Below are 46,419 nucleotides of genomic sequence, written 5' to 3' on the forward strand. Positions count from 1 at the left end.
CGATTCCCAGAACCCTGATCTCATTCATCGGCTCACCTCCGTGCCATTTGCGGCCGACGCAATCTTGCGCCGAGGGTAAGGGGCGAGCCATTCCATAAAGCATGCTCGCGGATGGGGAAGACGACACATGAGATACCCCGCATCCGAGAAGGCCGAGATCATCCGGCTGGTCGAGGGATCGCATCTGCCGGCGCGGCGCACCCTGGACAAGCTCGGCATCCCGCGCGCCACGTTCTATCGCTGGTACGATCGCTTTCTCACCGGCGGGATCGAGGCGCTGGCCGATCATCGCTCGCGGCCGGATCGTGTCTGGAACCGGATTCCCGACCCGATCCGGGCCGAGATCGTCGAGCTGGCGCTGCGCGAGACGGAACTCAGCCCGCGCGAGCTGGCAGTGCGCTTCACCGACGAGAAGAGCTACTTCGTCTCGGAGGCGTCGGTGTACCGGCTGCTGAAAGCGCATGATCTGATCACCAGCCCGGCCTACATCGTCATCACGGCGGCGTCCGAGTTCAAGGACAAGACGACGGCGCCCAACCAGCTCTGGCAGACCGACTTCACCTATCTGAAGATCACCGGATGGGGCTGGTATTATCTCTCGACCGTGCTCGACGACTTCTCCCGCTTCATCGTCGCCTGGAAGCTCTGCGCCACGATGCGGGCCGATGACGTCACCGCCACGCTCGATCTGGCTCTGGCGGCATCGGGGCTCAACCAAATCACGGTCGCGCATCGGCCGAGGCTCTTGAGCGATAACGGCGCCTCATACATCTCGGCCGACCTCGCAACCTGGCTCGACGGCAAGGGCATGCAGCATTCGCGGCGCGCCCTATCACCCTCAGACACAGGGCAAGATCGAGCGCTGGCACCAGACCCTGAAGAACCGCATCCTGCTCGAAAATTACTATCTGCCCAGTGACCTCGAACGGCAGGTCGCGGCCTTCGTCGAGCATTACAACCATGCCCGCTACCACGAGAGCCTCGGCAACCTGACGCCCGCCGATGTCTACTTCGGCCGCGGGCAGGCCATCCTCACCGAACGCGAAAGGATCAAGCGCCAGACCATCCAACAGAGACGCTTGCAGCATCAGCTGCAGGCCGCATAACCTCAAACCCAGATGAGCCAGAGCCTCCGTTCCTGAGACGCCGAGACAGTCTCAAATCATCTGACGACGGACACAAGATCGGCTTAAATTATATCGATATTTCAAATACATAAGTGTTCGCAGTTTTATCCTGAATGGCGCGCCATTACTTAGCTCATTTTTTAAGTTGCTATTTTGCAGTGCAGTCTGGGGTTCGCCCTCGTTCTTGCCGACATGACGCACCCTGTCGCGATCACCAGATCGAGCCAATCCTACCTACATCTGGAGGACGTCAGCGTCGCTACTTGGCGGGCCGAAGCTCGACCCTGATCCGCCGCCATCCCGGGCTCTCGACTGGGCAGAATGCCTCTGCGGTCAGCATTTCCATAGCTGACCGCAGAGGCGGCCTTCGTTTACGATATGACCGTTTTCGTAGGTGCCTCGTCGTCGATTCCAACGATCTTGATGCCCGGATCGACCGGCTGCAGGTCCCTCTTCATGTGCTTGTGCGTGGCTCCGTTGAACAGCGTGCCGAGGAAACCCCGGTCGAGGTCGCTGGTGCCGAAGAGCCAGTCGCAGATCGGGAAGGTCAGGTTGAAGTTCCGAGTCTGCATGAATCCGAGCACATGATGGACGTAGTGCATGCGGCGGACCGTGTTGACGAGCGGGATGTATTTCAGGAACGGATAGCGCTCGTCGTCGAGATGCGAGAGCGTGTGCAGGCCTTCATAGAGCAGGTAGTAGCCGGCCATCGTGATGACCACGAGGTAGCCTGCGTTCGGTGAAATCAGCCAGCCGGCGAGCAAGGCAGGCGGGACCGAGAGCAGGATGAAGCCGATCGGCGCGAACGGCGGAAAGAGCAGCGCCCGCCATTCCTTGTGACCCTCGTAGCCTAAGTCGTGATGGGTGAAGAACTGGTGGTGGACGGTGCAGTGGCGCTTGTAGACCGCCTCCAGCCCCGGCACCGGCCGGTGCAGGATGTAGCGATGCGCGGCCCATTCGACCCAGTTGCCGAACAGCGCGATCGCCGGCACCAGCATCCAGTCCCAGAAGCCGGGATTGGCGAGCTTCGTCGCGCAGTACCAGATCGTACCGAGCGTCACGACCAGCATGAAGCCGAGATGCATTGCACCGTGATACCAGGGCGGCGTCTCCTCGACGAACTTGACCTTGAACCTGGCCTGCCGCTCCCGCTCGCGCTGGTCGCGCTTCGGATCCTGCAAGATCGCTTCCATGATGTGTCCTCCGTCGTTTCTTGGGATGAGGACACGACCATGGCGGCCGCGGGAACACCCTCTCAGCGCGGAGCGCGATTTATCATCGGGAACTATTTTCGGCGGCGCGGGAGCCCCGAGCGCCCCCGCACGGCCTTGTCCCACACTTGCCGTCAGGGCGCCTCGAACCTACTCTGCCGCATGGATCGCGAACGCTTTTCCGGCCGGCCATGACCAGGGGGCTCGGCATCGTCACAGGACGTTTCGGCCGTGTCGCCCTGCTCGACATGGACACCTCGCTGACGACCCATGCCCACGCCCATTGCCATGCCGTCTTCAAGGTCGCCGGCCCCGACCAACATTTCACCGTCGATGGCGCCCGGTTGCCGCTAAAGGCCGACACCGCCGTCCTGGTGAACGCCTGGCAGGAGCATCATTACGCTCATCGGGACGACCGCGAGCGCAGCGTGTTCCTCGCGCTCTATCTCGAGACCGACTGGCTGGCGCGGGCCGACCGGCTGTTCTCGAGTTGTGGTCGGCCGGCCTTTTTCGCGAGGCCCGGTATCGCGGTCTCGGCCGAGGCCGCGCTCTGGCGCGACCGGCTGACCGAGATGATCGAGACTGGTCACGACGATGCCGGCGCCGTCGAGGATGCGATCCTGCAACTCACCTGGACGATCGGCCGGAGCGCCGCCAATCCGGCGTCGCCGCCTGCGCGCGCGCCCGACTATCGCGTGCGTCGTGCGTTGAGATCGATGCGCGAGCACCTCGGCGAGCCTTACGACTACGATGCGCTTGCAGGTCTCGCGGGCCTCTCGCGCTCGCGCTTCAACACGCTGTTCCGTGACTGCACCGGCGTGACGCCGGCGGTCTACGGCAACGCCATCCGCATCGAGGCCTCGGTCTGCGCGCTGGGAGACCCCGCTACCGGGATCGGCCAGGTTTCCGACGATCTCGGCTTCAGCGCCGCCAGCAATTTCTGCCGCTTTTTCCAGCAGCATACCGGGCTGACGCCGAGCGATTACCGCCGGGTGACGGCGTCCCTGGCGGGCTGAGCCTTGCCTCCTCGGTTCAGTGCATCACCGAGCCGCCATCGACCACGATGGTCTGGCCGGTGAGGAAGTCGCTATCGGGGGCGCTGAGATAGATCAGCGTGCCGATCAGGTCGTCGGGCTGCGCTTCGCGCTTGATCGCGCGGCTGGCGACATTGTTGGCGACGACATCGGCCGCCCAAGCGGGGTTGACCCTGACATTGTCGCTCATCACCAGGCCCGGCGCGATGCAGTTGACGCGGATGCCTTCGCCGCCCAGTTCGCGGGCGAGTGCACGGGTAAAGCCGACGATCGCCGCCTTCGACGTCACGTAGTGCAGCATCATAGGCGAGCCCTTGAAGACGGTCCCCGAGGCGATGTTGATGATCTTGCCGTGGCCCTGGCTGCGCATCTGCGGAACCACCGCCCTGGTGCATTCGAACGTGCCGCGGACATTGACGGCCATGACCGCATCCCATTCCGACGAGGCGATCTGGTCGAAGGGTTTCAGCGTCAGGTTGCCGAACAGCCCGGCATTGTTGACGAGGATATCGGCCGAGCCGAACCGCAGCACCGCCTCCGCCACCATGGTCGCGACCGATTCAGGCGAGGTCACGTCGGCCGCGACGGCGAGGGCTTGGCCGCCGGCCGCGACGATCGCGTCGCGCGTCGCCTCGGGCAGGCGGATATCGGAGACGCAGACGGCCGCCCCTTCCTTGGCCAGCGCCATCGCATAGGCCGCTCCGATGCCTTGCGCCGCGCCGGTGACCAGCGCCACCTTGCCTGTCAGACGTGCCATGAAAATTCTCTCCGGAGTTGATAATGAGCCGGCGAACGAACTATTCGAGCCCGAGGAACTTCGTGCCGAATTCGGGGTCGCCGAGCAGGCTCTCGCGCGTGCCGTCCAGCGCGCTGCGGCCGTTCTCGATCACATAAGCGCGGTCGACGAAATCGAGCGCGCGATGGATATTCTGCTCGACCAGAAGAATGGTGACGCCGGTGTCGGCCACCCGCCTCAGCGCGTCCATGACATCGTAGATGACGAGCGGCGCGACTCCGAGAAAGGGTTCGTCCAACAGCAGCAGTCTGGGCTTGGACATCAGCGCACGGCCGATCGCGACCATCTGCTGCTGCCCGCCGGAGAGCTCGCCGGCGTTCTGGCGGGCCTTCTCGCGCAGGATCGGAAACAGAGTGAAGACATAGTCCAGAGTCTGGCTCAGGCTCGCCCGCGACGCACGCAGATAGGCCCCCATTTCGAGGTTTTCCTGCACGCTCATCTCGGCGAAGAGTCGCCGGCCCTCCGGCACGAGCGCGATGCCGCGCGCCACGTTGTCCGCCGGCGGCCGGGCGGCGATCGAAGCGCCGTCGAAGACAATGTCGCCCGATTGCGGCGGATAGAGACCCATGATCGCGCCCAACGTCGTGCTCTTGCCGGCTCCATTGGCGCCGAGCAGGCCGATTTTTTCGCCGGCCCGGACGGTGAGGCTGACATCCCACAGGGCGCGTAGCTTGCCATGGTCGACGGCGAGATTGGCGAGGTTCAGCATCAGTGCCCCTCCTTTGTCGCGGCCTGGCCGAGATAGGCGGCGAGCACGCGCTCGTCCTTCACGGCTTCCGCCAGGGGCGCATCGGCGATGACCTGGCCCTGTTCGAGCACGATCAGTCGGTCCACCACCTGCGCCAGCGCCGAGAAGATGTGCTCGACCCAGATCACGGTGATGCCGTAGACGTCGCGGATCTCGCGAATATGGCCGACGAAACGCCTGATCTCGGCTGGCGTCAGGCCCGATGCGACCTCGTCGACGAGCAGCAGTTTGGGGTGCAGCGCCAGCGCGCGCGCCAGCTCCAAGCTCTTCTTTTCTTGCAGGCTGAGGCTGTCGGCGCGCTCGCCGAGGCGGTCGCCGAGGCCGACGAAGGCGGCATATGCGGTGGCCTCCGCGAGAGCGTCGGGCAGGGCGGGACCGTTCCGGCGGAAGGTCGCGGCGATCGCGATGTTTTCCGCCACCGTCAGGTCGCCGAAGGGACGCGGGTTCTGGAAGGAGCGTCCGACGCCCACCGCCGCGACCTCGTCGCGTCTGAGGCCGGCGAGATTCCGACCGTCGACGATCAACTCGCCTGTCGGCTCGTAGACCTTGGAGATGCAGTTGAAGAGCGTCGTCTTGCCGGAGCCGTTGGCGCCGACGAGCCCAACGACCTCGCCCTGCCGGACGACGATATCGACCGCGTTGACGGCGATGTTGCCGCCGAAGGCCTTAGTCAGCTTGCGGCAGACCAGCAACTCGCAACTGGGATCGGGCACGCGGATCGGCATCGGCAGGCGCTCATTGCCGGCCGCCACAGCCGCCCCGGTCGGCGCGAGATGCTGCTCGCGCGACAGGAAGCGCAAGGCGGGGATCGCCTTCGTGAGCCGCGAGCGCAGCAGGCCGCCGGGCATGAAGCGCCCGATCAGCAGGATGATGAGCCCATAGACCGTCGCGTGCAGGATGCTCATGTTGACGAGCAGGAACTGCTGCACGGTGAACAGCAAAGCGACGCCGATCATCGGCCCCCAAAGCAGGCCCGAGCCGCCGAACAGCGCCATGGCGACGGGTACGAGCGCGACGCTGAGGCCAAACACGGTAGGCGGGTCGATATAGCTGAGCTGCCAGGCATGGACGGCTCCGCCCAGAGCGGCGATGGCGCCCGATAGCACCATCACGCCGAGCTTGGCCGGAAAGATGCGGATGCCAACCACCTCGGCCGCCTGCTCGTCGTTACGGATGCTCTTCAGCGCATAGCCGAAGCGCGAGCGCGACAGCGCGATGGTGAGCGCGAAGGTCGCGATGGCTAAGCCGAGCGCGGTGTAAAAGGCCTGCAGCAGCACGTAGTCTGGCGGCAGCACGATGCCATCCGCGCCGCCGGTCAGTTTCGAGAGGTTGAAGGCGAGCAGTTCGGCCAATGGCAGGATGGCGAGCGTCGCGAAGGCGAAATAGTCGCCCTTGAGTCGAAACAGCGGGAACGACAAGATCGCCGCGGCCAGCGCGACCACCGCCATCGCGACGACGAAGCAGAGCGGCACCGGAACCCCGGCGTTGAGGCTGATCGCGAAGGCATAGGCCCCGACGCCATACCAGGCGAAATGCCCGAGATTGACGTAGCCGGCGAGCCCGCCGATCCAGTCCCAGCTCTGCGCCAGGATGAAGGAGACGAGGAGCGTGAAGACGAGGCTGGTCGCATAGGGCACGCCGAGCTTCGGAACCAGCAGCAGGAGCCCGATCAGGACTGCGCCGCCCAGCCAGGGCAGGAGGGACCGGGCGGGCGTCGCGGCGCGCGCATCCGCGGCCAGCGCCGTCGTGGCGAGAGAGACGTCGTGACGCGTCATCACGCCCTCCGTACCGAACCGAAGCCTTGCGGGAAGGCGACGAGGATGACGAGCAGCAGCGTGATCGATAGCGCCGGCGCCCATTCAGGCGCCCAGAAGAAGGCGGTGAAGGCTTCCGCCATGCCGAGGAACAGCCCGGCCGCGAGCGCCCCGACGAGATTGCCGACGCCGCCCAGCACGATGATCGTGAAGGCCTTCACCGTCAGGTTGAAGCCGGCATAGGGATCGACCGGGAAGACCATCGCGTAGAGCACGCCGGCGATGGCCGCCAATGCGGCGCCCAGCCCGAAGGTGATGCCGTGGATGGCGCGCGGGCGCACGCCGCAGATCGTCGCGCCGACATGATCCTGCGTTACCGCGCGCACGGCGCGGCCATACCAGGACCGGCTCAGCACCAGTTGCAGCACGATCGTCAGCACCGTGATGCCGGCCAGCATCCAGGCCTGCGAGACCGGGATAAGAACGTTGCCGATCTCGATCACGTCCGAGCGCAGGGGAATATTGCGCGGGCGCGGGCCGGCCAACGTCGCCGCGACGTCGCCGATGATGATCAGCGCTCCGACCGTGGTCAGCACCGTGCCGACCGAGGCCTCGAAATGGTTGCGGCGCTTCAGAGGCGCGAGCAACACGTCGTGGAAGCCCCAGCCGAACAGGAAGAACCCGGCCGCCAGTCCAATGATGATGGCGACCAGAGCGATCGGATTGGAGCCGAGCGCGGTGTAGAGGATGCTGGCCAGCACGCCGGCGATCGCCAGCAGCGTGCCATGCGAGAAATTCAGGATGCGTGCGACGCCGTAGATCAGCGAAAGGCCGAAGGCGAAGAGTGCATAAAGCCCTCCGATGAGGATGCCGCCAATGGCGATCTGGGCGAGAATGTCGATCGGCATCGCCGCGCTCCGTCAGCCGCTGCCTACTGCCAGCTCGGCGAGGGCCAGGCGATCTTGCCGGCCTCCGGCGGCCACACGACTGCGACCTTGCCGCCCTGGATCTGGATCGTGAAGGCGCCGTTGGTGGTGGCGAAGCCCTTCTCGTCAAAGACGATCGGCCCGGGCGGCGCCTCGAACGTGCCCTTGGTCAGCGCCGCGCGAACCTTTTCCCGATCGACCGCGCCTGCCTTCTCGATCGCCTGAACCATCGTCAGATAGGCGCTGATCCGGCCCATGGTGAAGATCGACTCGAACATGTCGACCTTGGAACGCTGTAGCACCCGCGTGACCAGTTCGCTGTGCTTGCCGCCGACCGCCGGATACCAGGCCAGTTCGCCGGTCATGCCCTCGATGTCCTTGCCGGTCTGGCGGGCGAGCGCGCCGGTCAGCATGGTGTGGTGGACATCCATCGCCTTGATGCGCTGCTGGCGCATCTGCTGCACCAGCGGGCCGGAAACGTTGTCGAAGGACGAGATATAGACGATGTCGGGCCGGGCGGCCCTGATCTTCAGGATGATCGCGGAGAAGTCCTTGGCGTCGGCCGGGAAGGTCTCCTTGCCGATCACCTTGATGCCTTGCGCTTCGGCCTTGGGCGCCCAGAACTCGGTGATGCCCTTCATCACCGGGTTGTCATGGGTGACGAAGAAGATCGTCTTGGGCTGCGGCTGGACCTTGGTCAGCATCTCGAAATAGCGCTGCGACCACAAAGGCACCACGGGATAGGGCGTGCCCCACATGTATTTCAGGCCGCGCGAATAGGCCGAGGGCGTCGCCACATTCGCCATCACGATCGGAATCTGGTGGCGTTCGGCGACAGTCGGCACGGGCAGGCCGAGCGAGGTCCAGTCGGGACCGACGAAGAAATCGACATTGTCGACCGAGGCCATCTTCTCGAACAGCGAGACGGCGGTCGAGGGGTTGGACTGGTCGTCGTAGATGACGATCCTGACCGGCAGCTTCTTGCCGCAGGACGAGACGTCGATCCCGCCCATCTTGTTGATCTCGTCGAAGAAGGCCTCGGTCATCGCCTTCCAGTTGTCGGTCAGCGTCGAGAACGGACCGGTCTCCGAGATGGTGGTGCCGAGCAGGATCGGCTCGTCGCAGGAGCCGATCTTGGCCTGGGCCACGGCGCCGCTAGCGACGAGGCCGACGAGCGCGGCCGTGGTAAGCAAAACTGTCCTGATCATGTCCGTCCCCTCCAGAATATCGCGGCTTTCCGCGTTATTGCGCCGAGTAAACGAGGCTCAGGGTATCAAGGCAAATAATGAGTGTTGATGCCGCTATCGTATTCAATGATTGCTTCGCGGCATGCATCCATGATCTGCTGGAGAGCCGCGCCCGCCGCGGCGTCCGGCGCGGCAGGCAGGCACAGAGGCAGGTTGGTTGCAACGAGATCGGCGGCAGGCGCGCCTGTCTGCGGCCAGCGCGAGGCAGCCCAGCCGACCAGCAGGCCGAGCTCGATGCGCTCGGCGGCGAGTTCGTCGGCCTTGATGCGCTCGCGCAGGGCCGCTGCCTCCGGCCGCCCCATCAGCGGCGATGACTTCATCGTCACGCGGATCGCGCGCAGCGGCCGAACCACTGCCTCGCGCCAGGGGCCGACGAGCGCGGTTGCCTCATGCGCCGCGTCCTGCGACAGCGCGATGCCACATCGCGCCAGCCAGCCGCCGAACAGCAGCACGACGATGTCGGCCTGCACCCGCTCCTGCAGGAGCAGGCAGGATTGCTGGACACCCGGCCGCGCATAGACGGCGCCGATGAGGCGCCAGCAGGCCACCTCGGCGTTCACGTCACGGGGGCGGCCGCGGCCGCGCCGTGGCGTGGCCGCGGCCCGACGCTCTCGCCCCAGCGCTTGACCGTACCGGTCTCTATGCCGAAGAGGTCGAGCATGCGGCCGACCGTATGGTCGACCAGATCGTCGATGCTTCGTGGTCTTGCGTAGAAGGCCGGCACGGGCGGGGCAATGATCGCGCCCATCTCGGAGAGTTGCGTCATCGCGCGCAGATGGCCGGTGTGGAGCGGCGTTTCACGCACCATCAGCACGAGCCGGCGGCGCTCCTTCAACACGACATCGGCAGCCCGGCTGAGCAGGCCGGAGGTCACGCCGGTCGCGATTTCCGACATCGAGCGGATCGAGCATGGCGCGACCAGCATGCCGAGCGTTTTGAACGAGCCCGACGAGACCGCCGCTCCGATATCCGCCTGCGAGTGGGTCACGTCAGCCAGCGCCCGCACCTCGGCGACCTTGAGGTCGGTCTCGTGCGCGAGCGTGATTTCTGCCGAGCGCGACATCACCAGATGCGTCTCGATCCCGGCCTCGCGCAGCAACTGGAGCGCGCGGATGCCGTAGACGACCCCAGACGCGCCGGAAATGCCGACGATCAACCGTGGCCGGCCGCCGGTCATGCGCGCGCCGAGGCCGGCACTACGCCGGCATTGAGATAGATGTGCTTCATCTCGGTGAAATCGGCGAGGCCGTCGAAGCCGTGCAGGCGACCAAGCCCACTCTGGCGATAGCCGCCGGTCTCGGCCTCCGCGAACAGCCTGTTGTGGTCGTTGATCCAGACCGTGCCGTTCCGCAGCGCCCGCGCGATACGCATGGCCCGGCCGACATCATGCGTCCAGACGCTGGCCGAAAGTCCGAAGACGGTGTCGTTGGTCCTCGCGACGGCCTCCGCCTCGCTCTCGAACCGCTCGAGCACGACGAATGGACCGAAAATCTCCTCCTGCGTGAAGAACGCCCTAGTGTCGGCATGGGCAACGATCGAAGGAGTCAGGAAGGCGCCGCCGGACAGCGCGCCATTGGGCGCCGACCCGCGCAGGACGACCTCGTCGGCGAGATCAAAGGCCTCCTCGATGCGCGCGTGGATGCGGTCACGCGTGGCATGGTCGATCAGCGGCCCGAGATGGGTTGTCGGATCGAGGCCGGGCCCGACCCTGAGCGCCGACAGCGCACCCGCCAGCGCCACCTTCATCTCGTCGTAGCGCGAGGCCTGGACGAGGATCCGCCGCGCCGCCGTGCATTGCTGGCCCGAAATGATGGTCGCGGCAGCCGCGAGCTGCGGCGCGATGCGCGCAACATCGACATCCTCGAAGACGACGCAGCAGGATTTGCCGCCGAGTTCGAGCGAGAGCTTTTTCATGGTCGGCGCCGCGGCCGCCATGATCGCCCTGCCGGTCTGCGTCGAGCCGGTGAAGCTCAGCACCTCTACATCGGCCGAAAGCGTCAGTTCCTGCGCTGCGGCGTGGCCCGTTTCGCCGACCATGTTGCAGGCCCCGGCCGGCAGCCCACATTGCGCCAGTTCCTGCAGGAACGCGGCGGTGAACAGCGTCGTCTGCGGTGCCGGCTTGACGATAGCGGTGCAGCCGGCCGCGAGCGCCGGCGCAAGCGCGCGCACCAGCAGGACCGCAGGCGCGTTCCAGGGCACGATGATGGCGGCAACGCCGGCGGGCTCACGAAGCATCGTCGAGAACACGCCGGGCTCGACCTCCAGCACATGTCCCGGGATATGGCGCGCGAGCCCCGCGTAATATCGGATCTCGGAGATCGCGCCGCCGATCTCCGCGCGCGACTGAGAGATCGCCTTGCCGTTCTCGAGCGTCATCAGCATGGCGAAATCCTCGCGCCTTGCTTCGAGCCGGGTAGACCAGGCGAGCAGGACTTCCTGGCGCAGGCGTGGATTCTGCGACCAGGCCGGTTCGCTGAAGGCGTGTCTGGCCGCCGCGATCGCTTCCCGCGCCTCATTGCGCCCGCCATCGGCGAAGCGTCCGACCGTCGCGCCCGTCGCGGGGTCGATGCTGTCGGCCAGCGCGCCGTCATGGGATGGGGTCCAGCGCCCGGCGATCCAGTGCGTTTCGGTCTCTACCTGCATGTGTCTCTGATCCGACATGTTGCGCGTCGGGCCGGCGTGGCCCTTTCGCGTCAGAATATCGGGCTTCTGACTATCAGAGATAATAATGATGAATGATGGACGCTATCAGCTGTTCTCCTGGCTATGCAGCACGTTGGCGGCATCGGCGAGTTCACTGCCGAGCGTGTCGATGAACAGGCGCGCGGCCTCCGAGAGCGGCCTGCGCGGGTTATGCACGCAGATCAGCTGGCGGGTCACGCGCGGCGCCACGATGCGGTGCGCCCGCAGGCTGCCATCCGCCAGCCCGCGATGAACCGCAATCGCCGGCAGCACGGTGACCCAGTCGGACTGCCGCACCAACTCCTCGATCGCTGCGACGGCATCGACCTCGAGCCGGATCGAGATCGCGACGTCCTCGTCCTCGGCGATGTCATCGATGATCGTACGCAGCCCGTTATTCTTGGAGGGCAGCACCAACGGCAACCCGACAAGGTCGCGGAACAGTATGGGCGAGGGCAGTCCACGGCCGTTCGCGGCCTTGGTCACGAGTACCATCTCCTCGTGGAGGACGTCCATGAAAGGCAGATCGAGCCGCCGTCTCGTCTTGTTGACGATGGCGAAGTCGAGCATTCCGGAACGAACCTGATCGAGATGCGCGCTCGAATAGCCGTCGCAGGCCGAGACCTCGACCTCCGGATACTGACGCGCAAAGATGGCAAGCGCGCGCGCCAGCACGCTCGTCGTCACTGAGGCGACGAGCCCGACCGCGATGCGGCCGCTGATCTCGCCCGAGCGGCTGACAACCTGCTGCTTGGCGTCCGAGAGGTCCCGCAGCAGCGGCGAGAACAGCCTATAGGCGAGCTGGCCGGCCGGCGTCGGCGTCATCCCTTGGGAAGAACGTTCGAACAGCTTCTGCCCAAGCTCGTCCTCCAGCTTGGCGATCTGCATCGAAAGCGCCGGCTGGACGACGTTCATGCGGCGCGCGGCGCGCGTCGTCGAACCCTCCTCGCAGAGACTGAGGAAATAGTTGAGTTGGCGAAGGTCCATGTCCCCCGGGATCCTCCAAGGCCTATCACGATAACTGATGCTGATAACCTTGATCATCACATACTATTTGGGTGCGCGCCAGCGCGCGGCCTAGCATCAGACGTGGCGTCGCACTCCTGCGAAGCCGACCTTCGGCCAAGCGCCGTCAATCCAGATGCGAGCCGAGCCATGCCCCACCTTGCCGCCGAAGCCGGACTTGCCGATGACCCGGCTCGTCTCTCGGGACCGGGTTTCGCCGCCAATGGTCCCGTCACCAGCCTGCGCGACTGGCTTGACCGATTGTCCGCCACGGGGCGTCTCGCGGTGATGCGGCCCGGCATCGGCCTGCGCTTCGAACTGGCGGCTGTCTCGAAGCGGCTGGACGGCGAGAAGGCGACGGTCTTTCCGGCGCCCGACGGCCACCCGGTCAGCGTGATTTCCGGCCTCGTTTCGGATCGCGGCTGGATGGCCGAGGCCATGGGCGTCGAACCGTCGCAGGTGCTGAAGCGCTTCCAGGAGGCTGCGCGCAACCCCGTTCCCTGGCGCGAGACCAGCGCCGCGCCCGCCCAGGAGGTCGTGCATCGCGAAGTCGACCTGATGACGCTGCTGCCTTCGCCGACGCATAACGAGTTCGACAGCGGCGCCTATATCACCGCCGGTCTGTTGATCAGCCGCAACCCGAAGACCGGCATACAGAATGTCGCGATCCACCGGCTGCAGGTCTCCTGCCCGGACAGGCTCGGCGCCCTGCTGCTTCCGCGCCATACGCTCGCCTATCAGCAGATGGCGGAGGACGAGGAGCAGGACCTGCCCATCGCGATCGTGGTCGGGGTCGATCCGCTGACACTGCTCGCTTCGCAGGCAATCGCGCCGCTCGATCAGGACGAGTTGGAGATCGCGGGCGCGCTGCATGGCCAGCCGCTCGACGTGGTGAAATGCATCACCAGCGAGGTCCGCGTGCCCGCGCAGGCCGAGATCGTGATCGAGGGCAGGCTGCTCGCCCGCAAGCGCGAACCGGAGGGGCCGTTCGGCGAGTTTCCGCAATATTACGGCGAACGCGGCGAGCGCCACGTCATCCAGGTCGACGCCGTCACTCATCGCCGCAACCCGCTTTTCCATACCATCGTCGGTGGCGGCCTCGAGCACCTGCTGCTCGGCGGCATCCCGCGCGAGGCGACCATCCTCGACCATCTCCAGCGCAGCTTTCCCAGCGTCGGCGACGTCCATCTCGCGCGCGGCGGCGTCTGCCGCTATCACCTCTACGTCCAGATGAAGAAGCGTTCGGAGGGCGAGGCCAAGAACGTCATCCTTGGCGCGCTCTCCGCGCACTACGACGTCAAGCACGTCGTCGTCGTCGACGAGGATGTTGATGTGCATGACCCCACCGAGGTCGAATGGGCGGTGGCGACGCGCTTCCAGGCCGATCGCGATCTCGTGGTGGTCGCCGGCAGCCAGGGCTCGAAGCTCGACCCGTCGACGCGCGACGGTGTCGGGGCCAAGATGGGACTGGACGCTACCGCGCCGCTCGACGCACCGGAGATGCGTTTCAAGCGCATCCGCGTGCCGGGCGAGGATACGGTGGAGCCGGGGCGTCTGCAGGCCGGGACGGATTGGCGCAGCGGGCGCGCCGAGTAGACCTGAACCCCCGCATGCCTGCAACCGACAGGCCCTTGCGGGGGTGGCGAGCTGGCCACTACACTATCGCCTGACGGAGAACGACCTGGAAATCAGGCTTGGCGAGGAAACGGCATGTCGGATGCCTTGCGCATCGCGCATGGAGCTTTCGGACGGGTGGCGCTGCTGGACATGGACCGGAGCCTGGTCCGGCACGCGCATCCCCATTGCCATGTCCTGCTCAAGGTGGATGGCGACGACACCCAGTTTCTCGTTGGCGACCATGTCGCCCCGCTGACAGGGGATCTCGCGGTGCTGGTCAACGCCTGGGAGCCGCACGCCTATATCCATGACCCCAGGCGCAAGAACGCTCTGATCCTGGCGCTCTATATCGAGCCGGACTGGCTTCGCAGCTTCCGGCCGAACTGGGCCGCCAGCGGTGCGCCCGGCTTCTTCGAGCACTCTGCCGGGGAAGTCACGGCCCATATTCGCCAGACCGCGCTCGATCTTGCCGCCGAGATGGTGCACGAACCCGGCGCGTCGCGGCGGCAGGAGCATCTGCTCTCGGAACTGATGATCGCCGTGATCGAGCGCTTCACGCCCTGGCGCTCGATTGGCGCTTCGCTGCGCGAGATCGCCCGCTCCAACGCGGTCGACTGGCGTGTCGGCCGGGCCATCTCGCTGATGCGATCCAACCCTGCAGCCTCGCTCAGCATCGACAAGCTTGCTAGGGAAGCCGGCCTTTCGCGAGCGCATTTCTTCCGCGTCTTCGAGGATTCGGTTGGCGTGACGCCGCATGTCTTCCTGAACGTGCTCAAGGTCGAGCTGGCTGTCGGAGCAATCGTCGAGGGCGACGAGACCTTCTCGACAATCGGAGACCGGCTCGGCTTCAGTGCCCCAGCGCACTTCACACGCTTCTTCCGCGACCATTGCAGCGTCGCCCCGAGCGAGTTTCGCAAGGTCGCTCGACTCGGCCGCTGATCGCGCTCGCCCGCCAGGGGCGTAATCCCGGCGTAGTTCTGCACTGTCCTGGATTTCCTCGATTTTGAGACTTTTCGGTAAGCCGCGAGACTCCGCGGGATCGCGCCGCCACGCCTGATCGCAGAACCTAGCTCCCAGACGCCGTTCTCAAGAGCGTCCTCGGGAGCAGACGTCAGTGAAAATCCAAACCATTTCGTGGACCGGTCAATCTGTGGAGCGCGTCGAGGACGCGGCTCTGCTGACCGGCCGCGGGCGTTTCGTTGACGATCTCGGCACGAGGCCCGGTACCCTTCAGGCGGCGATTCTGCGCTCGCCTCACGCGCATGCCGACATTCTCGGGATCGACATTACCGCTGCTGCCGCCATGCCCGGCGTCGTGGCCGTCATCACCGGTCGCGACCTTGCAAAGCTCACTGCGCCCATGGTCGCGGGCCTCAAGGTCGCGGTCGAGAACTGGCCGATGGCAGTCGAGCGCGCGCGCTATGTCGGCGAGCCCGTCGCCATCGTGGTGGCGCAGGATCGTTATCTCGCCGAGGACGCAGTCGACGCGGTCGAGGTCGAATACAGCGCGCTGCCCTGCGTCGTCGATACGCTCGCGACTCTCGAGCCTGACGCGCCGTTGCTGCATGAGAGAGCTGGCGCCAACCTCGTCAGCGACCGGCATTTTCGCTACGGCGACCCTGAGGCGGCCTTCGCCAAAGCCGAGCATCAGGTTTCCGTCTCCATCGCCTATCCGCGCAACACCGGCGCGCCGATGGAGACCTTTGGCGTCGTCGCCGAATACGATCCTGATGAAGACGCCTACGACATCCTCGCCAATTTCCAGGGCCCCTTCAGCATCCATGCGGTGCTTGCGCGCTGCCTGAAGGTTCCCGGCAACCGCCTGCGGTTGCGCATGCCGCCGGATTCGGGCGGCAGCTTCGGCGTCAAGCAGGGCGTCGCGCCCTACGCCGTACTGATCGGCATTGCCGCGCGCATTGCCGGCAGGCCGGTGAAATGGATCGAGGACCGGCTCGAACATCTGGGCGCGGCCGTCGCCGCCACCAACCGCGTCACGACCTTGAAGGCCGCCGTCACGGCGGAGGGCCGCATCACCGCGCTGGACTGGGATCAGGTCGAGGATTGCGGCGCGTATCCGCGCGCCCCCGAGCCTGCCACGCTCTACCGCATGCATGGCAACATGACCGGGGCCTACGACATCCGGAATCTCGCCATCCGCAACCGCGTCGTGCTGACGAACAAGGCTCCGACGGGTCTCGTGCGCGGCTTTGGCGGCCCGCAGGTCTACTACGCGCTGGAGCGGCTGATGCAACGGATCTCGGTCGAGCTCGGGCTCGATCCGCTCAAGGTGATCCGCGCCAACCTGATTCCGTTCGGCGCCTTTCCCTATCGCACGGCCTCGGGCGCGCTCTACGATTCCGGCGACTACGTCCAGGCCTTCGACCTCGCCTTGGCCGAGGGCCGGCTCGCCGAGCTTGAGGCTCGTCGCGATGCCGCCCGTGCCGCCGGCAGGCGCTACGGCATCGGCTTTGCCGCTGCTGTCGAACCCAGCGTCTCCAATATGGGCTACATCACCACTGTTCTGACCGCCGCCGAGCGGAAAAAGGCCGGGCCGAAGAACGGTGCCCAGGCCACCGCGACGGTGTCGCTCGATCCGGTCGGCTCGGTCAGCGTCCATGTCGCTTCGGTGCCGCAGGGCCAGGGCCACCGCACCGTGCTGGCGCAGGTCGTCGCCGATGTTTTCGGCCTGTCGCACCATGACGTCCGTATCGTCGCCGATCTCGATACGGGCAAGGACGCCTGGTCGATCGCCTCGGGCAACTACTCCAGCCGCTTCGCCGCCGCTGTCGCCGGCACTGCCCATCTCGCCGCCACCCGCCTGCGCGACAAGCTCGGCTTGATCGCGGCAAGCCAGCTGGGTGCCGATCCAGGTCAGATCGGATTCGCCGGTGGCGCGGTCTTCGCCAAGGGCCAACCCGACAAGACGATCCCATTCGGCCGCGTCGCGGCGTTGAGCCACTGGTCGCCGGCGCTGCTGCCCGCCGGTATCGACCAGGCGATCCGCGAGACTGCCTTCTGGACGCCGCCCGAGCTGTCTGCGCCGAGCGAGGACGATCAGGTCAATTCATCGCTTTGCCACGGCTTCATCTTCGATATGGCCGGTGTCGAGGTCGAGCCCGGAAGCGGCAAGGTCCGCATCGACCGCTACGTCACCATGCATGACTGTGGACGGATCCTGCATCCCGGCATGGTCGACGGACAGATCCGGGGCGGCTTCGCCCAGGCGCTGGGTGCGACGTTCTACGAGGAACTCGCCTATGCCGCTGACGGTGCCTTCCTGACCGGCACCTTCGCCGACTACCTGCTCCCAACGGCGACCGAGACGCCCGATATCGACATTCTGCATATCGAGACGCCGTCGCCCTTCACGCCGCTCGGCGCCAAGGGCGTCGGCGAAGGCAATTGCATGTCGACGCCGGTCTGCCTTGCCAATGCGGTCGCCGACGCGCTCGGCGTCGCGCAACTCGACCTTCCGCTGACGCCTGCCAGGGTCGCCGCCCTTGTCGCCGCGCCTGAGCCTTCGCTTCCCGCATCCCATCGGACGGCCGCGAAGACTGCCGTGACGGCAAAGCCCGGTGACCGCGCTTTGCGTGGCGAAGGGCAGGCCAAGGTTGCAGCGGGGCCGGACGCGGTCTGGGCGATGCTGCTCGATGTCGACACGCTCGCCTCGATCATCCCCGGCTGTCACGGCGTCAAGAAGCTGTCGGACACGCATTTCAAGGCCGATGTCACGCTGGGCGTCGGTCCCGTGAAGGGCCGCTACAAGGCCGAGATCAAGCTCTCCAATCTCGTCGCGCCGCAGGCCGCGACCTTGACCGGCTCGGTCTCGGGTGCGCTCGGCACCGGCGGCGGCTCGGGCCGCGTGATGCTGTCGCCGGGCGAGGGCGGTGGCACGCTCATCGCCTACACCTATGAGGCGGCCGTCGGTGGCAAGGTCGCCGCGATCGGAGGCCGGCTTCTTGACGGCGCCGCCAAGGCCATCATCGGCCAGTTCTTCGCGGCATTGGCGCGTAAGGCCTCGCCCTCCCGGCCCGGCTTTTTCGCCCGCCTGTTGCGGAGGCACGCATGAAGCCCGCAGCCTTCGACTACATTCGGGCCGGCGACCTCACGGAGGTGCTCGAGGCGCTCGACAAGCACGGTTCCGATGCTCGTATCATCGCTGGCGGCCAATCGCTGCTGCCGATGTTGAACATGCACCTCGCCAAGCCGGCGGTGCTGATCGACATCATGAACATCGCTGGGCTCGACCGGATCGGGCGCGAGGGTGATGCGACCGTGGTGTCGGCCGGCGTCCGTCAGGCCGTACTGATGAGGCGTCCGGGCCTTGCCGGCGAACAGCCTCTGCTGGCGGCAGCGCTGCCCTGGCTCGGCCATTACCAGACTCGTGCACGAGGTACGGTCTGCGGCTCGGTCGCCCATGCCGATCCCAGCGCCGAGATCCCACTCTGCCTCGTCGCGCTCGATGGCGAGATCCGGCTGCGTTCGCGCCGCAAGCGGCGCAGCGTGAAGGCGAGCGAATTCTTCGGCGGCATGATGGTGACCGACAGGGGCGATGACGAGCTGATCGAGGCCGTCGCTTTTCCCGCCGCCAAACCAGGAAGCGGCTACGCCTTCCGCGAGGTCGCGCGCCGCCATGGCGACTTCGCCATCGTCGGCTGCGCAGCAGTCGTGACGGGCGACGCGATCCATCTCGCTGTCGCCGGCGTCGCCGACAAGCCCGAGCGCCGCAGCTTTCCCCTGCTCGACGGTTCTGCGCTCACCGACGCGCTGAACGTCTTCGCCTGGGAACTCGATGCCCGCGAGGATCTCCACGCCACCGCGCGGCTGCGGCGCGACCTCGTGCGCTCGCTCGGCCTGTCCACGATCGAGGAGGCCAAGCGATGCCGCGCCTGAACGCCGCAAGCCGCCACCGTGTCGGCTTCACGCTGAACGGCAAACCGGTCTCGCTGGAGGCCGAGCCGCGCCTGCTTGCGACCGACGCCCTGCGCCATGGCTTGGGCGCGACCGGCACTCATGTCGGCTGCGAGCACGGTGTCTGCGGTGCCTGCACGATCCAGATCGACGGCCAACCTGCCCGCGCGTGTCTCACGCTCGCAGTCCAGCTCGAAGGCCGCGACGTTGCCACGGTCGAGGGGCTTGCGCCTGGTCAGGATAGACTTTCGGTGATGCAGGCTGCGTTCCGGCGCCATCATGCGCTGCAATGCGGCTTCTGCACCGCAGGCATCCTGGTTTCGCTCGACGCCTATCTGCGCGAGGAGCCGGCCCCCAGCGAGCAGGCGCTGCGCGAGGTCGTCGGTGGCCATCTCTGCCGCTGCACCGGCTACACCCCCATCATCAGGGCGGCGCTCGAGGCCGCTGCCATCCTGCGGGGCGAGCCTGCGCCGCACTCTCAGGGTCGGGAGCCTGCCAATGTTTGACCTCGGCACCAGCTTCATGGCGAGCGCGGCACGGGACCCCGATGCGCTTGCCATCGTCGACGGCGACGTCCGCCTGACCTATGCGCATTGGCTCGACAAAATTTCGTCGCTGGTCTCTGCATTCGATGGCATGGGCCTGAAAGCCGGCGATCACCTCGTCACCGTGCTCCAGAACCGCTGGGAAGCGGCGAGCCTGCACTGGGCCTGCCAGTTTGCCGGGCTGACGATCACGCCGATCAACTGGCGCGCGAAGCCAGATGAGATCGACTTCGTTCTGGAGAATTGCGACGCCAAGGCCATCGCCTTCGAGGCCGTCGCAAGCCAGTCGATGACCGAAAGCCAAAGGGCGGTCGCAATCCCGCGGATTGCTGTCGGCGCCGATGCCGGGCGGGCCGAACTGACCTTCGCCGAAATGATCGCGGTAGCGGCGCCCGTTGCCAAGCCGCGCGTGGCGGCCGACGCCCTGTCGCTGATGCTTTACACGTCGGGCACCACCGCCAAGCCCAAGGGCGTACCGCGCCGGCACCGGGCCGAGCGCATGGCGGGCCTCGCCCACGTCGCCCAGAACCTCTATGGCCGCGGCGAACGCACGCTTGGCGTGATGCCGCTCTATCACACCATGGGCGTGCGCTCGCTCATCGCCATGTCGCTGATCGGCGGCGTCTTCGTCTGCCTGCCGCGCTTCGACGTGACCAGGGCACTGGAGCTGATCGAGGCGGAGGGCATCAGCAACCTCTACCTTGTGCCGACGCTGTATCATGACGTCGTCCACCACCCGCGCTTCGCGCAGACCAACGTCTCCAGCGTCCGCAAGCTCGGCTTCGCCGGCGCGCCGATGACGGACGGTCTGCTCGGCCAGCTGACGGACGCCTTCTCCCCCGAGCTCTTCGTCAACCATTACGGTTCGTCGGAAATCTACACCTTCACCATCAACCAGAAAGCCGCTGAAAAGCCGGGCTCGGCCGGCAAGGCCGGCCTCAACCAGTTGATCCGGGTGGTCAAGCTCGGGGCGAAATCGGCCCATGAAATCGCAGCGCCCGGCGAGGAGGGCGAGATCGTCGCGCTCGCCGCGAGCGACGAGGCTTTCGAGGGCTACTGGAAGCGCCCCGAAGCCGACGCCAAGTCGCTGCGCGACGGCTGGTATTTCACGGGCGACACCGGATATTTCGACGCCGACGGTGATCTCTACGTCTCCGGCCGCGTCGACGACATGATCATCACCGGGGGCGAGAACGTCTCGCCGGTCGAGATCGAGAGCTGCCTGTCGCTGCATCCCGGCGTGTTGGAGGTTGCGGTCGTCGGCCTGCCCGACGAGCGCTGGGGCAAGGTCGTCGTCGCCTTCGTCCAGCGTAAGGGCGCGGTCACAGCCGAAGAGCTCGATGCCCATTGCAAGGCGACGGGGCTCGCCAACTTCAAGCGGCCGCGCCGCTTCGAATTCGTCAAGGCGATCCCGAAGTCGCCCGTCGGCAAGCTGCTGCGTCGCCAACTCGTCGCAGGCGAGTTCGAGCCCGAGTCCTCCGGCAGCGCCGCTGCCTGAGATCGCAATTCAAGATCTCAAAACCCTGATCAGCACATTCGCCAAAGAAAGGTTTCTCATGAACGCCGTCACCCCGATCCACCCGGCCCTGATCGATCTGGATGGCTTCACCGTCGAGATCGATGCGGCTCGTGAGCGTGCCGACATCATCCTCAACCGCCCGCCGATGAACGTGATCTCGATGCCGCAGCGCGACCAGTTGCGAAAGGTCTTCGAAGCGCTCGATGAGGACGACCGCGTCCGCGTGATCGTGCTGCGCGCCGTTGGTGAGAACTTCTCCTCGGGCGGCTACATCAAGGGCTTCCTCGATGCCTCGCCAGAGCATGTCTCGAAGCTTGCCTGGAACATCGCCGCGCCGGCGCGCTGCGCCAAGCCGGTGGTCGTCGCCAATCGCGGCTATGCCTTCGGCGTCGGCTTCGAGATCTCGCTCGCCTGCGATTTCCGCATCGTCTCGGAAACCTGCCAATACGCGCTGCCCGAGCAGAAACTCGGCCAGATCCCCGGTTCCGGAGGCTCGGCCCGGCTGCAGAAGATGGTCGGGATCACCCGCACCAAGGACATCGTGATGCGTTCGAAGCGCATTCCCGGTCGACAGGCCTATGACTGGGGCGTGGCGACAGAATGCGTGCCCGACAGCGAACTGGAAGCGGCGACGGACCGGCTGGTCGAGGAACTGCGCGGCTTCTCGCCGATGGCGCAGCGCACCGCCAAGAAGCTCCTCAACGATACCGAGGATTCGACCCTCTCGATTGCGATCGAGCTCGAGGGTCACTGCTACAGCCGCCTGCGCCAGTCGGACGACTTCCGCGAGGGCGTCGAGGCCTTCCACGCCAAGCGCGCGCCGAAGTTCATCGGAAGCTGATTCCATGCAGCGCCCCGAAACACTGTGGAAGACTGTCTGGTCGCTCGATGATCTTGCGTTGCTGATGCGCGGGACGTTCGCAGAGCAGCTCGGCATTCGCTTCATTGAGATCGGGGCCGACTGGTTGTCGGCGGACCTTTCCGTTCTTCCGGCGCAGGTGCAGGGCGTAGGCCTGATGCAGGCTGGCGTCGCTCTTACCCTTGCCGAAGCGGTTGCCACGCTGGCGAGCCAGATGGCGGTCGAGGCCGAAACGCACAGCGTCTGCGGGCTCGACATCAAGGCCAATCATTGCCGGCTCCTAAGCCCGGGCGAGACGATCCGTGCGACCGCCCGGCCGCTATATCTCGGCCGTCAGACCCACGAATGGGAGGTCCATATCGACGCGCGCGGCGGCGATCGGCTCGTCTGCGTCGCAAGGCTGACCACCGCCATAAAGACCCGCGCGGGAGAACCAGTCCGCGCGGCTGCCTAAGCCTTCACGATGACAACAACAAGCAAGACATAAAGGGAAACGACCATGACATCCGGGACCATCAAGACCCTCATCGGCAGTCTGCTCGCCGTTACCGCCTTGTCGGGTAGTGCGCTCGCCCAGAGCGGTCCGATCAAGATCGGCGTGGTTACGCCGCTTTCGGGAACCTACACGCCGATCGGCCAACAGGTGCGCTGGGGCCTCGAGCTCGCTGCGAAGGAGGTCAACGCCGCGGGCGGAATTGCCGGCCGCCAGGTTTCGTTGGTCTTCGAAGACGAGGAGGCCAACCCCTCCGTGGCCGTGCAGAAGGCCGAGAAGCTCTTCCAGGTGGAGAAGGTCGACTTCCTGACGGGCACGGTCAATTCGGGCTCGACACTCGCCGTCGCCCAGCTCGCCGAGCGCAATGGCAAGCTCGCGGCGACGACGGTGTCCTTTGCGGACTCGATCACCACCGACAAGTGTTCGCCCAACATGTTCCGCGTTAATGCACGCGCCGAACAGCAATCGGTCGCACTTGCTGCCTGGCTCGCGAAGGAGAAGCCCAAGGCAAGGGTCTTCTATCTCGGTCCCGACTACGAGATGGGCCGCTCCACGGTGGCGGCCTTCAAATCGAGTGCCGAGAAATCCGGCGCGCAGACCGGTGGCGAGGTGTTCGCACCGCTCGATTCCAAGGACTACACCCAATATTTCGGCCAAATCCGTGCTACGCGGCCGCAGGTCGTCTACACCTCCGTCGCCGGCAACGACACGGTGCGCCTGCTGACGCAGCTTCAGGACTTCGGACTGCTCGCAGGCCTGACAGTGGTCGGGGCGTCCGGAACCGTGACCTCCCAGAACATCACGGCGATCGGCGCTGCAGCCGAGGGCTTCGCTACTGGCGTCGGCTATTCGCCGCAGATCGAAAGCCCCGAGAACAAGAAGTTCGTCGCCGCCTTCCGCGAGGCCAACAAGACGGATCCGGATCTTTACGGCGCCGACAGCTACGGCCTGCTCTTCGCCTACAAGGCGGCCGTCGAGAAAGCGGGCTCGACCGAGACCGACAAGGTCCGCGAAGCGCTGCGTGGCCTGACCTGGCAGACCCCGCAGGGGGCCAAGAGCATCCGCGCCGGCGATCACCAGGCGATGCAGCCGATGTATGTCGTGCGCGTCAACAAGGGCAAGTTCGACATCATCGACAACGTCCCCGCCGAGAATGCGATCGGGCCGGACGCCTGCGCCCGCTTCTGAGCTCCGCGACCTGTTCCCCTCTCCGCGTGGAGAGGGGCTTCGCGCGGCCTACCGCATAGAGGCACCGCCATGACCCCAATCGACTATCTTCAATTCGTCCTCGCTCCGCAGGTCGTGAACGGGCTCGCGCTCGGGGTCGCGGTCGTTCTCGTGGCGCTGGGGCTGACGATCATCTTCGGCATGCTCGACGTCATCAATATGAGCCATGGCGAATTCTACGCCATAGGCGCCTATGCTGCGCTGGCGCTCGCCGCAGCCGGAATCGGCTTCTGGTTCCTGCTCGTGCTGGTGCCGGTCCTGATGGTTCCGCTCGGCATGGCCGCAGAGCGCCTGCTGATCCGGCCGGTGTTCGACTCGAAGGACCGCCATGTCACGACGCTGCTCGTGACCTTCGGCCTCGGGCTCATCGTCGAGGATGTGCTGAAGATCATCTTCGGCGCCAACACGCAGCGTCCGCCCACCCCGATCCCGGGTGCGACCGAGATCCTCGGCATCATACTGCCGAACTACCGGCTCTTCCTGATCCTGATCGGCGCCGCTATCGTGCTGGCGGTCGCCTATGTCGTCTACAGGACGAGGCTGGGCGCCATGGTCCGCGCCGCCGCTTTCGACCGCAACATGGCGGCCTCCCTCGGCGTCCCCGTTTCGCTTGTCTACGCCGGCACCTTCGCCTTCGGTGTCGGCCTCGCCGGGCTCGCCGGCGTCCTGCTCGCACCGATTTACTCGGTCTTCCCGACGATGGGGCGGGACTTCATCCTGCTCGCCTTCACCGTCGTCATCGTCGGCGGCATGGGCTCGATCTGGGGCGCCGTCGTCGCAGGACTGCTGCTGACTCAGGTCCAGGCACTGGCGAGCCTCGTGATCTCGCCGGTCTGGACCGATCCGATCGTGTTCGGGACCATGGTCGCCTTTCTCATGTTCCGGCCGCAGGGCCTTTTCGGGAGGCTCGGCCATGCATGACCGGCTGACGCAATCCATGCGGGCGAGCCATCTGCTCGCGCTGCTCTTCGTCCTGGTTTCGATCGGGCTGGCCGCCATGGGCGCTGCGACCGGCGACACCTTCTATCTGCGGCTCGGCACCGAGGCGCTGATTTTCGCGGGCCTCGCGCTCTCGGTCGATCTGCTGTTGGGATACTCTGGCGCGCTCTCGCTGGGCCAGGCGCTGTATTTCGGCATCGGCGCCTATGTCTCGGCTCTGACGCTGATGAAGGTCCCGTCCTTCTGGCTCGCCATGGGCGCGGCTCTGGCGGCGACGCTGGTCGCCGCCATCATCGGAGGGCTGATCGCCAACCGGGTGCGCGGCGTCTATTTCGCGCTGATCACCTTCGGCCTGGCGCAGGTCATGGCAAAGGTCGTCTACAACACCCGCGAACTCGGTGCCTCCGATGGCATGATCGGCATTCCTGTCATCGAGATCGGGCTCGGGCCGTTTTCGGTTTCCGCCGCCAATCCGGCTGGCTTCTTCCTGCTCGTGCTTGCGTTCATCATGGGCCTCTACGCTCTGACGGCCTACCTGCTCGACACGCCTTTCGGCCGCGTCTTGACGGCACTGAAAGCCAATGAGCGGCGCGTGCCCTTCCTTGGCTATTCGGTCTGGCAGGCGCGCATGGCGGCCTATGTTCTGGCCGGGCTGATCGCGGGTCTGTCGGGTGCGCTCTACCCGATGCTGCGCGGCTTCGTCTCGCCGGAGCTGATGTTCTTCGCTACCTCCGGCAACGCCGTCATCTCCGTCGTGCTCGGCGGCGTCGGCACGCTGATCGGCGCCATCTATGGCTCGGTCCTGCTGGTGATCCTGAAATCAATCATCGGTAGCTGGACGGAGCACCATCTCATCGTGATCGGCCTGCTCTTCATGTTGTGCGTGATGTTCCTGCCCAAGGGACTCGCCGGGCTCGTGAGGCCGCGCATCGAGGTGCTGCTGAATCGCCGGACGCAGACTCCTCCGGCCAGCGCGGAGCCGGCAGGCCTGTCCCCCATCGCCGTCAAATCTGGGAGCGTCTCGTGATCACGCCCGTCCTCGACATTCGCGACCTCGGCATTTCCTTCGGTGGCCTGAAGGCAGTCGATCAGGTCAGTTTCCAGGCGCAGCGCCACAAGATCACGACTGTTATCGGTCCCAACGGCGCGGGCAAGTCGACGCTGTTCAATTTGATCAGCGGTGCGCTGAAGCCCCATCGCGGGCAGGTCATGATCGACGGCGTGGACATGACCGGAGCGGCCCCCGAGCGTACCAAAGCCGCTGGTCTGTCGCGCTCGTTCCAGATCACCAGCCTGTTTCCTGAGCTCACGGTTGCGGAGAACATCAGGCTCGCGGCCCAGGTTCTCGAGACAGCTAGGCGCGCGTTCCTGCCGATCAGTCGCTCTGCGCGGGCTATGAGCAAGACGAGCCAGATGCTCGAGCGCTTCCAGCTCACCCACAGGCGTGACGAACTGGCCGGCAATCTGTCGCATGGCGACCAGCGTCGCCTCGAGATCGCGGTCTGTCTCGCCTCGGAGCCAAAGATCCTGCTGCTGGACGAACCGACGCAGGGGATGAGCCATGGCGACACCGCCGATACGGCCAAGCTCGTCCGCAGCCTGACGGAGGACGTCACCGTGCTGCTCATCGAGCACGATATCGGCCTGGTCATGGATCTCTCCGACTATGTCGTCGTGATGCATCAAGGCCGCAAGCTGGCAGAAGGCCACCCTGACGTCGTGCGCGCCGACCCGGCCGTGCAGGCTGCCTATTTCGGACATCATTGACATGCTCGACATCAGCGGATTGCACAGCCACTACGGCTTGAGCCACGTCATTCAGGGGATCGACCTGAGCGCAGGGCCGGGCGAGGTCATTGGCATCTTCGGCCGCAACGGAGTCGGCAAGACAACGCTGCTGAAGACGATCGCCGGCTGGGTCAAGCCCAGTCACGGAGCGATCCGGCTCGACGGCAAGACTCTTGAGGGTCTGGCGCCCGACCGCATCTGCCATGCCGGCGTCGGCTTCGTGCCGGAGGATCGGCGTATCTTCCCGGGGCTGACGGTGGAGGAAAACCTCTCGCTCGGACTGCTGCAGGTGAAGGGCCGTTCGTCACGTGACGAAAAGCGGACGATCGAGGGCATCTATGACCGCTTCCACCGGCTCGGCGAGCGTCGGCACCAGCTCGGCACGACCCTCTCGGGCGGCGAGCAGCAGATGCTCGCCATGGCCCGCGTCATGGTCGGCAAGCCGCGCCTCGTCCTGATCGACGAGCCTAGCGAAGGGCTTGCCCCCATGATCGTTGCCGAGATCTTCGCGATTGTGCGCGAGTTGCGCGAGCAAGGGGCGATCATCCTGCTCGTCGAACAGAACGTGCATGAGGCGCTTTCGGTCGCCGATCGCTTCCATGTCGTCGAACGTGGCCGGATCGTCTTCAGCGGCGAGGCCGAGAACGCGGTCGATCGCGAACGCCTGCTGAAGCTGATCGCCGTCTGAACCCCGATGCCGAGGCGTTTCATCCTGGGAGGCTGGCTCCACTATCGGGTGTTCGGCCAACTTGGGACCGGAGCGCCGCCGATCATTCTGCTGCATCACGGCTTCGGTCACGCCGATGGCTGGGAGCGCTTTCCGCAGGCGCTCCGGCAGGCGACGGGACGGCCCGTGCTGGCCTATTCGCGCGCTGGCTGCGGCCGCTCGGAGCCCGGTCGGGCGGCGAAGGGCGTCGATTATCTGGAGCGCGAGGCCTGCGAGACGCTGCCGGCGTTGATGGCTTCGCTGGGGCTCGAACGGGCCTGTCTCTATGGGCATAGCGACGGAGCGACGATCGCCCTGATCGCGGCCGCTCGCCGGCCCGATCTGATCGAGGCCGTCATTGCCGAAGCGCCTCATGTCTGTGCGGAACCGCGGACACTCGAGGGCGCGCGCGCCCTGACGCAGCGTTTCGAGGCCGACCCCGCCTTTCGCCGCAAGCTCGCCCGAAGCCATGACGATCCGCATGGCGCCTTCCGGGCCTGGAGCGACATCTGGCTCTCGCCGGCCTTCGCGGACTGGACGATCGCGCCGTTGCTGTCGGCGATCCGCGCGCCGCTCCTGCTGCTGCAGGGCGACGCCGATCCCTTCGGTAGCGAGTTGTACGTCAGGCTGGCGCATGATGCGACGACAGGCCCGGTGACGACATATCTCTTGGCCGGCTGCGGGCATGCGCCTCACCGGGCAGAGCCCCGCATTCCCGGCTGGGTCGCGGCGCTGCTGGAGCGGCAGAAGGACCAGGCCGGCAAGCACTGGCTGGTCGAGCCCGGCGTCACCGAAGCGCCAGCGACGACGGTCAGTTGGACGTGATGCCGGCTTCCTTGATGATGCTCGACCATTTCGCGAGCTCGGCCGCGACGAAGGCCTTGAACTCGACCTGCGACGAGCTGGAGGGCTCCACCCCGATCTCGATGAGCCTCTTCTGGACTGCGGCGTCCGCCACCGCCGACCGGACCTCTTTGCTCAGCCTGTCCAGCACGGCCGCCGGCGTTCCCTTGGGTGCGGCCAGCCCGAACCAAGCATAGGATTCGTAGTTGGCGACGCCCGCCTCGGCCATGGTCGGCACGTCCGGCAGGGCCTTGCTGCGCGTCCTGGTGGTGACCGCCAGCGGCCTGACCTGACCGGCCTGCAGTTGCGCGACGACGTTGGGGATGAGCTGGAAGCTCACCGGCACGTCGCCGGAGACGAGATCCAGCGCGATCTGACTGCCCGAGCGATAGGGCACATGCACCATCTTCGTCCCGGCAACGATGTCGAAATAGGCCGCCGCCAGATGTTGCGACGAGCCCAGGCCGACCGAGGAATAGCTGATCGCGCCGGGCTGCTTCTTCACATGCGCGATGAACTCCTGCACGTTCGCCACCGGCACCTTGGCCGGGTTGACGACGAGCACGTTGACCAGCGTCGCCACCGGCGAGATCAGCTCGAAATCCTTTTCGGGGTCGTAGGGGACGCCGCCGAGCGACGGATTGATCACAAACGGGCCCGGCGCGGCGAAGATCAGCGTGTAGCCGTCCGGCTCCGCCTTGGCGACGGCCTGGGTCCCGATGTTTCCGCCCGCCCCGGCCCGGTTCTCGACGAGGACGCGCTGGCCGAGCTGTTCGCCCAGCTTGTCTGCGACGATGCGCGCGATCGTGTCGCTGGCGCTGCCGGGGCCAAAAGGCATCACGAGCTTGATAGGCCGGTCGGGGTAGCTTTGTGCCTCCGCGCCGGACGCCAGCCCGAGCCAACAGGCTCCGAGCAGTCCAATGAGAATCCGAACCGATCTTTGCGCCATCCAAACCTCCCAGGAGATGGCCAGCCTCGAGCCGCACCTTGGGCATCAGACTAGGGATGGTGACGCCGCGGCGGAAATAGGATCGGCTGATAGGCGTATCAGAGCCCGTATACAGGCCGCCTCGGCAAGCATCTCTGAATTGCGGCGAAGAACGACGGTGGTCGCGTCCGTCCGTGTGGCGGCGAGCTTCGAGTCCGCTCCTGGACAGAATTGGCGTCCTCCTGATTGCAGCGATCCGTTGCGTCTCGCTCAATTGGAAAACACGACAGCCCCTACCCTATTGGCATCTGATTTTTACAGTCCAAATTCATCTAGAAGACTGATAATGCTTACCTTTGGAGCAGACTACAAATCTGAGGGTCAGAGGTTCGAATCCTTTCGGGCGCGCCATTTATCTTCAAATACTTAGCTCGTTTTAGAGCCCGCCTCTCCGGCGGGCTTTATCGTTTGCTGTCCACATGCTGTCCACGTTTGCGTGAGCTGCGGGGCATCTGCGGGATAGGGAGCAGTGGATGAGCCAACGCACCTCGCGGCCCATTGGCTCAGGCATTTCATGAGGTTTTCCGCGGGGATCGGATGCGTCTGAAGAACACAATGGATCGGACATTCCGGCCGTCCGGCCAGCGAGGGCTCGTCTCGCATTGTTGGAGAAGCGACCCCTTCAGGGCATTTGATGATTTTTGCCCTATGAGCGCGTTGCGATTTCGCAGGAAAAGCAGGACAACATCGAGGCGATCATCGCTTGCCAGCGCCTTGCGCAGGCCGGCTGAATGCATTGTGTAGATGATACGTCCTCCCGCTTTTTCCCAGTAGCCGGCAATTTGGACGCCAGCGGTGGATGCGGCGCTGCGTTCGACCAGCAGGCCGTTAGCTTTAAGTCGCTTCAAAGTTCGGCCGAGAAGTTCGGGCTGGTCTTCGATGCGTGGCTGAGTCGCGGCCGCCGACCCGTCCTTTCGGGCGGCATAAGGCCTAGCTGCGTCGAGAAATACATTCCTTAGGATGTCGCGTAGCTGGTCCCGCTCCAGTGGAAACAAGCAGGCTTCTGCCGCGAGCACGCCACCCGCGAAAAGGATGCCGAAGCTTTGGCAGAGATGCCGCCAAGCGGCATCGGGCAATTCACTCTGGCTAATACAAGACCCGCCCAGCGCCTCCTGCCCGACGACTGGATGGTCATTCCAGCGACCGGCAACTCCCGGATGTTGATCCGTCTGTTCAAGCTCTAAAGCTGAAAGGAACATATCATGAACAATACTGAACGTTATCAGCACGCTCAAATCATCCGCGAACTTAACGACCTCTTTCGCCAGAGCTTTATCGGTGGCGCCGTCGTCGTAACCGCCTCGATCGCTGCATTGGGGGCGGTGGCACAATGCGCTATCGTCGCCAAGGTCCGCGCCTTCGACGCTTTCGATCCCGACAACGATCCGTTTCAAGAGCACGACTTTGGCGCGATCGAGCACGAGGGAGTCACGGTCTTCTTCAAGATCGACTACTTCGATCGCTCAATGAGTTTGGCGTCGGAAGATCCTGCTGATCCAAAACTCACAACACGCGTACTGACAATCATGCTCGCAAGCGACTATTAGCTTGATCAAATAAGGCGCGAGGGCGTGATGCCAGCTCAATCTAGGTAGCTCACGGGCAACGCGCTTTCCGGAGCTTAGCCCCCGACAACTTCTGTCTCAATAGCCAAATCAATCACAGCTTCTAAATGCGCCAGGAGCATGCGCAATCGGGCGGACCCGCGAGGGTTCAAGCTCCCGTTAGGATCTCGGCAGATCCAAGAGGGAGAAAGTTTTTTGGCTTCGCCCATGAGCACTCCCATTTCACGGCTTTATTGATAAGCGTTGCGTGATCCCGGCCGCAGGCGCAAGCCGTTCGGCCATCTCCTTAGGTACGTCGGGAAGCTCGTCGTCGGCAACGACAAGGGCGCTCAAGTATCCGCCCAGGCCTGCAGCGCCATGCGCAGCGCCGCAACGGCCGCCGCAGCGGAAGCGACCAGCGCTGCCCGCGAGTTCAGGATCTGCGTACGGTTGAGCGCGGTGACGATGCGGTTAAGATCGCCGGCATCAAGTTCTTCGCGCCTACTGATGCGGCGCAGGCGCTGGCGGCTGGCGAGCCACCAGAACCAGGACGAGGCGAGAGCGCCGGAGCCGATCAGAACGTCGATCGCAAGGATCATCCTGCTCCCGGCCCTGCGTCTTTGCGTGCAGTGGAGGGGAAGGTGCCAGCCGATACTGGCTCCAGGCCGAGTTGGCGGCAAATTTTAACAAGCGCCGACTGCTCCTCGACGATGTAATGACCGTCGGCTTCGCCAAGCGCGCGACAGGTCTCGACAAGCGTGCGAGTAAAGCGAGCGCTCTTCTGCAGACGCGCAATTGTGGCCAGAGCGGCAGTTTCGCCGACGGTAAAGTCGATTTCGAAGCGGGCCGTCGCATGGTCGAACTCGACAAGCAACTCCTCGCGTGACTGCTCGTCGATCAACCCGAAGCGCGACAGCGAGGCTGCCATGCTATCATGCTCGGATTGCTTCACGACACCGTCGGCATAGGCGATGAGCGCGCAGGCGGCGGCGATCGTCTCGATCTGCAAGCTCGCGTCCTCGTCGTGCCAGTGCTTGAGTTCGCGGCGCAGGTCTGCGCCAGCGCGTATCCGGTCGATCGGCATCGATCATCTCCTCCATTTCGTGATGTCTGCTAGTTGCGATTTCCGGCCAGCGAGGAAGCGGCTGGCGAGCCCGGCCGCTGCGAGAATCAGGATTGAGCCGAAGGCCCAGACGATCAGAACGACGATCTCGCTGGTATTGCCGAGACCGCGCATGCTCCATGACAGCCATTCGACGACCTCGGGAACCGATGAAACCTGATCGGCATTCGCCGACGCCCAGTCGCTGGTCCAGTCTAGCAAAGCATGCCCGGCCCAGGCGACAAGACTCCAGAGAGCGACGGCGACGGTTGCGAAGATCCATATAGCGAGCCGCATCAGCTGATCCTCTTGGTAAGCGAAGTCGGCCCCGTGCTCTGCGTCGATGACGGTTGGAGGACATTGATGTTGCGCATGGCGACTTCACTCGTCCGCTTGAGGGTACGGGAAAGCTTGCGGGCGGCGAACGCGATACCAAAGCCTAGGCACACGACGAAAGCGGCGAAGGTGGTGACAGCGAGGTAATACGGCAGCGCGCCGAGGGAGATTTGATCGATCGTCATGACCGTTCGTCCTTACGAGGCTGCGGCGATACCGCCAGAATTGTGCGCAGGCGGCGCTGATGACGTCGCAGCGCATCGGAACGCGCAGGCGATGTCGCCGGCACCCGCACCAAATTGGCGGAACTCGCAGGCATCGGCGACAGTAAAGCGCCGAGTTTGCCGAGCTGGGCGAGGAACGCAGTCATCACGCCGTCCTCCGTTGGAGATGGGCGCGCAACAGGGCGATGTTGCGCTGGTTGGCGCGGTAGAAGGCATCGCCGAACCAACCGACGACCGGCACCGCGCTGATCGCGAAGTCTACCGCGACGTTGCCGGCCATGCGCAGCAGGGTGCTAGTTGGAACGCCATGACGGCGCGCTTCCACGATCAGGTAAGAGGCCAGCCCCTTGGCGACGAACGTGCCGACGCCGGGGACGAGGTTGAGAAGCGCATCAGCTCCGACACGGACATTGGTGCCAGGCACGCGCACGGCCGAATCGAGCAAGCGCGCCAGCGCATCGAGTCTGGCGAGCGTCTCCTGCCGAGAGGTGGGTGAGGGTATATCGAAAGCAAGCGTCGTCATGACGGCCTCCCAAGATCAGAGCGCGGAGGGCGCTCGTCAGGTGGAAAAGTCCGACATCGCAGTCGTGAACTGCCAGAGGGGCCCGGACCCGGGTTCCGACTGGACATCGGGATGGAATCGCCATGCTTCAAGAGCAGGTCGGCCTGAATATTTTTGCATGAAAGGACTTGACGCCTCGCGACCGGAAGCCCATGTCCCGCACACCCGCTGATCCGGGCCCCTCTGGCGAGCGCAGCTGGCGTGTTCGCGATGTCGGATCGATTTCCGATATTGCGCCGGCCGTGGTGATCACATGGATCTCGCCTTCTTCGCCGCAGAATGGCTGGGCAAGCCGCTCTGGATGTGGCTTGCCTTCGTCGGCATCGTCATCGCTCTCCTGACCTTCGATCTCGGCGTTCTCCACAAGGAAAACCGGCCGATCGAAGTGCGCGAGAGCCTCGTGCTATCCGCTCTCTATATCGGCCTCGGTCTCGCCTTTGGCGGTTGGGTCTGGTGGTATCTTGGACCTGAGCCGGGCATGAACTATCTCACCGGGTTCGTCGTCGAGAAGACGCTGGCCCTCGACAACGTCTTCGTCATCGCGCTGATCTTCTCTTTCTTTGCAGTGCCCGCGCAGTATCAGCACCGCGTGCTGTTCTGGGGCATCCTCGGCGTCATCGTCTTGCGCGCCATCATGATTGGACTTGGCGCCACGCTCGTTGCTCAGTTCGGTTGGGTGCTCTATATCTTCGCCGCTTTCCTGATACTGACCGGCATCAAGATGCTTGTCATCGGCGATAAGCCGCCGCAGATCGCCGATAATCCGCTCATCGGCTTCCTACGCCGGCGATTCAACGTTACCGAAGAGCATGATGGCGAGCGCTTCTTCGTGCGCCGACCCAGCCCTGAGACCGGCAAGCTCACCTGGTTCATGACGCCGCTGTTCATGGCGCTCATCCTGATCGAGATCGCCGACCTCATCTTCGCAGTCGACTCGGTGCCGGCGATCTTCGCCATCACCACCGACCCGTTCATCGTCTACACCTCGAACATCTTCGCGATCCTCGGACTGCGCGCGCTCTACTTCGCGCTCGCCGCGGTGATCGAGCGCTTCCGTTACCTCAAGCCCGCGCTCGCGGTCGTGCTGATCTTCATCGGCTCGAAGATCTTCGTCGCCGATCTCCTCGGCTGGGAGAAGTTCCCGCCCGCGCTTTCGCTTGGCGTCACCTTCGCGATCCTCGCTGCGGGCGTAATCTGGAGCCTGGTCAAGACGCGGGCGCCGGCGTCCTCCGCGCTCGCCGGCGAGGGTACCGATGCGCGATGACGATCGGCTTGCCAATGCGCGAGCCCGGTATGCTGAGGCTGATAAGGTGACAACGGCAAGAAGGCTAAGGCTGGGCGCCAATCAACGCTGGGCGACCTGGCTGAGCCAGTTCCGGCTCAACCAAGCTCTGCGGGCCCGCGCTGCGGCCAAAGCAGAGCTGCGAGGCGCCCGCAGCGCGGCTCGGGTGCGGCCCAATCCACGCCAGTTGTCGGCGGGGGTGGCGTCACAGCGCCTTTCAAGACTGGCTCATACGATTGCCGAGCAGGAGCGCGTCTCGATCGGGACGGTGATCTGTCGTCTGGGACCGTCGAGCCTCGGATTGGTCCTGCTGATCTTGACGATCCCCGCGATTATTCCAATCCCCGGCCCGGTCGGGATGGTCCTGGGCTCGTGCCTTGCGCTGGTCGCCTTGCAGGTCATCGCGGGCTCCAGGCGTGTCTGGCTACCACGCTGGCTGCGCGAGCGCGGCATGCCGACGCGGTTTGTCACAGCTGCGATCATCAAAACAGTGCCCTGGCTTGAACGCTTCGAGCGAAGGCTCTCGCCACGGCGTTGGATGGTGCTGAGCGGGCGGCTCGCTCGCCCCTTCCTCGGGCTCGCTATCCTGGCCATGGCCGCGATCATCACGCTGCCGATCCCGTTCGGCAATGTACTGCCCGTGATCGCGCTGGCGATGTTGGCGCTCGCCTTACTCGAACGTGACGGGGTCGCGGTGCTCTGGGCCCTTGCAATGTCGCTCGCAGCCGTCGTCTGGACGATCGTACTGGTCTTGTTTGGCGCCCGGATCTTCGAGGCGAAGTGGTCCTTGTTCACCTGAGGAACCTGCATGAAGCGCGTCATGCTTGGCATCGCCATCTTCGCCGGTCTTACAGCCGTCGCGATCGGTCTGCTTCCGAGTACCCCAATCAGCACGGCGCCCGTGGCAAGCGGGTCAATTGCGGCAGTCGAGGCCGAGACGATCGCTCTGTTCCGCCGCAGCGCACCGGCGGTCGTGCACGTGTTCGCTCAGGGACAGTCGCTCACTTACGTGGAACAGGCGCAATCGCAGCAGACCGGAAGCGGCTTCCTTTGGGACACGGCAGGCCACATCGTCACGAACGAGCATGTCGTGCGCGGAGCAGACGTGGTCAGGGTTAGGCTTGCGGATGGCCGTTTGCGCGAGGGCAGGGTGGTCGGCCGAGCTGGGCAAGTGGATCTTGCCGTGATCAAGATCAATGGCGGCGACTTGCCCGCGCCGCTTCCGGTGGGGACTTCGGCAAGCCTTGCCGTCGGGCAGTTCGTCATGGCGATCGGCAACCCGTTCGGTCTCGACCAAACCCTGACCACCGGCGTCGTCTCTGCGCTGAAGCGTCGCCTGCCGACGGAAAGCGGGCGCGAGATCGCCGACATGATCCAAACCGATGCCGCGATCAACCCTGGCAACTCCGGCGGCCCGCTCATCGACGGTGCCGGCCAGCTCATCGGCGTAGCAACCGCGATCTACTCGCCGTCAGGCGCCTCCGCCGGTATCGGATTTGCCGTCCCCGTCGACACCGTTAGACGCGTCGTCCCGATGCTCATTGCGGACGGACGGATCCCGACGCCTGCGATCGGCGTCGTCGTTGCGCCCGAGGCGACGGCTGCGAGACACGGCATCGATGGGTTGATCGTGTCCTCCGTCCTGCCAAATTCCCCGGCCCAGCGCGCCGGCATCCGGGGCATCGATAGGGTCGAAGGCCTTCTCGGCGACGTCATCGTTTCCATTGACGGCAAGCCTGTCCGGCGGCTTGCCGAACTCACGGAGGCCCTGGAAGCCGCTGGCGTCGGAAAAATCGTCGCTATCGGCATCCTGCGCAGGGAGAACACCATCTCGCTTCGGGTTCGCACCGTCGACGGTGGGTCGTAAGCACCGGTCACTCCGACTCTTCGACGTGTCAGTGCGCGCACGAGGAGGCGAGGCGAACCGCGCCGCCCCGAGTTAGCAGATGGCTTAGGTCTGGATCGAGAGATCGACCGTCAAGCCGCTATCGCGGGAGTTCCGGCAAAGTAGGCTCCTGTCTCGGTCCAAAGGCCGTTTCCGCGATAGCGATGCGAGACGAATCCATGCTCGCTGACCACATAAAGCGATAGCCAGCCGTTGTCGAAAAGCGCCCCGACCTCGGGGTGTCGTTCCAGGATCGAAGCGACGGCCTCGCGCGGCGCTTCGACGATCACTGTCAGCCGCAGCGGTTCGTGGACCAGCGCCTTGCCGTCATGCACGGATTGCCACGGCAATCCGCCGCGCAGTGGTCCGCCCTGGCCTTCCAGGACGCCAACGCCGCCTACGACGTTGTGGATCAGTTTGTCGCCTGCGCCGAAGGCTCGCGGCGACACAACCGATCCATAGTATTGCAGGTTAATCCAGCTGGCGACCACGACCGGGGCTGTCAGGATCAGTTCCAAGGTCGCGAACTGTTCGTCACGGGTCCATTCGTAGCTGTGCAGAAAAACTTGGCCGCCGAGGTCGAGATGACGCGTCCGCTGGCGCGAAGCGGCGACGAAGGCGCGACAGCCGGCAAGGCCCCATTCTGGCCGAACCTGCGCCCAATCGGCCGCCCGCGTTAGGACAGATTCCGAAGATGTCGCGCCCGGCAGCAGTGGCGCACGGGCCACTCGCGCCAAAGCTGCCGCTTCTCCCAGGGTTTTCCGTAGGGTCTCTAGCCCCTCCGCCTTGCCGCGGGCACCGTCGTATTCATCGAATAGCGTGACCTCGTCGCTCACCGTGTCGTGCAACGCGCCGACGAAGCGCGTCGTTTGCGGGATTTCGATGCCCATCTCGCTCACGCGAGCCCGCACCTTCGAGTCGTTGAGCAGCGCGGCGACAAGCCGCGCGTTAACGTCGCCCGCATAACCGCCGCAGGCCCCGCATTGCAGCGATCCTGCGTGGGCGTTGTTGACGACCGAGGCACCATGACCCACGAGCAACACGATCGGCGCGAAATCGTCCGTCAGTGACATAGCGCGCAGGATTGAGATGGCCGCAGCGGCTTTCTCGTCCAAAGAGAGCGCTGTAGACAGCGTTGGAGCAGGTTCCGGATGGGCCGGCCGGTGCTGGCGGGAAAAAGCGTCCTTAACCAGCTTGGCGACGTAAGTAGGGCCACTTGCCTCGACAAAGGCGAACGACGAGACCGCCGCCAGCTTGAAGCGGCCCCAGGCCCGCCGCGTCCGCGATGCTATGCGGTGCTTCTCTTCGGAGGCGGGCCCGTCGCATACGAAGGACGAGAGCGCCGGCTTGAGCAGTACCGGCAGGCGGGCTTCGGTGACGCTCGACCCGAAGCGGCGATGCGCGAGGCCAAGCCCAAAGAAGCCGGCGAAGCCGAGCGTCTCGATCGACGGGTCCAAAGTTTCCAGCACGCGGCGATAGCGCTCGGACCGCACGTCGATGCAGAACACCGCCTGTACGGAAGGTAGGCCGCCAGTGATGCTGCCGCCCTGTATCTGCCTGAGAAGCCTGCGCTGTGAAGCGCGGTCGAAGGCGTCCTGCAGGACGCAGTCGACGATCGTGTCGCGGCTCGGTGTCGTTGGTGCGGCGTAAGCCGTACGAGTCTGCTCCCACGCGGTCCCTATGGGCTTGGCGAAGGCCGCGAGGACGCCAGCCTCGCAGGTGAGGGCGATTGCGAGAAGATCGACGACCGTCACGTCTTTCGCTCCGTCGAGCTCGGCCTGCCACTGGCGGTAGCGGGCAAGCTGCGCCCATCCGCCGAGATCGTATAGACGACCGAGGAAGTAAGTTTCCGCTTCGGCCGACCCGATGCCAAGGGCATGGCAGGCGTAGCGGATGGCCTCATGCGCCGAACCAGGAGAGCGCGCCACGTGCGCGCCGAAGCCGGTCAGGCCAGCGATCTCGGGCGACAGGTCTCGGCTCGCAAAACTGCGCCAGGAGGCGAAAGCGCCAGCGGCAGTCGAAGCGGGCCACATCGCCTGTCCTTCGTCGAAGAAGCCTCCGGCCCAAGCACCGACCCGATCGGAAATCAGCGCCGGCCAGTCGATCCCGGTCGCTGCGGCGGCAAGCTGCGCCACACATGGTAATGAGCTTATTGGATCGCAGCTATGCGTGAGCGCCGAGATCACCTCTGAAGCTGAAAGATCTTGCGGTGCCTCGGTGGAGTAAGCCAACGCCGTGGCCACGTCGGCCGGCAAGATCTCGCCAGCCAGGAATTTCGCATGATAGAACGCGCGTTGCATCGTCAGCTGGATGCCGGCGGCGCGGCCGAGCCGGGTGGCGGCCGTCGCCATGCTCTCATGCGCGTGGCCGAGATAGGGGTTGACCGCCACGGAGGCCGCAAGCGGCCATAGCGGCGCGATCAGGCGTGTCGTCCGATCGGCAACAACGAGAAGGTCACAGATATCCGGATTTTTGGCGTGCATCGGGAACTCCATCGGGTAGCGGTCAGGTTCAGGCGGCAGACTTCGACCTGTAGCGGCCGACGATGCGATCGAAGATCGCGTTGACGTAGAAGCCGTTGGCGAGGTGGACGCGCAGCCCCGCTACAGCAGGATGGCCGCACCAGAGCGGAAACAGCGCTTGAGCGAAGGCGATGAGCGCGAAGGAGGAGACGGCGAGCACGATCATGACCCAGTCGAGCGTGCTCGGCGGAGGCGCTACCGGCAGCGTCCCACCGGTCAACCAAACCGCGCCGAGTTGGAGCAGAAAATACGAAGCCGAGGCGACGAGCGCGATCGCCGAAGTCCGAACGGTCAGGGCCCGCGGTGCACTGTCGGCGAGCCCCTGCGCGATCAGATAAGCGACGCCGAGGATCAGGATTGCGCCAAGTGCGATCGCCTGAGGCGACTTGCCGGCGAAGCCGACGATCAACCCTAGGAGGGTGTAGATCGCAATTGCGATGGCGAAGGCCTGCGTGACCGCCCGGATCCCCGGTATCGCTACCGGTCCGGGTCTTGCAATCGTAGCGATACGCTCGACGGCGCCGTTGGCCGTGAGGAAGGCATGAGCCTTGTAAAGCGAATGGGCGACGATGTGCAGTAGCGCGAGTGGAAAGAGCGCAAGACCGCATTGCAGCATCATGAAGCCCATCTGCGCTACGGTAGACCAGGCCAGCGAGTTTTTGACCGCCGACTGGGTCAGCATGACCGCGCCGGCGAAGAGAGCCGTGAACCCGCCGACCATGACCAACGTCGCGAGCGCGCCCGGTGTCGTCATCAGCACGTCGGCAAAGCGGACGAGCAGGAAGCCGCCAGCGTTGACTACGCCGGCATGGAGCACGGCGGAGACCGGCGTCGGCGTTTCCATGACTTCGACAAGCCAGCCATGGCTTGGAAACTGCGCGGATTTGAGTAGCGCCGCGAGCACCAGGAAGGCCGCGGCCCAATGGGTCGGTGCAGGCGCGGGGACCGAACGCGCGCGTTCGATGATCGTCGCAATGTCGGCGCTGCCATAGGCTTGCGCCATCAAGAGGGCGGCAGCGATAAGGCTTGCATCCCCCATCCGCGCGACGATGAACTTCTTGTATGCTGCAGCCCGGGCAGCGGGCCTTTTCGGATAGAAGAGCAGGAGTCGGTGCAGGGCGAGGCTTGTCGCGATCCAGGCGGCCACCATTAACCACAGATTGCCGGCGACCACCATGGTGAGCACGCTCGCGAGCGTCGCGGCGAGCCAACCGCAGAACTGCGCCTGGCCAGGCTCGCCGACGAGGTAGGTCCGCGAGAAGCGCACCACTACCCAGCCGATGAAAGCGATCAGCACCGCCATGGTGACGCTGACGACATCGAGCCTGGCCGAGAGACCGATGCCTTGCCAGGTGAGGAGGTCCAGCGTCGTCGGCCCCCGCAGCCCAAGCACGATCATGCCGGCCACTGCGGCGGCGAAGGCGATCGCGGCGGCGATCTCGACTAAGCCCGCCCCGGCGGCTGGTCGGTGCCTCTGTGCGGTCAGAACGATCGCTGCCGCCGCCGACAAGGCAACGGGCGACAGGATGAGGGCATCGTTAGGTGTCATGCTCAGGCTCCGCAGCGAATGGGCCAAGCCGCGATAGCATCAGGTCACCATGTTATGAATTTCATTGTTTGAACGATTTTATTCGCTATTATCGAACAATGGAGTTTAACTACAACCATCTCCGCTACTTCCGCACGGTCGCGCGCGAAGGCCATCTCGGTAGGGCCGCGCAGAAGTTGAGCCTGACGCAATCGGCTCTGTCAGTGCAGGTGAGACGGTTGGAAGAACGGCTCGGCCATAAGCTCTTCGAGCGCGCCGGGCGGCGTCTTCACCTCACCGAAGCCGGGCAGATCGCGCTCGACCATGCAGAAATCATCTTCGCAGCCGGCGAGGATATGGTCAGCACGTTACGCGAGAGCGGTCGCGATCGTGCGATCCTGCGGGTCGGCGCGCAGGCGACACTCTCGCGTAATTTTCAGCTCTCGTTTTTGCAGCCGCTACTTGGCCGCCAGGACGTCGAAATCGTATTGCGTTCGGGCGCGCCGACCGATCTCATTCGCGCCCTCTCAACCCATCTGCTCGACGTCGTTCTGACCAACCAGCCCCCGGGTGGAGACGGAGACCGTACTCTGCTGGTCCACAAGCTCGCCGAGCAGCCGGTCAGCCTAGTCGGCCTCCCCAGGCTGATCGGCGCGGGCGGAAAATTCGACGAGCTTCTCGCCCGCTTGCCAGTCGTGCTGCCGATCCTCGGCTCTGGCCTGCGTGACGATCTCGACGCGCTTTTCGACCGGCTGAGCATCAAGCCGCAGGTCGCAGCCGAGGTCGAGGACATGGCGATGATGCGGTTGCTCGTCAGGGAGGGTTTAGGCCTCGCCTGTTTGCCACCAATCGTCATCCGAGACGAACTCGCGCAAGAGCTCCTAATCGAGATCGCTGTGCTTCCCGCGGTGCACGAGCGCTTTTATGCCGTAACACTCGACCGGCGCTTCAAGAACCCTCTGGTCTCCTCGCTGATCTCGGGTGAAGCAGTTTGAGAGAACAGCCTCGCCTGCCGAATGGTAAGCGCTACTTCAACCCCGGCAGCATCCGGCGCAACACGCCGTCCTCGCGGACAAAATAGTGGAACAGCGCAGCGCCGATTTGCGCGCAGATCAGCAACCCGAACAGGATCGCGAGCCGGCCATGGACCGCGAGCACGCGCTTGGCGTTTCTTCGTTCGGCATCGCCGGGGCCGGCAGGTCGAACAGGTTGAACACAGTCGCGACGGAAACAGCGAGACGCCGATCCAGCCGAGCACCGGCACGATCAGCAGCAGGCCATGGAGAGCGCCCAGTGGACGAGGTGGGAGGCCTCCTTCTGCCACCATTCCAGCGTCGGCTCGTCAGGCGGCGCACCGTGCACCAGCCGGTAGATCAGCCAGCTGGCGCTGAGCCAGAGCACAAGGAAGCCGATGAGCTTGTGCGAGGAATAGAGCGCGTCAGTCAGCCCGTCCCAGATAGTATCGCCCCGATAGGTCATGGCGAGCCCGAGCGGAATCATCACGAAGACGGCCGCCAATTCCTTTAGTTCCTCCAAAGATGCAGTTGTCATGGTTGAGCATACCAGCTCACTTTTGGTCCATACGCGCGCCTGCATTGCCAGGCCCGGATAATGAGTCCTCCGGCTGTTATAGCAGTCGAGATAGCGGCCGATAGAGACGCGTGCCTCCGATACGCTGGCACAGGCGCGCAAGTAGACCTGCCCGTATTTCACTGGCTTCCAGAGGCGCTCGACAAGGACGTGGTTGCGTCTAGCGCCCTTGCCGTCCATGCTGATCAGGATGTCGTCTGCGATCAGCAGGCTGGTAAACTCGCGGCTCGTGAAATGCGAGCGCTGGTCGGTTTCGAAGATCTCCGGCTTAACGAAGCGGGCCATAGCGTCCTCGCTTTTTAAAGTCGTTCTCTTGTCAGTTCTTCAAGACAGCATGCGCGAGAAAAATCGAGACGGAAGCTCGCTGCCGCTCAACGTCTATGTCGAGCGTGATCCGCGAAATCGTCATCGCTCAGGCGCGGCGGAGCAGGCCGATAATAAGCAGGCGGCGTGATGATCGAGAGCGCAGACGAACTCCCACTCGCCCGCTTCCGGCAATCCGACGCGGCTGAACCGCTTGCGCCGCCGTTACCCTACGGCAAGTTTCTCGTGGGCTCAGTCCAGGTGGCCCAGCAGCTCGAGAACGTCGCAACGCAGATGAAAACGCTGCTCATGCACGCGCCGGAGCCAGACCTCCAAGGCGCCGATGCCCTTCACACCTCGGTTGTCACTTCCATTGCCTACAGCCCCATTGGCTCCCGCAAGCAGCAGCGTCGACCGCGTACAAATTCAGAGCCGCCGAAAAATTTCTATTGGGCGTGATCTCCGGGCTGACGATCTCCGTATCACCTCCTCATAACCATCGAAAGATTGGACGGGTAGCGTACTGCTCGCCAGCAGGGTTTTCTCGGGGAGGGAGCTTTGGAACGGCCTCTTGTCTTAGTCGCTGAGGATCAGCCCTTGATTTTGCTGGAAGTCGAGGAGGTGCTAGTCGGCGCCGGCTTCGAGGTAGAGACGGCCGCCGACGGCCAGTCAGCGATGTCAGCGATTGCTCGGCATCATAGCCAGTTGCGTGGCCTCGTCACCGACGTACGGCTTGGCCAAGGGCCGAACGGGTGGGATGTAGCGCGACATGCGCGGGAGCTGACTCCAATGGTGGCTGTGGTCTACATGACAGGCGACAGTGACTACGAATGGGTGGCCTATGGCGTGCCGAACAGCCAGTTGATTCATAAGCCTTTCGCGCACGCCCAGCTCATCACTGCGCTAACCAGCTTGTTAAACCAAGCAGAAAACACTGAGGGCTGAGCCGATCAGAATTCTGACAGAAAATAAAATGTTGTCAGCTAAAATATACCAGCCAGCCTACCGTAATGTCCTCGTAATCCCTCGATTCTAGTAGAGGTGTAAAATGCCTGCTAGAGATAAAATGGTAGATCATTTCGCTCGTATCGTCGTTGCTTTTGTGTCTCATAACAGCGTTACTCCGGCTTCGCTTCCATCTCTTATCCAAGATGCGCACTCTGCTCTGCGAAATCTCCGAACAGGCGCTCAGACGCCTGCTTCTGAGGACGCGCACGTTCCGGCCGTGGCGATTAAAAAGTCCATTCATCCTGACTTTCTGATTTGCCTGGAGGATGGTAAGCCGCGTAAATTATTGAAGCGGTATCTGCGCACTGTCCACAACCTGACGCCTGATGCATATCGGGCGAAGTGGGGACTCCCAGCTGATTATCCGATGGTGGCGCCCGCATACGCCGAAATGCGCTCGCAAATGGCCAAGGAAAACGGTCTGGGCAATTTCAGGGACCCTGCCGCGAAACGTCGGCGGCGCAGGATTTGAGCTGCCACTTGGCCGACAGGCGCCGCCAGCGCGAACCAAGAATGCAAAGAGGTGCCTCTCGCCGCCTCGCGGTATCTGGCCAGCGAGCCGTGCAGGCGATAGGCGTAGCGCTAGTAGCCAGCACCGCACAATGAACTTGCGGCGACCAGCCGAGTCAGCTTCAAAGGCAAAAAAGGCGTATTGATACTGTTTCATGGGCCTGGTGCAGTCGGGAGATCTCAGATCCCTTCGACGCCTTACTGCCGTTTGATGCAGGCAAACTAATCGTGCTGCAGCAATGGTGATGGGGTTGGCGCCGTCGACGACGAAGCAAGTGCGGTCAATTTGCGGGAAGCTGTCGGCGCCACGCTTGAACGTGTTCACCTTGGTGCCGTCGACCGTACGGTACGTCCCGATCAGGACCGCTTGCAGCAGGTCCGTGGGAACGATCGACAGCAGGGCCTCGCCCTCCTGTAACTCCTCGGGCGAAGGAAGCTCCTCGCGGATACTGCGGTTCACCCGCTCCGTCATGGCGATCAGAAACTCACGCTCCGTACTCCCCTGAATCGCGATTAGTTGCCCGATCCCGATCCGGGTGAGCAACACCGAGTTCGTCACGTCCACGGCGACCCGGCTCGTGTCCACTGACGCCACACGACCGATCTTATCTGCTGCGGATAATTGGAGTGCCGGTTCGGTCATGGCTCGAGCACCTCAGAAATGAAGGTTCCGAGATCCCACAGGTTCTTGTCCGGGATCTCGTGCAGTGTTCGGTTCCAGAATACACGCGAGCCCTCGGTGCTCCCGACGATGGCGCGCTCGATGGCGATGACGTTCCCATGTTCCCGCGCCAGGGCGATCGCATTTTCAGAGAGTTCGAACGTCAGAAGAAGCGTCGACGTGCCCGATGCGATCCGCGGCGTGAGGTGCGTCTCAAGGTGATCATCGTTAAAGCCGTAGCCGATGATCAGAAAACGGGTCGCCCTGTCGATAGCCCCGTTCGCACGCTCACGGTGACGGTCGAACGGGCTTTCGTAGCCGTTGCGGAACTTGTTTAGTCCCGGCGTGATGATAAGCCGCGGAATATCCAGGTCACCGGCATATCGAACCGGCTTGCCCGCGCGATGATACCAATCGAGACTACCGTGCGGCTTCAGGATGACGGCTCGATCCTGATAGCGGGTTCGCACGATCTTCCCTTGCAGGCTCACCTCACGGCAAAAGCTCATGCTGCTCTCGGTCTCGTTCAGCGCCCCGGCGAATCCTCCGACAAACAAGGTATCGGCGCCCAATCCCGCTTCCTCCGCCGCGATCTCGACCAGCCTGTCGTAGTTCGTCGTAACGACTGGTATCCCGGTCGACGGCTTCAGGAGGTGTTTCAGCAGCCGGGTAAACCGAAGCGTTCGCTTGCCTGTGAACACATCGGCAACCACGCGGCGCTCAGCAGCTGCGATGAAGCTTGCCGAAGACCCCACGATGGCGGACTCTAGCGTGGAGGAAGGCGGCTTCTTTAGGAGCGCGGCTTCGAGGCCGACAGCCGTGATCTCGGCCGCGAGCTCATCCCAAAGCGCAGCATCGGCTCCAGAAACGAGTTTCGGAATCTCCGCGCTCAAATGGGTCGCCAGGGCTCCCATTCCGGGCAAGCCTTCTGCGCAGGAGAGCCCGGAGCCGACGATAGTGACCAGCCCGTCGCCGAACTGGCGTTGAAGCTCGGTCAGGAATGCATCGTAGTCGAGCGCAGCAGGCATCATGAGGCGGTTCGATCGCCTCTACGGCAGGCAAGTACATGATTTTCAGAGTTCTTCGCCACATCGCCCCCAGCGGCGACAACTCTAAGCTGCAAATTGAGCCCTGTGGAGGGGGCCGTGCGGGCTGCCCACAGGCCGGGTCTCCAAACCGGGCAGGCCGAGTTCGCCCCGCCAGTTAGACAGCCTAAAAGCGGACGCTCCCAGAGTCTGAAATGGGCCGATACCGTTGAAAAAGTCGTCCTTGCTGCGGTTATGAAGTCCTGATTCAGTCTTCCCTGGTCGGAGGGCGGCGCGATGATGGGCGAACGGCGGGTGGCGCAGGAGGCGCTGTTCTACGAGTTCAGCCTGGAGCGCCACGTCCCGGCCGACCATTGGGTGCGAGCCATCGATCGGTTCGTCGATCTCTCGGAGATCCGCGCGCATCTTCGTCCGTTCTACAGCGAGATCGGCCGGCCTTCGGTCGATCCGGAGCTGATGATCCGGATGCTGCTGATCGGCTACTGCTTCGGCATCCGCTCCGAGCGCCGCCTGTGCGAGGAGGTTCATCTCAACCTCGCCTATCGCTGGTTCTGTCGGCTCGGGCTCGAGGGCAACGTGCCTGATCACTCGACGTTCTCGAAGAACCGGCATGGCCGCTTCCGCGAGAGCGATCTCCTGCGCGAGCTGTTCGAGACGACCGTCCGGCGCTGCATCGCGGAGGGGCTCGTCGGCGGCGAAGGCTTCGCTGTCGATGCCAGCCTGATCAAGGCCGACGCCAACAAGCAACGCGCGGCGAGCCAGCGAACCGGTCGACTGGGACGATCTCGCCCGGACGCGTCGCTCGGTCCGGGAGTATCTCGACACGCTGGACGAGGCCGCCTGGGGCGCATCCAGCCTTGCATCCCAGGCCGCAGGTCGCGCAACGAGCCCGTCCGGTACGATAAGCGCCGCTATCGGCGCCGCAGCCGCATCGAGATCATGTTCGGCCGCCTCAAAGACTGGCGCCGCGTCGCCACCCGCTACGGTCGCTGCCCTACGGCCTTCTTCTCCGCCATCGCCCTCGCTGCCACCGTCATCTTCTGGCTGTGATCAACGAGTCCTGACTCTAGTGGCGGACATGGCGACCCTTGCGGCAAATCCCGCAAAGGTCGGATCATGGCTATAGATAACAAGTCAGATCATGCCGGCGTATAGTAATCGGCGCTTCTATCGTAGGAATGGTATGCTCTGTTTTAGCAATATCGGCGCCGAATATTCTATACGAGCTAATTTCCGTGCCTGGACGGCCCTTCCTCAGAGTCCGTCCCGGAACTCATGACGCTCGCGCGATGCGGCGGATAAGAACCATGGCGGCGGCTGCGTAGAGGAAGGCCGTCGCGGAGGCGATGGT

Annotated in this window: 45 protein-coding genes and 4 pseudogenes; 26 read left to right on the forward strand and 23 right to left on the reverse strand. The window is 64.5% G+C overall.

Annotated elements, in window-relative coordinates; all coding sequences use genetic code 11:
• Nucleotides 1-97 precede the first annotated feature (97 nt).
• Nucleotides 98-1,106, forward strand: a pseudogene (locus tag ACFPOB_RS29710) (IS3 family transposase); the annotation flags it as partial.
• Between the two features lie 392 nt (nt 1,107-1,498).
• Here the strand turns inward: ACFPOB_RS29710 and ACFPOB_RS29715 are convergent.
• Nucleotides 1,499-2,320, reverse strand: a complete 822-nt coding sequence (locus ACFPOB_RS29715) for a sterol desaturase family protein (protein ID WP_377801779.1) — start codon at nt 2,318-2,320, stop codon at nt 1,499-1,501.
• A 209-nt stretch (nt 2,321-2,529) separates the two neighbouring features.
• Between ACFPOB_RS29715 and ACFPOB_RS29720 the strand changes: the two genes are divergently transcribed.
• On the forward strand, nt 2,530-3,354 hold the full coding sequence (locus ACFPOB_RS29720; RefSeq protein ID WP_377801780.1) for an AraC family transcriptional regulator: 825 nt from the start codon (nt 2,530-2,532) through the stop codon (nt 3,352-3,354).
• Between the two features lie 16 nt (nt 3,355-3,370).
• Here the strand turns inward: ACFPOB_RS29720 and ACFPOB_RS29725 are convergent, their stop codons facing one another.
• The 9 genes from ACFPOB_RS29725 to ACFPOB_RS29765 form a co-directional block, all read right to left on the reverse strand.
• Nucleotides 3,371-4,129, reverse strand: coding sequence for an SDR family NAD(P)-dependent oxidoreductase (locus ACFPOB_RS29725; RefSeq protein ID WP_377801781.1), 759 nt, complete (start codon nt 4,127-4,129; stop codon nt 3,371-3,373).
• A gap of 40 nt (nt 4,130-4,169) precedes the next feature.
• Nucleotides 4,170-4,877, reverse strand: coding sequence for an ABC transporter ATP-binding protein (locus tag ACFPOB_RS29730; RefSeq protein WP_377801782.1), 708 nt, complete (start codon nt 4,875-4,877; stop codon nt 4,170-4,172).
• Nucleotides 4,877-6,691 carry a branched-chain amino acid ABC transporter ATP-binding protein/permease gene (locus tag ACFPOB_RS29735; RefSeq protein WP_377801783.1) on the reverse strand — a complete coding sequence of 605 codons (1,815 nt, stop codon included), beginning with the start codon at nt 6,689-6,691 and terminating at the stop codon, nt 4,877-4,879. Before ACFPOB_RS29735 ends, ACFPOB_RS29730 begins: the two co-directional genes overlap by 1 nt.
• The gene (locus tag ACFPOB_RS29740; RefSeq protein ID WP_069053841.1) at nt 6,691-7,578 is read right to left on the reverse strand and encodes a branched-chain amino acid ABC transporter permease; all 888 of its coding nucleotides are present in this window, start codon (nt 7,576-7,578) and stop codon (nt 6,691-6,693) included. Before ACFPOB_RS29740 ends, ACFPOB_RS29735 begins: the two co-directional genes overlap by 1 nt.
• Nucleotides 7,579-7,601: 23 nt before the next feature.
• The gene (locus ACFPOB_RS29745) at nt 7,602-8,804 is read right to left on the reverse strand and encodes an amino acid ABC transporter substrate-binding protein (protein WP_083247496.1); all 1,203 of its coding nucleotides are present in this window, start codon (nt 8,802-8,804) and stop codon (nt 7,602-7,604) included.
• Nucleotides 8,805-8,869: 65 nt separating this feature from the next.
• Nucleotides 8,870-9,391 (reverse strand): TIGR02444 family protein, encoded by a 522-nt coding sequence (locus tag ACFPOB_RS29750; protein ID WP_069053839.1) that lies wholly within the window; start codon nt 9,389-9,391, stop codon nt 8,870-8,872.
• A gap of 8 nt (nt 9,392-9,399) precedes the next feature.
• Nucleotides 9,400-10,020, reverse strand: a complete 621-nt coding sequence (locus tag ACFPOB_RS29755) for a UbiX family flavin prenyltransferase (protein ID WP_069053838.1) — start codon at nt 10,018-10,020, stop codon at nt 9,400-9,402.
• The gene (locus tag ACFPOB_RS29760; RefSeq protein ID WP_377801784.1) at nt 10,017-11,486 is read right to left on the reverse strand and encodes an aldehyde dehydrogenase family protein; all 1,470 of its coding nucleotides are present in this window, start codon (nt 11,484-11,486) and stop codon (nt 10,017-10,019) included. Before ACFPOB_RS29760 ends, ACFPOB_RS29755 begins: the two co-directional genes overlap by 4 nt.
• A 105-nt stretch (nt 11,487-11,591) precedes the next feature.
• Nucleotides 11,592-12,512, reverse strand: a complete 921-nt coding sequence (locus ACFPOB_RS29765) for a LysR family transcriptional regulator (protein WP_377801785.1) — start codon at nt 12,510-12,512, stop codon at nt 11,592-11,594.
• A 168-nt stretch (nt 12,513-12,680) separates the two neighbouring features.
• On the opposite strand from ACFPOB_RS29765, the gene ACFPOB_RS29770 reads away from it, so the two are divergent.
• The 14 genes from ACFPOB_RS29770 to ACFPOB_RS29835 all read left to right on the forward strand — a co-directional run bounded on the left by ACFPOB_RS29770 (nt 12,681) and on the right by ACFPOB_RS29835 (nt 27,959).
• Nucleotides 12,681-14,126, forward strand: a complete 1,446-nt coding sequence (locus ACFPOB_RS29770; protein WP_377801786.1) for a UbiD family decarboxylase — start codon at nt 12,681-12,683, stop codon at nt 14,124-14,126.
• Between the two features lie 114 nt (nt 14,127-14,240).
• Nucleotides 14,241-15,086 carry a helix-turn-helix domain-containing protein gene (locus ACFPOB_RS29775; protein ID WP_377801787.1) on the forward strand — a complete coding sequence of 282 codons (846 nt, stop codon included), beginning with the start codon at nt 14,241-14,243 and terminating at the stop codon, nt 15,084-15,086.
• Between the two features lie 175 nt (nt 15,087-15,261).
• Nucleotides 15,262-18,216: a xanthine dehydrogenase family protein molybdopterin-binding subunit gene (locus tag ACFPOB_RS29780; RefSeq protein WP_377801788.1), complete on the forward strand. Its 2,955-nt coding sequence runs from the start codon at nt 15,262-15,264 to the stop codon at nt 18,214-18,216.
• Nucleotides 18,213-19,040 carry an FAD binding domain-containing protein gene (locus tag ACFPOB_RS29785; RefSeq protein ID WP_377801789.1) on the forward strand — a complete coding sequence of 276 codons (828 nt, stop codon included), beginning with the start codon at nt 18,213-18,215 and terminating at the stop codon, nt 19,038-19,040. Before ACFPOB_RS29780 ends, ACFPOB_RS29785 begins: the two co-directional genes overlap by 4 nt.
• Complete coding sequence (locus tag ACFPOB_RS29790) at nt 19,028-19,564, forward strand: (2Fe-2S)-binding protein (protein WP_377801790.1); 537 nt, start codon at nt 19,028-19,030, stop codon at nt 19,562-19,564. The genes ACFPOB_RS29785 and ACFPOB_RS29790 overlap by 13 nt, the downstream gene beginning before the upstream one ends.
• Nucleotides 19,557-21,101 carry an AMP-binding protein gene (locus tag ACFPOB_RS29795; RefSeq protein WP_173048896.1) on the forward strand — a complete coding sequence of 515 codons (1,545 nt, stop codon included), beginning with the start codon at nt 19,557-19,559 and terminating at the stop codon, nt 21,099-21,101. The genes ACFPOB_RS29790 and ACFPOB_RS29795 overlap by 8 nt, the downstream gene beginning before the upstream one ends.
• Nucleotides 21,102-21,159: 58 nt before the next feature.
• The gene (locus tag ACFPOB_RS29800; protein ID WP_173048894.1) at nt 21,160-21,963 is read left to right on the forward strand and encodes an enoyl-CoA hydratase/isomerase family protein; all 804 of its coding nucleotides are present in this window, start codon (nt 21,160-21,162) and stop codon (nt 21,961-21,963) included.
• Nucleotides 21,964-21,967: 4 nt separating this feature from the next.
• Nucleotides 21,968-22,435, forward strand: a complete 468-nt coding sequence (locus tag ACFPOB_RS29805) for a PaaI family thioesterase (RefSeq protein WP_377801791.1) — start codon at nt 21,968-21,970, stop codon at nt 22,433-22,435.
• Nucleotides 22,436-22,480: 45 nt separating this feature from the next.
• Complete coding sequence (locus tag ACFPOB_RS29810) at nt 22,481-23,662, forward strand: ABC transporter substrate-binding protein (RefSeq protein WP_377801792.1); 1,182 nt, start codon at nt 22,481-22,483, stop codon at nt 23,660-23,662.
• A 69-nt stretch (nt 23,663-23,731) separates the two neighbouring features.
• Nucleotides 23,732-24,622 carry a branched-chain amino acid ABC transporter permease gene (locus ACFPOB_RS29815; protein WP_173048872.1) on the forward strand — a complete coding sequence of 297 codons (891 nt, stop codon included), beginning with the start codon at nt 23,732-23,734 and terminating at the stop codon, nt 24,620-24,622.
• Nucleotides 24,615-25,667: a branched-chain amino acid ABC transporter permease gene (locus tag ACFPOB_RS29820; RefSeq protein ID WP_173048870.1), complete on the forward strand. Its 1,053-nt coding sequence runs from the start codon at nt 24,615-24,617 to the stop codon at nt 25,665-25,667. Before ACFPOB_RS29815 ends, ACFPOB_RS29820 begins: the two co-directional genes overlap by 8 nt.
• Complete coding sequence (locus tag ACFPOB_RS29825; protein WP_244639024.1) at nt 25,664-26,407, forward strand: ABC transporter ATP-binding protein; 744 nt, start codon at nt 25,664-25,666, stop codon at nt 26,405-26,407. Before ACFPOB_RS29820 ends, ACFPOB_RS29825 begins: the two co-directional genes overlap by 4 nt.
• A gap of 1 nt (nt 26,408) precedes the next feature.
• Nucleotides 26,409-27,116, forward strand: coding sequence for an ABC transporter ATP-binding protein (locus tag ACFPOB_RS29830; protein ID WP_377801793.1), 708 nt, complete (start codon nt 26,409-26,411; stop codon nt 27,114-27,116).
• Between the two features lie 6 nt (nt 27,117-27,122).
• The gene (locus ACFPOB_RS29835) at nt 27,123-27,959 is read left to right on the forward strand and encodes an alpha/beta fold hydrolase (RefSeq protein ID WP_377801794.1); all 837 of its coding nucleotides are present in this window, start codon (nt 27,123-27,125) and stop codon (nt 27,957-27,959) included.
• Here ACFPOB_RS29835 and ACFPOB_RS29840 read toward each other — a convergent pair.
• The gene (locus ACFPOB_RS29840; protein ID WP_377801795.1) at nt 27,946-28,815 is read right to left on the reverse strand and encodes a Bug family tripartite tricarboxylate transporter substrate binding protein; all 870 of its coding nucleotides are present in this window, start codon (nt 28,813-28,815) and stop codon (nt 27,946-27,948) included. The two genes, ACFPOB_RS29835 and ACFPOB_RS29840, sit on opposite strands and share 14 nt — an antisense overlap.
• A 662-nt stretch (nt 28,816-29,477) precedes the next feature.
• The gene (locus ACFPOB_RS29845; RefSeq protein WP_377801796.1) at nt 29,478-30,194 is read right to left on the reverse strand and encodes a hypothetical protein; all 717 of its coding nucleotides are present in this window, start codon (nt 30,192-30,194) and stop codon (nt 29,478-29,480) included.
• On the opposite strand from ACFPOB_RS29845, the gene ACFPOB_RS29850 reads away from it, so the two are divergent.
• On the forward strand, nt 30,168-30,512 hold the full coding sequence (locus ACFPOB_RS29850; protein ID WP_377801797.1) for a DUF3768 domain-containing protein: 345 nt from the start codon (nt 30,168-30,170) through the stop codon (nt 30,510-30,512). The genes ACFPOB_RS29845 and ACFPOB_RS29850 overlap by 27 nt on opposite strands.
• A 347-nt stretch (nt 30,513-30,859) precedes the next feature.
• Here ACFPOB_RS29850 and ACFPOB_RS29855 read toward each other — a convergent pair whose 3' ends face one another.
• The 6 genes from ACFPOB_RS29855 to ACFPOB_RS29880 are packed head-to-tail and all read right to left on the reverse strand — an operon-like array spanning nt 30,860 to nt 32,694.
• On the reverse strand, nt 30,860-31,108 hold the full coding sequence (locus ACFPOB_RS29855) for a hypothetical protein (protein ID WP_377801798.1): 249 nt from the start codon (nt 31,106-31,108) through the stop codon (nt 30,860-30,862).
• Nucleotides 31,105-31,593, reverse strand: coding sequence for a TerB family tellurite resistance protein (locus ACFPOB_RS29860; protein ID WP_377801799.1), 489 nt, complete (start codon nt 31,591-31,593; stop codon nt 31,105-31,107). The genes ACFPOB_RS29855 and ACFPOB_RS29860 overlap by 4 nt, the downstream gene beginning before the upstream one ends.
• Nucleotides 31,594-31,596: 3 nt before the next feature.
• Nucleotides 31,597-31,908, reverse strand: a complete 312-nt coding sequence (locus tag ACFPOB_RS29865) for a hypothetical protein (RefSeq protein WP_377801800.1) — start codon at nt 31,906-31,908, stop codon at nt 31,597-31,599.
• Nucleotides 31,908-32,132 carry a hypothetical protein gene (locus ACFPOB_RS29870; protein ID WP_377801801.1) on the reverse strand — a complete coding sequence of 75 codons (225 nt, stop codon included), beginning with the start codon at nt 32,130-32,132 and terminating at the stop codon, nt 31,908-31,910. Before ACFPOB_RS29870 ends, ACFPOB_RS29865 begins: the two co-directional genes overlap by 1 nt.
• Nucleotides 32,129-32,317 carry a hypothetical protein gene (locus ACFPOB_RS29875; RefSeq protein WP_377801802.1) on the reverse strand — a complete coding sequence of 63 codons (189 nt, stop codon included), beginning with the start codon at nt 32,315-32,317 and terminating at the stop codon, nt 32,129-32,131. The genes ACFPOB_RS29870 and ACFPOB_RS29875 overlap by 4 nt, the downstream gene beginning before the upstream one ends.
• Entirely contained in the window at nt 32,317-32,694 is a 378-nt protein-coding gene (locus tag ACFPOB_RS29880) for a DUF4112 domain-containing protein (RefSeq protein WP_377801803.1), read from the reverse strand. The genes ACFPOB_RS29875 and ACFPOB_RS29880 overlap by 1 nt, the downstream gene beginning before the upstream one ends.
• A gap of 292 nt (nt 32,695-32,986) precedes the next feature.
• On the opposite strand from ACFPOB_RS29880, the gene ACFPOB_RS29885 reads away from it, so the two are divergent.
• From ACFPOB_RS29885 to ACFPOB_RS29895, 3 genes are read left to right on the forward strand one after another with little or no spacing between them, the layout of a single operon-like run.
• Nucleotides 32,987-33,997: a TerC family protein gene (locus tag ACFPOB_RS29885; RefSeq protein ID WP_377801804.1), complete on the forward strand. Its 1,011-nt coding sequence runs from the start codon at nt 32,987-32,989 to the stop codon at nt 33,995-33,997.
• Nucleotides 33,987-34,814, forward strand: coding sequence for an exopolysaccharide biosynthesis protein (locus tag ACFPOB_RS29890; RefSeq protein ID WP_377801805.1), 828 nt, complete (start codon nt 33,987-33,989; stop codon nt 34,812-34,814). Before ACFPOB_RS29885 ends, ACFPOB_RS29890 begins: the two co-directional genes overlap by 11 nt.
• A gap of 9 nt (nt 34,815-34,823) precedes the next feature.
• Nucleotides 34,824-35,882 carry a S1C family serine protease gene (locus ACFPOB_RS29895; protein WP_377801806.1) on the forward strand — a complete coding sequence of 353 codons (1,059 nt, stop codon included), beginning with the start codon at nt 34,824-34,826 and terminating at the stop codon, nt 35,880-35,882.
• 110 nt (nt 35,883-35,992) lie between these two features.
• Here the strand turns inward: ACFPOB_RS29895 and ACFPOB_RS29900 are convergent, their stop codons facing one another.
• Together ACFPOB_RS29900 and ACFPOB_RS29905 are read right to left on the reverse strand one after the other, a co-directional pair.
• Nucleotides 35,993-38,383, reverse strand: coding sequence for a YbcC family protein (locus tag ACFPOB_RS29900; protein WP_377801807.1), 2,391 nt, complete (start codon nt 38,381-38,383; stop codon nt 35,993-35,995).
• A 28-nt stretch (nt 38,384-38,411) separates the two neighbouring features.
• Nucleotides 38,412-39,971 (reverse strand): NADH-quinone oxidoreductase subunit L, encoded by a 1,560-nt coding sequence (locus ACFPOB_RS29905; RefSeq protein ID WP_377801808.1) that lies wholly within the window; start codon nt 39,969-39,971, stop codon nt 38,412-38,414.
• Here ACFPOB_RS29905 and ACFPOB_RS29910 point away from each other — a divergent pair.
• Nucleotides 39,965-40,945, forward strand: coding sequence for a LysR family transcriptional regulator (locus tag ACFPOB_RS29910; RefSeq protein ID WP_377801809.1), 981 nt, complete (start codon nt 39,965-39,967; stop codon nt 40,943-40,945). The genes ACFPOB_RS29905 and ACFPOB_RS29910 overlap by 7 nt on opposite strands.
• Nucleotides 40,946-40,976: 31 nt before the next feature.
• Here ACFPOB_RS29910 and ACFPOB_RS29915 read toward each other — a convergent pair whose 3' ends face one another.
• Nucleotides 40,977-41,108 carry a hypothetical protein gene (locus ACFPOB_RS29915; RefSeq protein WP_377801810.1) on the reverse strand — a complete coding sequence of 44 codons (132 nt, stop codon included), beginning with the start codon at nt 41,106-41,108 and terminating at the stop codon, nt 40,977-40,979.
• A gap of 453 nt (nt 41,109-41,561) precedes the next feature.
• A pseudogene (locus ACFPOB_RS29920) lies at nt 41,562-41,834 on the reverse strand (IS3 family transposase); the annotation flags it as partial.
• A gap of 159 nt (nt 41,835-41,993) precedes the next feature.
• On the opposite strand from ACFPOB_RS29920, the gene ACFPOB_RS29925 reads away from it, so the two are divergent.
• The 3 genes from ACFPOB_RS29925 (at nt 41,994) to ACFPOB_RS29935 (ending at nt 43,323) form a co-directional block, all read left to right on the forward strand.
• Complete coding sequence (locus ACFPOB_RS29925; protein WP_377801811.1) at nt 41,994-42,302, forward strand: hypothetical protein; 309 nt, start codon at nt 41,994-41,996, stop codon at nt 42,300-42,302.
• Nucleotides 42,303-42,401: 99 nt separating this feature from the next.
• Nucleotides 42,402-42,788 (forward strand): response regulator, encoded by a 387-nt coding sequence (locus ACFPOB_RS29930; protein ID WP_377801812.1) that lies wholly within the window; start codon nt 42,402-42,404, stop codon nt 42,786-42,788.
• A gap of 121 nt (nt 42,789-42,909) precedes the next feature.
• A complete protein-coding gene (locus tag ACFPOB_RS29935; RefSeq protein WP_377801813.1) occupies nt 42,910-43,323 on the forward strand; it encodes a Ros/MucR family transcriptional regulator in 414 nt (137 codons plus the stop codon).
• A 677-nt stretch (nt 43,324-44,000) separates the two neighbouring features.
• Here the strand turns inward: ACFPOB_RS29935 and ACFPOB_RS29940 are convergent.
• On the reverse strand, nt 44,001-45,053 hold the full coding sequence (locus ACFPOB_RS29940) for an SIR2 family protein (RefSeq protein ID WP_377801814.1): 1,053 nt from the start codon (nt 45,051-45,053) through the stop codon (nt 44,001-44,003).
• 291 nt (nt 45,054-45,344) lie between these two features.
• Between ACFPOB_RS29940 and ACFPOB_RS29945 the strand changes: the two are divergent.
• Both ACFPOB_RS29945 and ACFPOB_RS29950 read left to right on the forward strand, forming a co-directional pair.
• Nucleotides 45,345-45,996, forward strand: a pseudogene (locus ACFPOB_RS29945) (transposase); the annotation flags it as partial.
• Nucleotides 45,918-46,118 (forward strand): annotated as a pseudogene (locus tag ACFPOB_RS29950) (transposase); the annotation flags it as partial. The pseudogenes ACFPOB_RS29945 and ACFPOB_RS29950, both read left to right, overlap by 79 nt.
• Nucleotides 46,119-46,419: the final 301 nt, after the last annotated feature.

The sequence above is a fragment of the Allobosea eneae genome (genome assembly GCF_042657265.1).
In the GTDB taxonomy this organism is placed as follows: Bacteria; Pseudomonadota; Alphaproteobacteria; order Rhizobiales; family Beijerinckiaceae; genus Allobosea; species Allobosea eneae.

Excerpts from the sequence above, each read along its gene's own strand:
- ACFPOB_RS29940 (WP_377801814.1), bottom strand. The coding sequence starts at position 45,053 with ATGATGCCTGCTGCGCTCGACTACGATGCATTCCTGACCGAGCTTCAA.
- ACFPOB_RS29890 (WP_377801805.1), top strand. The coding sequence starts at position 33,987 with ATGCGCGATGACGATCGGCTTGCCAATGCGCGAGCCCGGTATGCTGAG.
- ACFPOB_RS29730 (WP_377801782.1), bottom strand. The coding sequence starts at position 4,877 with ATGCTGAACCTCGCCAATCTCGCCGTCGACCATGGCAAGCTACGCGCC.
- ACFPOB_RS29840 (WP_377801795.1), bottom strand. The coding sequence starts at position 28,815 with ATGCCTTTTGGCCCCGGCAGCGCCAGCGACACGATCGCGCGCATCGTC.
- ACFPOB_RS29820 (WP_173048870.1), top strand. The coding sequence starts at position 24,615 with ATGCATGACCGGCTGACGCAATCCATGCGGGCGAGCCATCTGCTCGCG.
- ACFPOB_RS29745 (WP_083247496.1), bottom strand. The coding sequence starts at position 8,804 with ATGATCAGGACAGTTTTGCTTACCACGGCCGCGCTCGTCGGCCTCGTC.
- ACFPOB_RS29860 (WP_377801799.1), bottom strand. The coding sequence starts at position 31,593 with ATGCCGATCGACCGGATACGCGCTGGCGCAGACCTGCGCCGCGAACTC.
- ACFPOB_RS29785 (WP_377801789.1), top strand. The coding sequence starts at position 18,213 with ATGAAGCCCGCAGCCTTCGACTACATTCGGGCCGGCGACCTCACGGAG.
- ACFPOB_RS29875 (WP_377801802.1), bottom strand. The coding sequence starts at position 32,317 with ATGACTGCGTTCCTCGCCCAGCTCGGCAAACTCGGCGCTTTACTGTCG.
- ACFPOB_RS29770 (WP_377801786.1), top strand. The coding sequence starts at position 12,681 with ATGCCCCACCTTGCCGCCGAAGCCGGACTTGCCGATGACCCGGCTCGT.
- ACFPOB_RS29865 (WP_377801800.1), bottom strand. The coding sequence starts at position 31,908 with ATGCGGCTCGCTATATGGATCTTCGCAACCGTCGCCGTCGCTCTCTGG.
- ACFPOB_RS29935 (WP_377801813.1), top strand. The coding sequence starts at position 42,910 with ATGGTAGATCATTTCGCTCGTATCGTCGTTGCTTTTGTGTCTCATAAC.
- ACFPOB_RS29900 (WP_377801807.1), bottom strand. The coding sequence starts at position 38,383 with ATGCACGCCAAAAATCCGGATATCTGTGACCTTCTCGTTGTTGCCGAT.
- ACFPOB_RS29830 (WP_377801793.1), top strand. The coding sequence starts at position 26,409 with ATGCTCGACATCAGCGGATTGCACAGCCACTACGGCTTGAGCCACGTC.
- ACFPOB_RS29925 (WP_377801811.1), top strand. The coding sequence starts at position 41,994 with ATGATCGAGAGCGCAGACGAACTCCCACTCGCCCGCTTCCGGCAATCC.
- ACFPOB_RS29755 (WP_069053838.1), bottom strand. The coding sequence starts at position 10,020 with ATGACCGGCGGCCGGCCACGGTTGATCGTCGGCATTTCCGGCGCGTCT.
- ACFPOB_RS29800 (WP_173048894.1), top strand. The coding sequence starts at position 21,160 with ATGAACGCCGTCACCCCGATCCACCCGGCCCTGATCGATCTGGATGGC.
- ACFPOB_RS29735 (WP_377801783.1), bottom strand. The coding sequence starts at position 6,691 with ATGACGCGTCACGACGTCTCTCTCGCCACGACGGCGCTGGCCGCGGAT.
- ACFPOB_RS29855 (WP_377801798.1), bottom strand. The coding sequence starts at position 31,108 with ATGATCCTTGCGATCGACGTTCTGATCGGCTCCGGCGCTCTCGCCTCG.
- ACFPOB_RS29790 (WP_377801790.1), top strand. The coding sequence starts at position 19,028 with ATGCCGCGCCTGAACGCCGCAAGCCGCCACCGTGTCGGCTTCACGCTG.
- ACFPOB_RS29895 (WP_377801806.1), top strand. The coding sequence starts at position 34,824 with ATGAAGCGCGTCATGCTTGGCATCGCCATCTTCGCCGGTCTTACAGCC.
- ACFPOB_RS29720 (WP_377801780.1), top strand. The coding sequence starts at position 2,530 with ATGACCAGGGGGCTCGGCATCGTCACAGGACGTTTCGGCCGTGTCGCC.
- ACFPOB_RS29775 (WP_377801787.1), top strand. The coding sequence starts at position 14,241 with ATGTCGGATGCCTTGCGCATCGCGCATGGAGCTTTCGGACGGGTGGCG.
- ACFPOB_RS29905 (WP_377801808.1), bottom strand. The coding sequence starts at position 39,971 with ATGACACCTAACGATGCCCTCATCCTGTCGCCCGTTGCCTTGTCGGCG.
- ACFPOB_RS29870 (WP_377801801.1), bottom strand. The coding sequence starts at position 32,132 with ATGACGATCGATCAAATCTCCCTCGGCGCGCTGCCGTATTACCTCGCT.
- ACFPOB_RS29850 (WP_377801797.1), top strand. The coding sequence starts at position 30,168 with ATGAACAATACTGAACGTTATCAGCACGCTCAAATCATCCGCGAACTT.
- ACFPOB_RS29815 (WP_173048872.1), top strand. The coding sequence starts at position 23,732 with ATGACCCCAATCGACTATCTTCAATTCGTCCTCGCTCCGCAGGTCGTG.
- ACFPOB_RS29880 (WP_377801803.1), bottom strand. The coding sequence starts at position 32,694 with ATGACGACGCTTGCTTTCGATATACCCTCACCCACCTCTCGGCAGGAG.
- ACFPOB_RS29885 (WP_377801804.1), top strand. The coding sequence starts at position 32,987 with ATGGATCTCGCCTTCTTCGCCGCAGAATGGCTGGGCAAGCCGCTCTGG.
- ACFPOB_RS29725 (WP_377801781.1), bottom strand. The coding sequence starts at position 4,129 with ATGGCACGTCTGACAGGCAAGGTGGCGCTGGTCACCGGCGCGGCGCAA.
- ACFPOB_RS29740 (WP_069053841.1), bottom strand. The coding sequence starts at position 7,578 with ATGCCGATCGACATTCTCGCCCAGATCGCCATTGGCGGCATCCTCATC.
- ACFPOB_RS29810 (WP_377801792.1), top strand. The coding sequence starts at position 22,481 with ATGACATCCGGGACCATCAAGACCCTCATCGGCAGTCTGCTCGCCGTT.
- ACFPOB_RS29805 (WP_377801791.1), top strand. The coding sequence starts at position 21,968 with ATGCAGCGCCCCGAAACACTGTGGAAGACTGTCTGGTCGCTCGATGAT.
- ACFPOB_RS29760 (WP_377801784.1), bottom strand. The coding sequence starts at position 11,486 with ATGCAGGTAGAGACCGAAACGCACTGGATCGCCGGGCGCTGGACCCCA.
- ACFPOB_RS29835 (WP_377801794.1), top strand. The coding sequence starts at position 27,123 with ATGCCGAGGCGTTTCATCCTGGGAGGCTGGCTCCACTATCGGGTGTTC.
- ACFPOB_RS29715 (WP_377801779.1), bottom strand. The coding sequence starts at position 2,320 with ATGGAAGCGATCTTGCAGGATCCGAAGCGCGACCAGCGCGAGCGGGAG.
- ACFPOB_RS29765 (WP_377801785.1), bottom strand. The coding sequence starts at position 12,512 with ATGGACCTTCGCCAACTCAACTATTTCCTCAGTCTCTGCGAGGAGGGT.
- ACFPOB_RS29795 (WP_173048896.1), top strand. The coding sequence starts at position 19,557 with ATGTTTGACCTCGGCACCAGCTTCATGGCGAGCGCGGCACGGGACCCC.